Source organism: Bradyrhizobium rifense (assembly GCF_008123425.1).
GTDB lineage: Bacteria > Pseudomonadota > Alphaproteobacteria > Rhizobiales > Xanthobacteraceae > Bradyrhizobium > Bradyrhizobium rifense.
Genome location: NZ_VSSS01000042.1, coordinates 119,382 through 177,052 on the forward strand (window position 1 = coordinate 119,382; position 57,671 = coordinate 177,052).

The window sequence follows — 57,671 nt, forward strand, 5'->3', positions numbered from 1 at the left end:
CCGCAACGACAATCCAGCAATACGCGACAAGGCGGAGCCGTTCCGGATCGAGCAGCTTCGTGACAGGCGCCCGCAGCTGCGGAGCAGGAGGCTTTGCCGGCTGAGCTGCTGACGTCATGAGTTGGTATGCCGCATGTTCGGACCGAACATGCAACAAGCCTCATTATGGCCTGGTTAACAAGCCGCGACAATCACCCCCCGTACGCGCAACCATGACCGCCATGAAAAAGGCCCCAGATCGCTCCGGGGCCTTTTTTAACTCAGTAGCGGTAGTGATCGCTCTTGTACGGACCTTCCTGTTTCACGCCGATATAGTCGGCCTGGTCCTTGCGCAACTCGGTGAGCTTGACGCCGATCTTGGCGAGATGCAGGCGCGCGACCTTCTCGTCAAGCGTCTTCGGCAGCACGTAGACTTCCTTCTTGTACTTGCCGTCCTTGTTGTTGGCGAACAGCTCGATCTGCGCCAGCGTCTGGTTGGTGAAGGACGCCGACATCACAAAGGACGGATGGCCCATCGCGTTGCCGAGGTTCACGAGGCGGCCTTCCGACAGCATGATGATGCGGTGCTTGTCGGGGAATTCGATCTCGTCGACCTGCGGCTTGATGTTGGTCCACTTCAGATTGCGCAGTGACGCGATCTGGATCTCATTGTCGAAGTGACCGATGTTGCAGACGATGGCACGATCCTTCATCGCGCGCATGTGCTCGATGGTGATGATGTCCTTGTTGCCGGTCGCAGTGACGAAGATGTCGGCGCGGGGCGCGGCGTCTTCCATCGTGGTGACTTCGTAACCTTCCATCGACGCCTGCAGCGCGCAGATCGGATCGACTTCCGACACCATCACGCGGCAGCCGGCCTGACGCAGCGATGCCGCCGAACCCTTGCCGACGTCACCGAAGCCCGCGACCATCGCGACCTTGCCCGACATCATCACGTCGGTGCCGCGGCGGATGCCGTCGACCAGCGATTCACGGCAGCCATAGAGGTTGTCGAACTTCGACTTGGTGACGCTGTCGTTGACGTTGATGGCGGGCCACAGCAGCGTGCCGGCCTTCTGCATGTCATAGAGACGATGCACGCCCGTGGTGGTCTCCTCGGAGACGCCCTTGATGCTCTTGGCGATCTCGGCGAAGTAGCCCTTCGGCTTTTCCTTGAGCTGCTTCTTCAAGAGCGCGAAGAAGACTTCCTCTTCTTCCGAAGCCGGCTTGTCCAGGAACGCAGTGTCGCCGTTCTCGGCGCGCAGACCGAGATGGACGTACATGGTGGCGTCGCCGCCGTCGTCGAGGATCATGTTCGGGTGACCGCCACCGTGCCAGTCGAACAGTTTTGCGGTGTAGTCCCAGTATTCGGTCAGCGTCTCACCCTTGACTGCGAACACCGGAATGCCGGCGGCGGCGATCGCAGCCGCAGCGTGGTCCTGCGTCGAATAGATGTTGCAGGAGACCCAGCGAACGTCGGCACCGAGCGCTGCGAGCGTCTCGATCAGCACGCCGGTCTGGATCGTCATATGCAGGGAGCCGGCGATGCGCGCGCCCTTCAGCGGCTGCTTCGGGCCGTACTCTTCGCGGGTGGCCATCAGGCCGGGCATCTCGGTCTCGGCCAGCGAGAGTTCCTTGCGGCCGAAATCGGCGAGCGAGATGTCCTTGACGATGTAATCGGTGAAGCCGGGCTTCGCGTTCATTGCGAGTGTCCTATGGTTGAACGGGCATTCCGGGACGCCTCCAAGAGGTGCCCCGGAATCGCGACGTGAGGATTAAGGATTCCGGATTCGTGCGAACCCGGAATGACGCACAAAAATCAGACCGCGCGCTTGAGCGCCTCGACGAGATCGGTCTTCTCCCAGGAGAAGCCGCCCTCGTTGTCCGGCGTGCGGCCGAAATGGCCGTAGGCCGAGGTGCGCGCGTAGATCGGGCGGTTGAGATCGAGATGGCTGCGGATGCCGCGCGGGGTGAGGTCCATCGCCTTGGCGGCGGCCTTCTCGAGCTCATCCTCGGACACCTTACCAGTGCCGTGGGTGTCGATGTAGATCGACAGCGGACGCGCCACGCCGATGGCGTAGGCGAGCTGCAGCGTGCAGCGGTCGGCAAGACCGGCGGCGACGATGTTCTTGGCGACGTAGCGCGCAGCGTAAGCTGCGGAGCGGTCGACCTTGGTCGGATCCTTGCCGGAGAACGCGCCGCCGCCATGCGGGGCCGCACCGCCGTAGGTGTCGACGATGATCTTGCGGCCGGTCAGGCCGGAGTCACCATCGGGACCGCCGATGTAGAACTTGCCGGTGGGATTGATGTGCCAGATGGTCTTCGCCGTGATCCAGTCCTTCGGCAGCGCCTCGCGCACATAGGGCTCGACGATGTCGCGGATCTGCTTCGACGAGATGTCCTCGACCAGATGCTGGTGCGACACCACGATCTCGCGCACGCCGACCGGCTTGCCGTTCTCGTACTGCACGGTGACCTGGCTCTTGGAGTCCGGACCGAGCACCTTCTCCTTGCCGGAGTGACGGGCTTCGGAGATGAGGCGCAGGATCTTGTGGGCGTAGAAGATCGGCGCCGGCATCAGGTCGGGCGTCTCGTTGGTGGCGTAACCGAACATGATGCCCTGGTCGCCAGCGCCCTCTTCCTTGACTTCGCCCGGCTGCAGCGCGTCGACGCCCTGTGCGATGTCGGCCGACTGCGGATGCAGCAGGATCTCGATGTCGGCCTTCTGCCAGTGGAAGCCGTCCTGCTCGTAACCGATGTCCTTGATCGCGTCGCGCACGACGCTTTCGATCTGCTCGTTGGTGACGGACGCCGGACCGCGGGTCTCACCGGCGATCACCACCTTGTTGGTGGTGGCCAGCGTCTCGCAGGCCGCGCGGATCTGCCAGGGGTCGATGCCGGCCTTCGGCCCTTCCCGGTAGAACAGATCGACGATTTCGTCGGAAATCCGGTCACAGACCTTGTCCGGATGGCCTTCGGACACGGACTCGCTGGTGAAAAGATAGGACGCGCGCATCAGTAACCCCTTGTTCCGCCGCTTCAGGCGGAGTTTGCGATGTTTACCCTTGGATTATGTCAATCACGCCGGCGCGAGATGACGTAGGATTCGTCGAGAAACCAGAGCCCGTTGTACTTTCGCAGTACATCCCTGGCGGCATCCAGAGTGCGGCCGTTTTGAGTCATATCTGTCAACCGGTCGTCCTCAATCTGAGCGACATACACCGCCGCATTCCACGCTGCAAAGGCTGTCGAGGTTCCGATGGTACCCGTCACCTCGTTGGGCAGCGCTTCCATATCATACCTGAAGATCGAACGGTTATCCGCGTAAGCATTAAAATTTAAGTCGCGGCCCAACGAGCCAAGCTCGTACTTAACGGCGCGCAATAGCTCATGACGGCTCACCGAGAAAGGATTTTCTCCGGGCCAGATCGCCTGGATCATTTCCATGCCGGGATCGTGACCATGGGAGTGAATACCGATCAGGCGACCGCCCGGCCGCAAGGCCTTAGCCAGCGGTGCAATGATCCGCTTGGCCCGGAAATTGACCGAGGACAGCGCCCGGTATGGCTGGGATGCAATGACGAGGTCGAAATTGGCCTCGGTCTGGCCCGGCCGCGGAATGGTCGAATCCAGCAGGAACCGGTGGTCCTCGCGGTAGAGCACCAGCACGACCGGCCGCTCATACAACGGCATCGCCGTCCGCGGGCTGATCGCGGCACGCCAGTTCTGCTCCAGAAACGGCCGCAGTTCGGCGATCTGCTGCTCGAATTCGCCCGATGAGGCGCCTCGCAGCGGGACCTCGTGCCAGACGGTGGCAGCGGCAGCCGCAGGCGACGCCGGCGTCAGCCAGGGCGCCTCCGAGTAAAACATGTTGGTGAAGACGAAAACCGACGCCGGATGCTCGAAAATGCGGTCCGGAACCTTCTCAAGCGTCAGGCGCAGATCCTCGAGGCTGAGCTCCTTGCCGGCCACATAGAACGGCATGTGCGGGTAGCGCTGGTGCGTGGCACGCAGTACCCGCGCCAGCACTGTACCGTCGCCGACACCGGCGTCGAAGATGCGCAGGGCCGGCGGCCGTGGATGGATGCTGGCGAGTTCCAGCGCGACGCGCTCCGCAACCACCCGCTTCTCGCTGCAGGTGTGGACGAACAGCAGATACTTCTGCCGGTTCTCGAAGAACCGGAAATTGCCGCGCGGATCGCGCTTTTCCGGAGGCACCTGGAGCCCCCGCGGCGGCGGCAGGCCGCCTGTCGTGGACGCGGCGATATAGGCCTGGATCCGCTCCAGCGTGTCGATGGTGATGCGCTTGCCCTCGCGCAGCCGGTGCACGAGCTTCCCATCGTTCACAGCACGCCGGCCAAACGTCGATTCCGCCATGTCCGCCTTGCGGCAGAACTCGGTGATTTGGCTCAGGATTTCGTCGTTTTTCATGGAGTGGGACGGCGGTGGGCAGAAAAGTTGGGACCTGTGTCCTAGCAGCTTCTGCCCACTCAGGGAATAGCCTCTGGAATTGCTCCAGGTCCAGACTCCCCTCCGAATAAACCCCATCGTGCATTTGGCCGCACCTACACTTTTCGGTATAGGTGGCGAACGGGGAAGTTCGGGGCTGGATATGTTCAGGGCGATTTGGCTCGCCGCTTGTCTTCTGGCGGCAGTATCGGGCGGCGCGCGTGCAGGTTACTTGGACGAGAACCCCGACGAATTATTCGCATCGGTCTATGAAAAGATCGGCGCCCTGCCCGTGGTGGCGGCGCGCGACCCATTTGTCTGGCTGCGTCTGGAAGAGCTGAAGCGCGAGCCGTGCGACCAGAAAAGCATCGGCGATCTCGCGCTGATGCTGGACAAGCTCGGCTACCGGCGACAGGCCGCTGACGGGCTCTACAAATTCGTCATGAATTGCGGCGCGCCGATCACGGCACTGCATCGCTCGATCAACATCTATCTGAAGCTCACGGATTATCCCCGAGCGGTCGAGGTTGCCGACGAGTTCATCCGGCGCGCACCGACCAATCACGACGCGCACTACTTGCGGGGCGTCGCGCTTGAAGGCGTGCAAGACTACCGCCGCGCGCTGGCCGATTATTCCGATGCCATCGAGCTCTATGGCACGGACAAGAAATCGATCTCGAGCCGTGTCTTCCTGCGCATGGCAGGCGCCTATGCCGCTCTCAAACAGTTCTGCGAGGCAACAGCGCCAATCAGTTTATGGGTCGCGCTCGATCCGGCCGCCCGCGATACCAGCCAGACGCGGAAAATCATCGCGGACTACGAGAGCCAGGGCAACTGCGTCGCCTCGACCGGATCCCGCAAGGAAAGCTTCCCTCTGCGCGGGGGAAAGGACGTCGTCACGGTGAAGGCTGCGATCAACGGCGTCTCCGGACTGTTCGTCCTCGATACCGGCGCGAGCTACGTGTCCGTAAAGGCCGCGTTTGCCAGCCGCGCCAAAATCTCCGACGCAGGCGCCAGTGAGATTACGCTCGTAACGGCCAACGGCCAAAGCAAGGCAAAGCTCTCCAGGGCCGACAGGGTTGCGCTCGGCAAGCTGGAGGCAACCAACGTGCCCGTGGCAATTCAGACCACGGACGACAAGAGCTTCGGTGCCGGCGTCGACGGTCTCCTCGGCATGAGCTTCCTGTCACGATTCGAAGTCCAAATGGCTGGCGGCGTCATCGAGGTCCGCACCCGCCAATCGAAGAAGTAAGCCAGCATCCGCAAGCGCAGTATCTGAACCGAGGGTGCTTCAGGGGAGACAAAAGGGGCACGTCCCCTTTTCTGTCACGTCGCCGGCATCCGAGGCCCCATGCGCCGCCTGTTCGTTGCGCTCACCCTTCTCTTGGCAACCGTGTGGTTCGCACCGGCATCCGCCCAATCGCGCAGCCAGCTCGGGCCGCTCTGCACCACCGAGACCACGCCGGCGGACCAGATGGTCGACGCCTGCAGCAAGATCATCGCGCTCAAGGTGTTCAAGGGCGAGCAGCTCGCGACCGTTTATTTCTGGCGCGCGGTGGGCTGGAACAAAAAGGGCGACTACGCCCGGGTCATTGCCGATACCACCGAGGCGATCCGGCTCCAGCCGAGCCAGGCGGTCTACAACATGCGGGGCTCGGCCTATTACGACAAGGGCGACTACGACATCGCGATCGCGGATTTCGACGATGCGCTGAAGCTCGGGCCGCCGAGCGGCATCATCTTCCACAACCGCGGCAATGCCTGGCGTGGCAAGGGCGACTACGCCAAGGCGATCGCCGATTACGACATGTCGATCAGGGCCGATCCGAAATCGGCGTTCTCGTTCCAGAACCGCGGCATCGCAAAGGAAGCGCTCGGCGACCTCGACGGCGCGCTCTCCGACATCAACCAGGCGATCCGGCTCGATCCGACACTGCCGCAGCCGCTGATCAACCGCACCGCGATCTGGCGCGCGAAGAACGATCTCGACCGGGCCATTGCCGACGGCTCTGAGGCCATCCGGCTCGCGAAGGACAAGCCGCCGGTCAACATCATGACGCCGCCGAACAGTGTGCTGATCTCCGCCTACACCCACCGCGCGCTGGCCTATGAGGCCAAGGGCGACTACGCGCGTGCGAAAGACGACTACAACGCCACGCTCGCGATCGTGGCCTCGGACGCCGGCAGCAAGGCCAATCAGGCCACCGCAAAAGTGCGGCTATCGCTGGTGTCGGACGCCACCGCGCCGATCCCGCGCGATGCGCCCGCCCCGTCAGGACAACAGCAGACCACGCCCACACAGCAGCAGGCTAACGCCGCGCCTGCGCCCTCGCCTGCCCCCGCAACGCCCGGCAGCCGCATGGCGCTCGTGATCGGCAACGGCGCCTATGCCCATGTGAAGGCACTGCCCAATCCGCCCAACGACGCGCGCGCCGTCGCCAAGAGCTTGCGCGACATCGGCTTCATCGTGTCGGAGGGCGTCGACCTCGACCGCGCGGCGATGCAGAAGATGACGCGCGAGTTTTTGCGTGATGCGGCACGAGCGCAGGTCGCACTCGTCTACTATGCCGGTCACGGCGTGCAGGTGGACGGCCGCAACTACCTCATTCCCGTCGATGTCGAGCTCAAGCCGGGCACTGGCATGACCGAGGCGATGATCGACATGGACACGATCATGGCCGGCCTCGACGACCAGGTTCGTACCAACATCCTGATCTTCGATGCCTGCCGCAACAATCCGATGGCGCAGCAGGTCGCGAGCGTCGGCAGCAGTCGCGGCATCGAGGGCGCGCCGGGCCTCGCAGCTCCGTCGAGCCTCGGGGCCGGCGCGACGTTAGGGGCCGGCACGCTGATCGCATTCGCGACCGCACCGGGCCAGGTGGCGCTCGACGGCGAAGGCGCCAATTCGCCCTTCTCCGCGGCGCTGTCCCGCCATCTCGGCACGCCGGGGCTGGAGGTGCAGCAGATGCTGACGCGGGTGCGGGCCGAGGTGGTTTCGGGCACGAAGAACAAGCAGGTGCCGTGGTCGAATTCGTCGCTGCTGGGCGAGGTCTATCTGGCGGAGAAGTGAGGAAGCCGGCGCACCGCACGCCGACGCGCCAAAATTGCAACAGCTCACGAGATAGTCGAACGCAACCTGCGGCTGCTCTATTCTGTCGCATATCGTTATCTTACAGTGCAAACAACGCCGATTATCGGTAGGTTGGATGCTGGGGGATAGCGTGAGGAAATTCGTTGCCGCCGTCGGCGTGATCCTGCTTGTCATTTTGGGCACGCAGTCTTGCTTTTCCCAGGGGGCTCCTTCCAGCGAAGCGGCCCGCAAGGCGGAGCTGGCTGCCGCGTGGCAAGCTGCCGGAAATGCCGGCACCGCCGGTCCCGCAGACCTTCCGTTGATCGACCAGGCGACGCTGAAACTGCCGGCCGGAGACTTCTTCCTGCCGAAGGCAGAGGGCATGCGGGTGATGCGCGCGCTCGGCAATACGGTTCACGATCCGAATTTCGTCGGTCTCGTGCTTGGCACAAGGCAGAACGACCGCTGGCTGGTCGTGATCACCTATATCAAAGAAGGCTACATCAAGGATGACGCCGCCAAGGACTGGAACGCCGACGACCTCCTGAAGAATCTCAAGGAGGGTGTCGACGAATCCAACAAGGATCGCGCCGCCCGCGGATTCCCCGAGATGGAAGTGATCGGCTGGATCGAGTCGCCGAACTATGATGCCGCATCCCATCGTCTGGTATGGTCGGTGCTCGGCAAGGACAAGGGCGCGCCAGACGATGTCCGCAAGGACGTCAATTACAACACCTATGCTTTGGGGCGCGAAGGCTATTTCAGCCTGAACCTGCTGTCGGACTCGACCAGGATCGCAACCGACAAGTCCGCCGCCCATGAGTTGTTGGCCAACCTCACCTATCAATCCGACAAGCGCTACGAGGACTTCAACGCGTCGACCGATCGGATCGCCGAATACGGGCTGCTCGCGCTGGTCGGCGGTGTCGCGGCCAAAAAGCTCGGCCTGTTCGCCCTGGCGCTCGCCTTCGTGCTCAAATTCGCCAAAGTCATCTTCGTCGGTGCGGCCGTGTTCGGCACAGGCGTGGTGAAATTCTTCCGCCGCAAGCCGCGCGACGATTCCGCCGGCGGCGCCGCATGAAGACTCTTTTCCTGTTGCTGTTCTCCGGACTGAAATGGGGAAAGCTCGCCACCAGCGGCGGCAGCATGCTGCTATCGCTGGCGGTCTATGCGTCGATATGGGGCTGGCGTTATGCGGCGGGCTTCATTGCGCTGCTGTTCGCACACGAAATGGGCCACTACGTCGCGGCACGCCAGCGCGGCCTCGACGTAGGCGCGCCGGCCTTCATTCCGTTCGTCGGCGCATGGATTGCATTGAAGGACAAGCCGGTCGACGTGGAGACGGAAGCCTATATCGCAATTGCAGGCCCGGTTGTCGGGACGGTCGCGGCGCTCGCGGTGTACCTGTGGGCGAGATCGGAAGACAGCGGGCTCTTGCTCGCGATCTCCTACGCCGGGCTGTTCCTCAATCTGTTCAACCTGCTACCGATCTCGCCGCTCGACGGCGGCCGGGTGACGGCTGTCCTCAGCCCGCGGATCTGGTTCGCCGGCGTGCCGATCCTCGTCGCGCTGACGCTATACCGGCCAAGCCCGATGCTGCTCATCGTTGCGATCCTGGCGGCCCCGCAACTGATTAGCGCGTGGCGATACGATCCGAACGCGCCCGAGAACGTCGCCTATTACGGCGTGCCGCTCCAGACCAAGCTCGAATATGGCGGCGCGTATCTTGCGCTCGCAGCCCTGCTCGCGGTCATGACCTATGATGTCCACGAGATGATGGGGCCCATGATGCGAACGGGATAGCTGACGACACCGAGAATGTGGCGCCAGCTACTCGTCAATCCTACGGCAGACCGCGCTGGGCTACTACCCCCACACTTCCTTTGCGATCTCGACCGCAAGGCTGAGCTTGGCCCACTGCTCCTCCTCGGAGAGGATGTTGCCCTCCTCCGTCGAGGCAAAGCCGCACTGCGGCGAGAGCGCGAGCTGCTCCAGCGGGGCGAACTTGGAGGCTTCCTCGAGACGACGCTTGATGTCGTCCTTCTTCTCGAGCTCACCGAACTTCGAGGTGATGACGCCGACCACGACGACCTTGTTGCCCTTGGGCAGGAAGCGCAGCGGCTCGAACCCGCCGGCGCGGTCAGAGTCGTATTCCAGGAAGTAGCCGTCGTAATTGGTGCCGGCCAGCATGGTCTCGGCCACCGGCTCGTAGCCCCCCGAAGAAATCCAGGTCGAGCGGAAATTGCCGCGACAGACATGCGTGGTCACCACCATGTCGGCAGGTTTCCCGGCCAGTGCGTAGTTGATGATGCGCGCGTAGATCTGCTGGAGGCCTTCCGGATTGTCGCCGCGCTCGCGCGCCTTCTGCAATTCGTCCGGCGAGCAGAGATAGGCCCACACGGTATCGTCGAACTGGAGATAGCGGCAGCCGGCGTCGTAGAACGCCTTGACGGCCTTGCGGTAGGTCTTGCCGAGATCCTCGTAGAAGGCGTCGAGATCCGGATAGACGTCCTTGGAAATCGCTTTGCGGCCGCCACGGAAGTGCAGCACGGCGGGCGAGGGGATCGTCATCTTGGCGGTGACGTGGGCCTGGTCGGCGGACTTCTTCAGGAAGCGGAAGTGATCCAGCATCGGGTGGTTGTCGGGGAAGTCGAGCTTGTCGATCACCCGGACCGCGTCATGCCGCGTCTCGACGCCTGCGAACTGGATGCCCGTGTCGGGGTGAAACATTTCGCAGCCCGTGAGCTTGGCCAGGAAGTCGAAATGCCACCAGGAGCGGCGGAATTCGCCGTCGGTCGCGAGCTTCAGACCGACCGAGGCCTGCTTGTGCACGACCTTCTCGATCTCCATGTCCTCGATCTTGCGCAGATCGTCGGCCGAGATCTCGCCCTTCTCCAGTCGGCTGCGGGCTTCCTTGATCTTGGCGGGGCGCAGGAGGCTGCCGACCTCGTCGGCGCGGAAGGGGGCTTTGGTTCGCTGCATTCTTGAACTCCCGAGAATTTTCTATAGCGATTTCAAGCGAAGTGGGCACCGGTTCGCGTTAAGAAAACGCGTCAAACAACCTAGTGGGCCGCCGCCCCTGCGACGCCGAGGTGGCGCTCCAGGACCGACGGGTCGGCCTTCAGCGCGGCGCTCGGGGCGTCGTGGACGATCGTTCCGCGCTCCAATATCACAACGCGGTCGGCAAGCCCGAGAATCTTTTGGGCATTCTGCTCGACGATGATCGAGCAGATGCCGCCGGCCCGAGTGATGGTGCCGATCGCCTTCAGAAGCTCCTCGACGATGATGGGGGCCAGGCCCTCGGTCGGCTCGTCCAGCAGCAGGACCTTTGGGTTGAGGGTCAGCGCACGGCCGATCGCCAGCATCTGCTGCTCGCCGCCGGAGAGCTGGTTGCCGAAATTGCTCCGCCGCTCCTTCAGCCGCGGAAACATCTCGTAGACCTTCTCGACGGTCCAGGGACCGGGCTGCGCCACCGCGGTCATGTTCTCCTCCACCGTCAGCGAGCGGAAGATGTTGCGCTCCTGCGGCACCCAGCCAATGCCGGCGCGCGCCCGCTGGTCCGGCCGCATGGTCGTGACGTCGGTGCCGCCGAGGGTGACGTTGCCGGAGAAACGGCGGGTGACGCCGACGATGGAGTTGATCAGCGTGGTCTTGCCGGTGCCGTTACGCCCGAGCAGCGCCAGCACCTGCCCCTCGGCAAGGCGCAGCGACATGTTGGGCAGCACCACGGCTTCGCCATAGCCGGCGCGAAGTGAATCGATTGCGAGCAGGTCAGACATTGACCGCCTCCTCGCCGAGATAGACTGCCTTCACCTGCGGATCGCGCGCGACCTGGTCGGGCGGGCCTTCGGTCAGCAGCGCGCCGGAAACCAGCACCGAGATGCGGTCTGCGAAGGAGAACACGAGATCCATGTCGTGCTCGATCAGCAGCACGGTGACGTCGCGCGGCAGGCTACCTACGACCGCGAGAATGTCGTGGCGCTCGCTCTCCGGCACGCCGGCGGCGGGCTCGTCAAGCAGCAGCACGCGCGGCTTGGCGGCGATCGCGACCGCGATCTCAAGCAGGCGCTGCTTGCCGTAAGGCAGCGTCACCGTCTCTTCGTTCATGACGTCGAGCAAATGGAAGCGCGTCAGGAGATCGGCGATCTCGTCATTGACGTCGTTGCGCGTGCCCATCCGCCGCCACCAGTCGCCGCCATGGCCGAGGCGTTCGGACACGGCAAGGCCGATGGTCTCGAGCGGCGTGAGATCAGGATAGAGCTGATTGATCTGGAAGGTGCGCGACAGGCCGCGCAGCACGCGCTTGTGGACAGGCAGATCGGTGATGTCCTGGCCTTCGAGCAGGATACGGCCCGAGTTCGGCTTGAGCACGCCGGTGAGCTGGTTGATCACCGTGGTCTTTCCCGCGCCGTTCGGACCGATCAGCGCATGGCGGGCGCCCTGCTCGATCTTCAGCGACAGATCGCGGGTGACGCGCAGGCCGCCGAACTGCTTTTCAAGATTCTGGGTTTCGAGCGCGATGGTCATGCGTCGCTCTCCGGCGCGGCGACGACGGCCTTGCGTCCGGCGACCTGCTTGATGACCAGGTTCGGCACATACAGCACCCAACGAAGCAGGCGCTGACGGCCAACCAGCACGATCACGACCAGCACGAGGCCGATCCAGAACTGCCAATATTGCGGGGTGATGGTGGAGAACACTTCCTGGAGGATGCGGAAGATCACCGCGCCGATCAGCCCGCCATAGAGATAGCCGGTGCCGCCGATGACGAGCACCAGCATCAGATCGGCGGAGCGGTCGAAGGCGAACACATCGAGCGAGGCGATCGCGGTGGTCTGGGTGAACAGCGCGCCTGCGATGCCTGCATAGAACGCCGCGAGCGTATAGATCGCGATCAGGCGGCGGTTGACGGGGATACCAATGGCAGCAGCGCGGAGCGGATTGTTCTTGATCGCGCGCAGCGAGAGGCCAAACGGCGAATGCACGATGCGGCGGGCGAGAAGGAACAGCACGAACAGCACCGTCAGCGAATAGAAGAAGCCGGCCTTGCCGAACATGTCGAACGGGATTTCGCCGAGGATCGGCTGCATCTCGATACCCTGCAGGCCGTCGGTGCCACCAGTGATGTTGGAGAAGCGCTCGGCGAGCGCCTCCAGCAGCAGCGCGATGCCGAGCGTCACCATCAGCCGGGTCAGGTCGACGCCGCGGATTACCAGGAAGCTGGTGGCGAAGCCGAGCACCATCGCGGCCAAGCCCGCGGCAATCAGCGCCAGCACCGGCTCGTTGATGATGCCGTGCAGCGCCAAAAGCCCCGCGGCATAGGCGCCGACGCCGAAGAACGCGGCGTGGCCGAGCGAGACGATGCCGGCATAGCCGAGGATGAGATCGAGCGACATTGCAAACAGCGCCAGCCGCAGAATGTCGGTCATGATCAAATAGCGCGTGGGAAACAGAAAGCCGCAAGCCAGCACGACGAGCCAGAAGGCGGCCTCGCCATAGTGCCAGCGCGCCTGCCGCTGGGCATGATAACCGACGTCGGAAGAAGCGGTCATCGGCAAACTCAACGCGCGGCCGTGCGGCCGAACAGGCCGTTCGGGCGCCAGATCAGGATCACGATCATCATGGTGTAAATTACGAAGGGGCCCATCTTCGGCACGTAGTATTTGCCGGCGACATCGCCGATGCCGAGCAGGAGCGAGGCCAAAAACGGTCCGGTGATCGAGGACGAGCCACCGACGGTGACCACGATCAGGAAGTAGATCATGAATTTCAGCGGGAAATACGGATCGAGGCCGAGGATCTCGGCGCTCAGCGCACCACCGAGGCCTGCAAGTCCACATCCAAAAGCAAAGGTGAAGGCGAACACCTGCGGCACGTTGATGCCGAGGCCGCTCGCGGCACGGGGATCATCGACGGCGGCACGAAGGCGGCTGCCGAAGCGGGTCTTGGCCAGCACCATCTGGAGGCCGATGGTGAGCAGGCCGCAGATCACGATGATCATCAGCCGGTAGCGGCCGATGCCGACGCCGAACAGGTCGAACTGGCCCTGCAGCGCGGCCGGCAGATTGATGAAGACGCGCGACGAGCCCTGGATATAGTCGACAGCCGCGACCGACATGAACGTCAGTCCGATCGTGAACAGCACCTGGTCGAGATGACTGCGGGCGTAAAGATGGCGATAGAGCAGGCGCTCGAGCACGATGCCGATCGCTGCTGCGGAGACGAAGGCGAGCGGCAGCGCGGCGAAGAACGGCCACCCCATCCTGTTGACCAGCACCATGCAGACATAGCCGCCGGCCATGGCGAAGGCGCCATGGGCGAGGTTGACGAAGTTCATCAGGCCAAGCGTAACCGCGAGCCCGCAGGCCAGCACGAACAGCAGCATGCCGTAGGCGACGCCATCGAACAGGTTGGTGAGGATTGAGGTCATCGTCTCAGCTTGGAGTTAGTCGTCATGGCCGGAGCGCGCGAAAGCGCGCCCCGGGATGACGCGCTTTCGCGGATCACTTCTTGGTCTTGCCGAGATCCTTGACGGCCTCGAAGGTCGCGAATTCGACGTTGTAGAGCTCGCCGTCGACCTTCTCGACCTTGCGGATGTAGATGTTCTGCACGATGTCGCGGGTCTCCGGGTCGATCGAGATCGGGCCGCGCGGGCTCTCCCACTTCTGACCCTTCATGGCCTCGATCAACTTGGTGCCGTCGGTGTCGCCACCCGTCTTCTTCAGCGCTTCGTAGATCAGGTGGATGCCGTCATAGCCACTCACCGCCATGAAGCCCGGGCGAGTGCCGTAGGCCTTCTTGTAGGCTGCGACGAAATCCTTGTTCATCTGCGAGGGATGGGCCGCCGAATAGAGATGTGCGGTCACCGTGCCGAGCACGGCGTCGCCCATGTTGTTGAGCAGGTCGTCATCGGTGACGTCGCCCGGTCCGATCACCTTGATGCCGGCCTTGTCGAGGCCACGCTCGGCATATTGCTTCATGAAGTTGCCGCCCTGGCCCGCCGGCACGAACACGAAGATCGCGTCGGGTTTTGCGTCCTTCATGCGCTGGAGGAACGGCGCGAAGTCCGGATTGGCGAGCGGCGTCTTGACCTCTTCGACCACCTCGCCGCCGCCGGCGGTGAAATTCTGTTTGAAGAAGTTCAGCGCGTCATTGCCGGGCGCGTAGTCGGAGGTGAGCGTCGCCACCTTTTTGATGCCGTTCTTCACCGCCCAGTCGGCGATGATGGTGGAGGACTGCGCCAGCGTGAAGCTGGTACGCACGATATAGGGCGAGCGCTCGGTGATGATGGAGGTGCCGGCCGCCATCACGACTTCCGGAATTTTGGCTTGCGTGGCAAGCGGCGCGGCCGCAAGCGCCGCCGGCGTCACGCCGAAGCCGGCGATGAAATTGACCTTGTCGTTGACGATCAGCTCCTGCGCGGCGGTCTTGGTCTTGTCCGGAATCGCGGCGTCGTCCTTGAGGATGATCTCGATCTTCTTGCCGGCGACGGTGTCGCCCTTCTGCTGCATGTAGAGCTTGATCGCGTTCTCGATCTGCTTGCCGGTCGAGGCCTGGCCGCCTGTCATCGGCAGGATCAGGCCGACCTTGACGGTGTCTTCCGCCTTGGCGGGTGCGACGGCCGCAAGGCCCGCGATGGCAGCAACGGCAGCGATCGTTGAGAACTGTTTGCGTTCGAACATCAGATGTCCCTCCCCTTCATTCCTGACCTCTGTGTGGCGGACCGAGTGCCCGGTCCTTGCCTCACCTTAACTCACGCGCGAGTGATATCGCGCGCCACATGGCGTCTTTCGCGCCTCTATTGTCAATCGGACGTTTGGCGACCATTCGGCGCAAGCCGCGCGTCCCGATGACAAAGCGTGGAATGCGATGTCGCGGTTACGCCGGGGTAATCCAAGCACCTCGATCTTGGCCGCGTCCATTTGTACGATTGTACAAATAAAATGGACCTGTCAACGAAAAAGCCCTTTCGCCGGACAAGCCAGATTGTCGCGAGCCGATGGCCGCAGTCTAGAAATGCGACCGAGCGGGTGGATGGAGGATTTCGTCTTTCATTTGCAGAATTTGAACATTGGCAAACAAGGCGCGGATCCCATCCGGTATTTTTATACCCACCTCGAATAAGCCAATTTTACCTTGTTGAAGGCTATCGTTCCTGACCCGCTGGTTATCCGGCGTCCGACCACCCCGTACCGATCCCGGCGCCCGCACAATGCCCAAGCGTTCCCATTCCCTCCTGCTTCTCCTCGGGCTTGCCGCGGGCCTGTCCGGCTGCGGCACCGTCAACGAGAAGCTGTCGGCCGGCATGGGCGACTATGTCCCGCAATGGGCCGGCGGCCTGCCTGCGGACGCCCCGCCGCGACCGGGAACGCCGGAATACGAGGCATGGATCAAGGAGCGCCAACGCCTGCGCCAGATCCCGGCCGCCGAACGCGAGAAGGCGGGGCAGGCCGAGCAACCGACCGGAGCGACCAATCCCAAGGACGGTCCTCAGACGGTGTTCTGAACAAGCGTCAACACGCCCGGCTGAACGACGAAGTTTGGCCCTCTTGAACGCTGAAGACGTTCCCGAATTGCGAGGCGGCCAACCTTCGCGACCGTTCGCGCAATCCCTGGGCTTCTACACATTCATCGCGCGCTTTGAACCTCGGCATACTGAAAGATCGCGCAACATCCGGAGACGCCTGCGAAGGAAAAGCGATCGTCGTCAACTATCCGATCGAGTACAGCTTGGTAGACGCCATACACGTGTCGCCGATCCGCGTTTCCAGGATCAAGGAAATCATGAAACATCACGAATCCGCCGTCGACTAGGAGCTTCTTGGCAAGTTCCGCGGCATCAATCGTCGCCTGATATCCGTGCCAATGATCGATGAAGATGAAGCCGTATCTTTTCCCTTGCGAAGCAAGTTCGTTCATGCGCCGCGTCGCATCCGAGACAGTGAATGTCACGCTCTCGCTGCCCGGGCGTCCCGCTAGATTCCGCTTGGCTTCAACACTGTTTTCGCTATCCAGCTCGATTGTCTCGATGACGCCGTGGCCCCGATCGTGAACTGCTTGCGCCAGGATCGAGGTTGACAGTCCTTTGTTGGTGCCAGCCTCCAGAATATCTCCGGGAGCTCGGAACGCCAGCTCATAAAGCTTCAGCGCATCGCCGCGTCGCAAATAGCCAGTGATGCCAAGTTCGATCAGGAAGTCGACGCCCTGATGACCGAGCGGCGCAGCAGCAAGATGCCGGTGGGACGCGTTGATGATGTCGCCGCTGTAGTCGGCAAAACTGAGATCGTCCAACGGACGCCACTGGCCTGCATAGGTTGCCCCTGACGAAACGAGACGCTCCTTGTATCTGTGGCTCTTCGCGATCCACGCGTCATAGTTCGGAGGGAACAGCTTCATCCTGACGACATCCAGCATATTCGACAAAGCCACTGCCACACCCCTACCTAGCTTGTTGCGATCTCATCTCACTACGGTCGGATGATAGAGTAACGCCCTGAATTCTACAACGTTGCCGCACCCTTTACGAATTGAAGCTCGAGCAGTTGCACGGTGGAAAAGTGCGCGGCCGGCGTCAACGACGTCAAACGCGTCACTAGACTATGGTCCTTGGGCGTGCGAAATCTGGATCGTTCAACAAGTGCTTACGAAATGAGTTCGGCGAACGAAAAAAGATGCCTAGTCATTGGCGCCACGGGGCTGGTCGGCGGCCACATTCTCCGGCTGCTGTTGCAGAGCGGACAACGACCGCTCGCCCTCTCCAGATCACGAAAGAGCGCTACGAACGTCGACTGGTTTTGCGGTGACCTGGCAAAGCCTGAAGCCTTGAACTTCCCGGCATTCACGACCCTCTACTGTACCGCCGATGCGATTCTGTTGGCGGACGCGCTTCCCCATATCTTCAATCCTTCGCTGAAGCGGATCGTCGTATTCAGTTCCACCAGCGTCATGACCAAGCGAGACAGCGAGGTCGCTGAAGAGCGAGAGTTGTTGGGAAGGCTGGCCGAGGCTGAAGACAAGATCGTGCTGGCTTGCAAGCGCAACAATGTCGAATGGACGGTCCTGCGTCCGACATTGATCTACGACCCCGGTCGCGACACGAACATTACGCCGCTCTCGCGCCTCATCCGACGATTTGGCTTCATGCCGTTGGTCGGCGGCGGCTCGGGCCTCCGACAGCCGGTGCATGCCGAAGACCTGGCCAGCGGAGCCATTGCAGCGGCATCAACCGCTTCCGCTGCGAACAAGTTCTATTCTCTCCCCGGCGGCGAGACGCTGACCTATCGTGAAATGATCGGCCGGATTTTTGAAGGAATGGGAGTACCCCAACGGACGATTTCGATTCCCGCTTCGCTCTGGAAGGCCGCCTTCGTTTTCGCGAAACCACTCTTTCCAGGTGCGAACGTCGCGATGGGTACGCGCATGACGAAAGACATGATTTTCGATTCGAAACCTGCGTCACAGGACTTCGGTTGGACGCCCCGGACCTTTCACCCCCTGTTTGATCGATCGCCCGTCAAGAAACCGTCGTAATGGTCACTTGACCGCAGGGGCTGGCTGTCCGGTGTGGCTAGCCCGAGCGCTTGTCCCGAACGACCCGATCGACTCCCACGCCATGTCCTCGAAGGGTCGACCAGATCAGCTTCAGATCTCCGGCAAAGCTTTGGCTGCGGATATATTCGGCGTCGACTTCCGCCAGACGCTTGGGGTCCGTCATGTCGATATCCCGGCTTTGCGCAAGGCCCGTAATTCCGGGCAGGACCGTCAGGACTCCCAATCGCTTGCGGGATTCAACCAGTGCCGCCTGGGACGGCAAGCACGGCCGAGGTCCGACAAGGCTCATATCGCCAGCCAGCACGTTGTAGAGCTGCGGGATTTCGTCGACCTTGAAACGCCGAAGATACTCACCGAGCGCGGTAACCGACGACGCCTCAACCTGGTGGGTCGGAACATTGGCAGTTCCGGCACGCATCGTCCGGAACTTGTAACAGATAAATGGATGCCCGCCCTTTCCGACGCGAACCTGCGCGAAAATCGCTGGACCGGGGCTCTGAAGCCGAATAGCTATCGCGATGACGAGGAGGATCGGCCAGGCAACCAAAAGAAACAGCGCGCAGGCTGCGAAATCAAACGCCCGCTTCATCGATCAATCACTCCAACGATCCCGACGGCGGCTCGACTATGGCACGGAGGCCCGCCTTGGTCTCAACCCGAGGAGACCATCCAGCCTTCTGCAAGCAAGCCGAGCTTGCAACGAGCTCCCGCCCGATTCGATCCCAAAGCGACCGGCGCCCTGTCGCAATCACCATGGCTTTGAGCGCCTCAGGCGGTATCGAAATCAGTTGAGGCGAACGTCCCATTCCCTCTCTTAGCGTGGCAAAGATTTCGGCGATAGTGATCGGTTCCGGATCGGAAACGATGAAGGTCTGGTTTAGCGTGGTGGATCCACTGAGACAGAACAAGACTGCTTCTGACAGATTCCGGATTGATAGAAGAGACCGTCGATTACGGAAGGCCCCAAAGGGTAGCGGAATGGGGAACGCCGCAATGCGCACGATCAAGGCGATATTGGCCTTGGCTCCCGGGCCGTAGACGATCACGGGCCTGAGAATTGTATACGGCACGCCAGAGCGCTTAATTTCCTCTTCCGCCTCCAGCTTTGCTCGATCGTAGGCCGTGACCGGGCACGCCTTGTCATTTTCCGTAACGACGCTATCTGCCGCCGAGCCCGCCTGGGCACCAATGGACGACATGAAAATCAAGCGTTTCACTGAGTGATGCCGACAGGCCTCTGCCAAGCCCTTTGTCGCAACACGATTGGCTCGCGTATAGTTGCCGCTATCGACGCGGCTGCGGTGGGCGATGGCGGCCAAATGCACGACGATGTCGATACCCTCGAGCAGCGGGTGCCAGTCCACTTGGGTTTCGAGATCGGGCAATTTCACCCATTCCAAATTGTTCCCCGCTCTGCCCGGCTGGCGCGAAGCCGCCCTGACATGATGTCCGGCGGACGACAAGGCGGAACAAACCGCCCCACCAATGAAGCCCGAAGAGCCGGTGACCAGTATTCGAAATGGCATCCTATTGTTCCGCCCAGCTCACAACTTCCGTCGAATGTCTTAAAGCGGATACGCAACTCACGGTAAAGGTCCGATACAACCGCGCGTCCGAACCATTTTGACGAAGGAGGGCTGGATTGGTCACAGTCCACCGCCATTGGCCGGCCCGTCGGCAGTCCTGCCTCGAATCAGCAGAAGCATCATTGGGCGGCCGGGCGTTTCAAAGCCCGGAATCCCGGTTCGCGCCCAGAATTGGTGAAATATGTTCCATCGTCATGAACCTGACATCCAGTCCGGCCCTAGTCCCAAGATAGTTGCCCAATAACCGGGACGTGGGCCACCGGGAACAACGATCGCCCGACGAAAAGTTCCCGCCGCTTAGCCGGGCGATCATCCCGGGGCAACCTGTCATCCACCGGGCATGGAGATCGATTATCCTCCGCCAATCCTCGCGGCGGCAAACAGCAACTGACGGTTCTGCTCGATGCTTTGCGAATCCTTCAAGACACGTTCGGCATATCGTAGGCACGCGGCTCTCGCTGCGGACTGTTCGGCCAACGTCCAACGCGCCGCCTCATCGATGCAAGCCGCGATGGAGCTGAGGTCTGGCGCGATTGCCCATCCCGCCCCGGCTTCGCTCAGATCGTTCCACGGGGTCTGATCGCTGGTGAGCACAGGCAGCCCGACACTTAATGCCTCAAAAATGACGTGCCCGTAGTTCTCGCCTAGCGTCGGAAACAAAAACAGGTCATAGCCGGCAAAGACCGACGCGATGTCCCGGTGTGCGACTTCACCGCGATAGGCGACGCTGACATGCGGCGGCACCTCGTCGATTAGCCTCTGGCATTCCGCCCAATAGGACTCATCTTCCTTGGGTCCGTAGATATCGAAGACGACGCTTGCATTCACGAGACCAACCGCCCGCAGCGCACCGGTCAGATTCTTTTTAGGCGATAAGCGAGACAAGAAACAGAGGCGAAACGGACGACCACTCTCACGTGGACTCCATGCCGAAGCTGCATTCACAGGCGGCGCGGTCGCCAGATCAGAACCGACTGCTATCGAGGACGAGCCGATTGACATCGTTCGGGAAATATCGTCTGCCTCAATTTCCGTCGAAGCATGCCACATGACGTCCCGGGTCACTCCAAACATTGAAGCGCCCTTGATATACGCCGACTTCCTCAGGCTCTTGAGTGTCAGGGCTCCAGGCGAGAACTCTCCACGCGGCGCAAGGAGCAAGGGTATGCGCGGAATAAGACCGAACCGCCGAGCGAGCAGGACGCGCAAGCTAAAAATCGGATCGAAAAAACTGTTGAGATAAATACAGTCGGGGCGAACCTCGTCGATCAGGGCGCGGATGGCTCGGATGGAAATGGCTCCGGGTGCAAAATATCGAACCTCGGCCTTGCCGATCTTGATCCAGGCATTTCTATCAGCCTGCGGATACGGTTTGGCGTCCCCCAAGTCGCGATCGGTCGTGCCGATGAAAAATCTGATCTCGTCGCCGAGCGCTTCCGCCATGTTCGCGAGCGACCTGATCGGACCGCCTGCCTTGAAGCCCGGCAGATAGTGCCTGTTAAATGCCAACACTTTCATGATGATCTGATACCGTCGCGGCAATATCGACATCTGGCAACGCCAGGTTCGGAATATCCCTTCCAAGGGAACGCAATCGCGAATCCGGCCGAATGTGTCAATCGCACAACGTAGATCATCACCGGCCAATGACCGCAACCACGACGGCAGCGCCGGCCAAACGGCTCACCCGAGGCTGAAAGTCAGACGGCAGAATTCGATGATTTACTGGGAATTGCGCCAGATGGCCAGCCTGTAGTAATCACGGCACCGGCAACTCTCGGGTGTGGCAGGGATAACTTGGAGACCTATGTTGACGGAACTGCCACTGATAAGCTTGGTGACGCCCACCTACAACCGCTCCAAATATCTGCCGGAGACGGTGAACTCGGTACTCAATCAAAGCTATCCCAATATAGAATTCATCATCGTCGACGATGGCTCAACCGACGCGACCGGTGAGTATCTCGACACGCTTCCTCCGACGGTCAAAGTCTTGCGGCAATTGAACGCCGGACAAGTCGCAGCCTTGACGGCAGGCTGGGGCGCAGCAACCGGTACTTATCTCGGTTACCTGAGCGACGACGACATCCTGCTGCCGGACGCGGTCGCAACCCTGGTCAAGCATCTCGAAGCAGAACCTGAGGCGGTCGCAACCTTCCCAAACACCAATCTGATCGATCAGAACGGCAGGGTCGTCAGGGAGCGCGGAGGCCGGCCGTTTTCCCTGGCGGAGCTCGTGATCGAACAAGAATGCTACATTGGCCCCGGCGCCGTCTTTCGTCGGAGCGTCTATGAGGCGGTCGGCGGTTGGGACCCTCACTGCAAGCTCGGACCAGATCGCGAATTCTGGATGCGGGTGGGATGTCTCGGCCGCATCGATTTCAATCCGGAAGTGCTGGCGCTCTACAGGGTCCATTCCGGATCTCTTTCAATCAGCGGAATCGTGTCGGACAAGCTGGTCGACGAGTTCATCTATGTTGCGGACAAGTTCTTCGATGGCCCGTTCTGTCCCAGCTCGCTGCGGGCCAGCAAGAACCTCGCGGTCGCCAACGCCAACCTCGTTGCCGCTCGCGGACATCTGCGCAATGGTCATCTGATCCGGTTTGCCCGGTCAATCATGACCGCCCACAGATACGACCCTGCAAGCCTCAATCTGAAAGCGATGTCGAGACTGGTCCGAGCGGTGATCCCCCCCGAGCTGAAGCAACCGATCGCGCGCCTGGTTGGACGCTTTCGACGCGGCACTTAATCCCGTCATGATCCTCATCGTCACAGGGCTCTGCGCACATGGCTTTTAAGACTCCCGAGCGTCTCAGCGCCCTTCGGCTGACCGGAGCGCCAGCGGCCATGACGATCTATCTTGCCTTGACCGTGCTGGCCTTTCGTTTCGGCCCGTGGCCCTGGCCAGTGCAACAGCCGGGATACCTTTACCTCTATCTCACAGCGGCCATCGCCCTGTTCTTCACCGGGGCAATCGGCGGCGCCTTCGCATCCATCCCGTGGCGGTCGCCCATCGCAAGTCATCGAGAAGCTGCAACGATCAAGGTTGCGATTCTGCTCATGGTTCTCAGTGTGCTGATGTTGTCGGAGGCGCGAACCGACTCGCTCCTACCACCGGTCTCGCTTCAACTGTCGCTCGCGAACTACAACTACGATATCTTCGTTGCGAGGAATTTCACACGAGGATGGTGGACCTACTTCGAATACGCGTTCGCCCTGCTCAGCCCGTTCTTCTTTCTGGCGCTGACCGGAGCAATTCAGCATTGTCGTCAGCTGGGGTGGCCCTACCGGATTGCGTATATCTTCGCCTGTGTCACTTATCTCCTGATCTACACGCACATCGGCGTTAATCGCGGTCTCTTCCAATTGTCGGTGCTGCTGCCACTGACCTTTGGGCTATGTTACGCCTTTTCGGGACTGACCTCGCGCCGCACGATCTGGATCTTGATCTCCTCCGCGGTCGTTGGCATCGCATTGTTCCTGTGGATCTTCGTTTTCTTCATTTCATTCCGCGATCCAGCATCCAACGTAGGCCACTTCACGCCATTGAATCTTGACGCGCAGAGATCCGGAGCGATCTATGCAATGCTGCCGCCGGCGCTGTACCCGGGCTACGAGACGGTCACGCGATATCTCGGCGTCGGCTACTATGGACTTTCTCTCGCGCTGGCAGAAACCGACTATGGACTCGGGTGGGGACTCACCAATTCCCTGCTCGTCTTGAGGAAGGCCAAGGTTCTCCTCGGCGACAGCTGGTACTTCCATACGCTTCTTCCGGTCATCGAAAAGAAGTACGATTGGAGCCTCTGGTCAACTTGGCACTCCGCGTTCGCGTGGTTCATCTCGGATTTCGGCGTGTCCGGTTCGTTGATCGTCGTTCTGATGATTGGTGTCCTTTATGGCCTGGTGTGGCGCAATCTTTTGATGACGGGATCCGTCGTTGCCCTGGCCTTGTTCTATCTGCTGAACACGATGGTGTTTTATTTTCCGGCCAACAATCAACTGCTGCAGTCGGCCGACACGTTTTTCGGCTTCCTGGTTCTGTTCCTGATTTTCGTTGCCGGTTTTTTCCAACTGAATCTCATCAGAACGTCACCCTCAGCGACCACCGTTTTCGATCAGCCTTCCAAGGATCGGTTTTAGCCAGCCTCCGTGCGACGTCAGGGCAAGATGTCGACAGCATGGACAACGGATCATAGAGATGCAGCCGTGACCTTCTTACGCACACGCCCGACGGACGGACCTTCGGGTGGCGGAAATGCGGGCCGATCCGGCGGCATGGCCATGGCAGGCAAAGTCTTCCAACTCGCGACCGGCGTCGGAATTGGCCTGCTGCTTCCGCTCAGCCTGAGTTTGCACGACGTCGGCCTGTTCTTTTTCGTCCAGGCCATTGTCAACGTCAGCGTTGTCCTCGCTCAATTGGGACTGCCCGTGACGATCCCCGGAATCGTCTCACACGCGATGGCGGTTGGAGACACGGGACGAGCCCGGATTGTCGCCATCGAAACGATCAAGATGTCCGTTATCTCCGGCCTGGCTGTCGGATGCCTGGTCGGAATTTGTGCGTTCGCTTTCGGCCCGGCTGCCAACGCATTGAGCCCACAGATCTGGAGTCTCGTTCCGCTCATCATTCCCATGATTGCGGCCGGCGCTCTGCTTGGCGTGCTGGCAGAACTCCATCGCGCACTCTACGGCATGGTGGCCGCTTCGTTCCTGCCCGCCTTTCAGGGGCTGATCGTCAGCGCCTATCTCGTGTTTGCGCTCACTTTCAGAATCCCCATGTCCATCTCGCACCTTCTGACCGCCAGCGTGCTCGCGGCTATAGCCGGGATCGCGCTCGGACTGGTGCAATTGGGGCGAATGATGCGTCCGTGGCAACGGGTACCGCCGGCGCCCCGGTCAGACATCCTCGCAGAAAGCTGGCCAAATCTCGTAACGACCATAAGTTTCGTTGCTGCGTCCCAGCTCGACATTTGGGTCGTGGGACTAGGCGGCCACCCTGCAGACGTCGCCTGCTACGGATTGGCTCTGAGAATAGGGGGCCTGTTCGCGGTCCCGCTCACGATCGTATCGCTCACGATCCTGCCCCATATCGTCACCAACTGGGCACAGCATCGTCGCTTGTACTTGCAGTGGCTGCTAACCCTCTCGGCGACTGGAGCGACCTTTGCAGCACTCGTTGGATTTGTCCTGTTCGCTGGCGTCGGGCGAAGTCTGATATTGGCGATCTGGGGAGAGGCGTATGCGCCGGCCTTCGGTGCCGCGCTCATCCTGGGTCTCGGCCAAGTCATGTTTTCGGCGGGCGGCGTTGCCGGTTACGCGCTTATTCTCCTGGGCAGGCAGAAAGCCGCAATGGTCATCACGTTGATCATCGCGAGCGTCACGGTGCCCCTGGCCGCCTGGGCCATGTTCACTTTCGGGATTTTGGGCGTTGCGACCGTATATGCCGCAAGTTCGACCGTGCAAGCGCTGGCCAATGTCCTTCTCGTCCGCAACTTTTTCGGACTCGCCGCGAATGCAAGGTTGATAAATCCCTTGCGCGTCGGTCGGCTGTTGTCTCACACGCCGAAAAGCTTGCGAAAGTCGTTGCCGGAATGACGACGGGATTCAGAGTGTCAACGAAGGCGGCGGCAATCCTGTCGTCCGCCTTGAGGCTCGCACCGCAAGCGACCGGCCAATTGCCCGGCCGAACTGTTTCTGGTAGTCGTGCGCCCATGCAATCGTGGACGCTCTCGAGGACGATAGTGCTAGGGCTGGGGCTGCTGGCACTGTATTTTCCGGTCGCCATCTACCTGAAATATTCGTACTCGCCGCCGCCGGAACAGCTGTTTATTCGGACCTTCATGCTCCCGCCATTCACAAAGGTTGACGGCGATGGGCATGCGTATAGGCATCAACGGCATACATCGCGTCGCTTGACGCGCTCGCTGACTCCGCCGACATCAAGGCCAGGTCTCCGATCTTGATCTACGAAAACGATAAGCCGATCGGGCCTGCGCACAGCTCGCACGAGGACATCGAAAAGATCCGCAAGGGACGATTTTCGCATTGGCGAGGAATGGGAATCATTTTCTCTGCAAGCGATATCACCGACCCGAACACAAACGGCAGGCGGTATACCATCGTTGTGCCGAAGTGAGATCGCAAGGGCCGCAGTGCCGGTAAGTATCGCTGGTCCGGCCCGCGACGTCCTCATCGAAGATGAGCTCCGACGGCCGCAGCCGCTCACGTCAACGCGCCTCCCGCTTCCCGCCACCCGAATTGCGCAATTCGGACAACCAGCTGACGAGCTTGTCGATCTGATTCTTGCGATCGAATTCGGCGGTTGCAAGATCGCGTCCGCGCTCGCCCATCGCGCGCCTCTCATCCGGCGTCAATCCCGCAAGCTGCACGACCGCATCGGCGAGTCCTTTCGCATCACTGGCAGCGCAGACGAGACCGGCTCCCGCCTGCTGGACCAGTGCCGCTCCCTCGCCGTTCATCATGGCGAGAACTGGAACACCTGCGGCGAGGTAAGTCTGCAGCTTGGCGGGGATCGTCGAGGACAACACGGAGTCCGGCTTCAACGAGACGAGCAATGCATCAGCGTGGCTGAAAAATGACGGCATTCGCTCGACTGCAAACCGTCCAAGCATCAAAACCGCATCACCAAGACCGCGACGACCGATCTCGGAAGCGACCCAATCCGACATGCGGCCGTCGCCAACGAGGACCCAGCGGAATTCCGGGCGGCCGCCCAAATGCTCGGCGGCGTCGAGAATTGCGGGAAAGTCTTGCGCGTCGCCGATGTTGCCGGCGAACATCACCGTGAATTTGCCATGCGCAGGCGGAACCTCGGGCGCCGCAGCCTGATCGCGCGCCCCATAGATCAGTTCAGCCCAGTTGGGAAAGTAGACGATGCGCTCCGGATGATCGCAATTGCCGGCGATCCGCGGAACAAAGCTGCGCGACTGCGCCAGGATCAGATCGCAACGATTGTATATGAACCGGACCAAACGACCAATCAGCGCCAGCAACCGGGGCGATGTCACTGCGCCGACGGCAGAGAGCGTTTCAGGCCACAGGTCCTGCACCCAGAAAGCCATCGGCACCCGGCGCAGCCGACGTAACAGGATCGCCGGAATGCCGACCGTGACCGGAGACGGCTCGAACACAAAGATGCAATCGAATGGCGTCGATCGGAGCTTGATCGGGCCGAGAACGGTCGCGGTCACGACGAAGCTTAGATAGTTCAGCAATAGCCCGGGTCCGGCGGATCGTGCCAGCAGAGGGACGCGCAAGATCCGCGCACCCTTGTGCCGCTCGTACCGCTCGGGCGCAGCGTAGAAATCGGCAAATCCGCTGCGATTGGGGTAGCTCGGCGTCCCGGTCAGGATCGTGACCTCGTGACCTCGCGCCACGAGATCTTCCACGAGATCGTTGATCTTGAAATTTTCCGGCCAAAAGTACTGGCTGACGACAAGCAACTTCAAGGAGCACCAATCCAGGCTATCTTACGGTGCGGACGACGGGCGGCGTCCGGCGCGATGTCTTCTAACGATTCGTTCTCCAGACAACCCTGTGGACGTAGTCGGTGTAGCTGTGAATGATGCGAACGACCTTGTCGGACACGTTCGGCGTCGCATAGTCGGATACGATCTGCAGGGCGCGATCGGCGCCGCGCTCCCGCGCATCGAGGATCGCAATTCCTTGCATGACACGATCCACGTCGAGGCCGACCATCATCGCGGTCCCCTCCTCCATGCCTTCGGGACGCTCGTGTGCCTCTCGAATGTTCAGCGCCGGGAGATCGAGAATCGACGCTTCCTCGGTGATGGTGCCGCTGTCTGAAAGTACGGCGCGGGCTCCGATCTGCAGATTGACGTAGTCGCTGAATCCAAGCGGCTTCAGCAGCTGGACTTCCGGCCGGAACGACATGCCCCTCGCGTCGATCCGCTTCTGGGTGCGCGGATGGGTTGAGACGATGACCGGCAGGTTGAACTGCGCGGCAACCGCATTGAGCATCTCCCGGAGCTTTGCGAAGTTCGTCTCGGAATCGACGTTCTCTTCCCGGTGCGCGCTAACCACGAAATACCGGCCGGTCTCCAGCCCGAGCCGCGCCTGTACACCGGAAGCATCGATCTGTGGACGGTAGTGCTCCAGCACCTCGAACATCGGGCTGCCGGTCTTGATGACGCGGTCGGGCGCCAATCCCTCGCGGAGCAGATAGTCGCGGGCGATGGTCGAATAAGTGAGGTTGATATCCGCGGTGTGATCGACGATCCGTCGATTGATCTCCTCCGGCACGCGGTCGTCGAAGCTGCGGTTGCCCGCTTCCATGTGAAAGATCGGAATCCTGCGACGCTTGGCGGCGATCACCGCAAGGCTGCTGTTCGTGTCGCCGAGGATAAGTAGCGCTTCGGGGCCCCGCTCCGCCAGGACCCGGTCCGTTGCGATGATGACGTTGCCGATCGTCTCGGCCGCCGTCGCACCTGCGGCTCCGAGAAAAACGTCCGGCTTGCGGATGCCGAGATCATCGAAGAAGATCTGATTCAGCTCGTAGTCGTAGTTCTGTCCAGTATGGACCAGCGTGTGATCGCAAAATTGATCGAGCTTGGCGATGACGCGCGACAGCCGAATGATTTCCGGTCTGGTGCCGATTACAGTAAGTACTTTCAGCTTGCCGGCAGTCATGAACCCGACATCCTACATCTCATCCGTCTCAACCCGGTGACCATCCGCCGGTTACGAGCAGCAAAGGCGCGCGTGCCCAGCCGCGTCGGATTTGCGCCGCTTCGTCATCCTTCGTTGACGGGTGTGCGGCCTGCAACGACCGTGCGGATGTAATCAAGGCTGTTGAGCAACTTGATCATGCCGGCGACATCAAGGCGCTCGGTATTGTGCGAATTGTAATCCTCGCTGCGCGAGATCTGCGTTTCGCCCTCTTCGAAAAACTTGGTGTAGTTCAGATCGCGCAAATCAGGCGGAACACGGTAGTAGAGATCGAGATCCTGCGCACTGGCGCGCTCCTCCCGGCTGAGCAGCGTTTCGTACAGCTTCTCCCCGTGACGGGTCCCGATGATCTGGATTGGGTGATTGGGCCGATCGAGAACCTTCACCATCGCCTTGGCAAGCACTTCGATCGTCGCGGCCGGAGCCTTCTGGACAAAGATGTCGCCGTTGTCGCCGTGTTCGAACGCATAGAGCACGAGATCCACTGCGTCGCCGAGCGACATCATGAAGCGCGTCATGTTCGGATCGGTGATGGTGATGGGCTTGCCGGCGAGGATCTGATCAACGAACAACGGAATGACCGAGCCGCGCGAGGCCATCACGTTGCCGTAGCGCGTGCCGCAAATCACCGTCGATCGCGCATCGAGGTTGCGCGACTTGGCGACCATGACCTTTTCCATCAGCGCCTTGGATATTCCCATCGCGTTGATCGGGTACACGGCCTTGTCGGTCGAGAGGCAGACGATACGCCTGACATTGGACGCAATCGCCGCTTCGAGCACATTCTCCGTTCCCACGACGTTGGTCTTGACTGCCTCCATGGGATGGAACTCGCAGGACGGAACCTGCTTCAGCGCGGCGGCATGGAACACGAAATCAGCGCCGCGCATCGGGCCAAGAAGACTCGAATAGTCACGGACATCGCCAAGATAGAACTTGAGCTTGTCGGAATTGTAGAATTTGCGCTGATCGTCCTGTTTCTTCTCATCACGGCTGAAAATGCGAATTTCGCGAATTGCCGACGAGAGAAAGCGACGCAACACTGCGTTACCAAAAGACCCGGTGCCACCCGTGATGAGCAAGCATTTGTCTTCGAACATCGACGTCCCTAAGCGATCTATCAAAGTTGGCGGTGCTGCGAGCAGCTCGCAGTCCGACGCACCCCGGCCTTCCGGAAACTGCTACAGAACCCCCCGCTCTTCCGCAACCGCCGATTGCCTTCATATCAGGCAGATACGGGGATTAAACACAAATTAGGGCCGTGAAACGCCTGGTTTGAGCGAATCCGAGCCGAATTTGGCCAAATCGGCACATGAGCCTTCGGCATCACTGTCGCCCGTCGACCTCTCAATTGGTCTCCAATGTAGAGAATCCCCCAAAGGCACGATGCAAGGGTCGGTTCTGCCATCCCGGGGCAAGTGCAGCCTCGAGCATCATCGGAAGCTTCATTGGCCCGATCACTCTCTCAGCCTTGACAAGACACGCCGAATATTCGGCGGGAAGTTGGATCTCGGACAGATATTGGGTCGGCCGATAGAACGCCGGCAACAGTACCGTGCTGAACGAGACCCGGTCCTGCGGAAGGTCCACCGGGATGTTCTGATCGAGAGGTTGCCATATGCCCTCGCGCCTCGCGTATTGAAGTGAAACCGTCACCCTGCCCGGCCGGCAGTTCCCTCCGCCGAAGGTCAGAAGGATACGGTCTCCGGCAGCCCGCACATCCCATTGCAGGCCTTGTTCGGCAAGTTTGGGGGTCATGCTGTCCGGGGCACTCTCGACAAGCGCGCGATGTCTGTCGGGCAACGGCAGGCCGAAGACCGCCGTTTCGCTCGTGGACGATTTTGAGACGAGGGCTATCGGCTCTCTCGGCTTCGCCAGCAAGGCTTCGAATTGATGCTGCAGGACCCGATCTTGATACATCGCCATACCAGCGTAGACCAAGATCAGTCCGACGAACGCGATCGCGGCAACGGTCAAGAAGCAAGGCAAAACACCGCGAAGCCGCGACCATTCAAAGGGAACGCTGAAAAAAGAGAGAACCGCCAGGACCCAGACGAACTCGAGCTGAAAGACATGCCGAACCGAAAACTGCACCACCGGATATGTCAAAAGCGCGCCGAACATCAGGAACAGAGCGAATGCCTCGCGCGGCCTCACGGCCGCCTCTCGCCAGAAGAACGCGACAAATCCTGTCACACATATGATCGCAACCAATGGGTTCGCGAGTCGATCGTAGAGCCGGTTCAGCAAGCGCGCGATCCGCGGGGCCGCACGCACCGGAACACCTGGATCCAGATTGATACGCCCGGGCGCGACGAGGCGCGGAAACAGAACCACCCAGGCGGCGGATTTCAGCGCTTGCGTTGTCACATCGCCGGCAAAGTATGGAAGCCAACCGAGCACGTAAGAACCGGATCGTGTCGCAGCCTGGGAAACCGTGTGGCCAAGCTTGCCCTCTCCCGCATCCCAGTTCGGATCAGCGGGACGCAAGTCCGCAGCGACGGACGACAGCACGATCTCGTCCGAATAACGCGCTCCGAGCGAATATGGCACAGGCCCCAAATCCAGATAACTCTGGAATGGATCGGACAGGCCTTGCATCAGCAACGTGCCGGATGCGCCGGCCGTTCCGACCCCCAACAGCGGCGCGGCAGAAAACAAGGCCGTCGCGACGAAAACGGCGATTGTTGCGACGCCGACTTTCCATCGCTTCGGTCCCCAACCGACCACCAACGAGATGATTCCGATGGGCAACAGGATGAAAATATCGGAGCGAAAGCCGACTCCCAGGCCGATCGTCACGCCGGAAAGAGCCGCCCACAACAAAGCCATGCGCGGCAACTCGGCGCGCATGGTTAGGATCAGAAACGCGATGGCCCAGATGAAGAATGGCGCCTTGGAGAAGTCCCGAAAGTACGGAACCATCGACAGCATGACCGGCGACAGAGCCAGAAGACCTGCCCCCGCCACAGCGGGCCATCTCGCGAAGAAAAGACGAACCAAGACGAAGCAACCGCACGCATAGGCACCGACCAGCGCCGAAACCAGCGGCCAAAGGTTCGCGTAGCGAATTGAAGTCATGCGCCACAAGGCGGAGACCGCCCAACCCAGATAAAGTTGCGCACGAAAGAACATGCCGGCCGGCTCTTCCGGCGCGATCCCGATCGTCGCGCAGTCGAACACAGAGCTGCGTCCGAACAGGAAATCGACCATCGGCGGGGGAGTGACCGGGGAGCGCACGAAGCCGTGACCGCAAGCCGAATAGACCATCTCCGGCATGAACGCCTGATAGAAGTACAGCATACTCGATTGGTGAAGCACGGTGGCGCCCAGCACCGCACCCAACAGGGCGAATCCCACCCCAAGAAACCAGTCGGGGCGGCCAGGCATCGTCACGTCTTCTCTCGACATTGTAGGGAGTCTCACAATCGGGTCGATCCGGTCCGACCTCCGGAACGGTCCGGCGGCAGCACGAGCGAAAATTCGTGACTCGAGGTCGTTTATACGTCCATTGGGGCACCGACAAGTGAGCGAGGCCAGGTCTCCGCCGCAGACCCGACGGCCCGTTCCGGCAGCATCCGCACGGACATTGGCGAATTCCCCGCCGCGCGGTCCCCGGAAACCAGCATTGCCTCCCCTTCTACAGCGACTGGCTTTCAAGTACTGTCGGCACTTCTATTCCCGACATCCCGGCTGGAGTTGTAAATGACGCTTAGGGTCACGGCGCGCGAGTTCTTGCGAGGCACACTTCATCGCCTTGGCCTGACGAAAGTCATCGACTGGCTGCGCCAGTCGAGGGGAAACAGATTCACCATCGACAAGCGCGCCTCCGTGCGGGATCGCTTCGCTTCAATCTATCAGAACGATCTTTGGAAGATGAATGAGGGCCACCCCTCTTCGGGAGAAGGGTCAAGCGAGCACTCGGCGCAGAACGTGATCGAGAGCCTCCCGAAAGTCGTATCCGAGCTCGGCATATCCTCGCTCCTGGACATCGGCTGCGGTGACTTTACCTGGATGCAGAAGATCGAGCTGTCTTGCTCATACACCGGGGCCGACATCGTTCCATCCGTGATTGCGCACAATCAGAAGGAGTTTTCCACGGCGCAGCGGAGTTTCATTTGCCTGGATGCCATTACCGAAGATATCCCGGCTGCGGATGCGGTGTTTTGCAGGGAGGTGCTTTTCCACCTGAGTTTTGCTGATAGCATGAGCCTGATCAGAAACGTCTACAAATCAGGGAGCAGATTCTTCCTTGCGACGACAGAACGAGCAACCGGGTACAACTCCGACATCGATAGCGGAGACTGGCGCATTCTGAATCTGCAGATTTCTCCGTACAACTTCGGACCTCCGATCATGGAGATCGCGGATGATTCCGTCAGCGTCGGCAGGATTATCGGGGTCTGGCGGCGGGAAGATTTTCCTATTTGGGCGAAAACCCGTCCGGAACGAGCTGCGTCCTGACCCGCGCAATGCGAGCGACAGCATGCCCGGCGCGATGGTGTCCCCGACGATACAGGGCATGGCGGCCTGCAGGCGATGCCTGTTCCGCCGGTTGCCAGACGCTCTCCTCGCCCCTGTTGAGGTCGCTCTCCCCTCAAGGATCCGGTGAATGACTTTAAAGGATAGATGGCGAGCCATTGCCGGTCTCGTCGAAACTCCGGGCGGAATCGGCCTCCTGATTTGCCTCCACATCGTTACCATCAGCTTATCCTTGAGAGCCATCACGACTTTCAGCCCTCATTATTTCAGCGCCGCCTCGTTCCATATTTTCTACGACCCGGCTCGATTGCCGGTGGCCGCGGCAGTGGTCGCGGCCTTCGCCCTTGTCGGCACGATCTTTTTGGTAGCCCGCTTTAGTTTCGGATATCTGGCCGGATTCTATCTCTATTCGATGATCGTGGGCTATCTCTGGCTCAACTGCTTCAGCGATTTCAACTACGATCACAAATTGGCTGCATGGTCTGCAGCATTTTCGGCTGCCGCGTTTCTGGTGCCTGCAACGCTGATCGTCTCACCCGTTGGCAGAGCATACGAACTTCCCGCGAGAATGTTCGAGCACTTGCTGACGCTCATTCTGTTATTGTCCCTGGCGACGATCATAATTGGCGCAATCTACAATTTCAGAATCGTAACCATAGAAAATATCTACAGCTACCGCGAGGAGCTCGCTTTTCCCGCCGGACTTAGGTACGCGATCGGGATCACCACCACCACCCTGCTGCCCTTCGCTTTTGCCTGTTTCGTTGCGCGAGGAAACATTTGGCGCGCGGCTGCGGTGCTGGTTCTGTCCGTGCTGTTTTATCCGGTCACGCTGACCAAATTCGCTATTTTTACACCGGTTTGGCTGGTCTTCGTTGCTTTCCTCGCCCGATATTTCGGATCCAGAACGGCAGTCATTTTCTCCCTGTTGCTGCCATTGCTTGCAGGACTGCTGACCTCCATTTTTGCGGTGTTGCCGACCCTCTTCTACACAATCAATTTTCGGATGATGATCATCCCGTCGAACGCTTTCGATATCTACAACGATTATTTCTCCAGGCACGAGCTGACTCATTTCTGTCAGATCGGACTCCTGAAGCCGTTGCTGTCATGCCCGTACAGCGAACCGCTGACGAACGTGATGAAGCAAGCCTATGAACTCGGATATTTGAATGCGTCGCTGTTTGCGACCGAAGGCATCGCCTCCGTCGGCCCCCTGCTCGCACCGATCGCGGCGTTCGCATGCGGGCTGGTCATCGCTTTCGGTAATCGTCTGTCAGCGGATCTGCCGCCCGAATTTGTCCTGATCTCCGGTGCGATCCTGCCGCAGGTCCTGCTCAACGTTCCCCTGTCGACCACGCTTCTGACGCATGGGGCCGCGGTGCTGTTTCTACTCTGGTACGTCACGCCGCGCGCGATATTCGTACGCGCCTAGTCCACGAACACCACCGTCTTGCGGCCGTTGAGGATGACGCGGTCGTCGAGGTGATAGCGGATCGCACGCGCCAGCACGCGGCGCTCAATGTCGCGGCCCTTGCGGACGAGATCGTCCGGCGTGTCGCGGTGGCTGATGCGCTCGACGTCCTGGTCGATGATCGGGCCTTCGTCCAGATCGCGCGTGACGTAATGGGCGGTCGCGCCGATCAGCTTCACACCGCGCTCATGAGCCTGGTGATAGGGCTTTGCGCCCTTGAAGCCCGGCAGGAACGAATGATGGATGTTGATGCAGCGGCCGGAGAGCTTGGCCGACAGGTCATCCGACAGGATTTGCATGTAGCGGGCGAGCACCACGAGATCGGTCCTGGTCCTGGCGACGAGATCGAGGATCTGCGCCTCCTGCTCGCTCCTGGTCTCCTTGGTGACCGGCAAATAGTGAAACGGGATGCTGCCGAAATCGAGCCCGGCATAGACCTCGCGCGGATGGTTGGAGACGATCGCGGCCAGGGTCATCGGCAACTCGCCGGTGCGCCAGCGATAGAGGATGTCGACCAGGCAGTGGTCGGACTTCGACACCAGCAGCATCACCTTGCGATGCGCGGCGCGGTCGCGCATCTGCCACTCCATGCCGAAACGCTCGGCGATCGCGGCAAAGCCGGTCTGGAGCGCAGGCAGCTCCACGGCAAGATCGGCCGCGGTGAAGACGACACGCATGAAGAATTTCTTGGTCTCGACGTCGTCGAACTGCTGGGCGTCGAGAATGTTCTGTCCGGAATTCGCCAGGAAGGTCGACACCGCCGAGACGATGCCGGGTCGATCCGGACAGGACAGGGTCAGAACATATTGATGATCGGGCATGACTTTGAAGAACTGGCTCTTGATGACGGTTTGTGCGAAGGCGGCGGAACGACCCGCGATTTGCATCCTGCTCTAGCACCGAGGCGACCCTTGCGCCAATCCCGGCGACGGTGTCAAAGTGAACGGACGATTGCGATTTTTGCGCACCGGAGCACGCCCATGGCCGACCGCTTGACCGGCACCCGCATCCTGATCCTGGAAACCCGCGAGGAGGCGCAGTTTTCGAAACTCCTGGTCGAGCAAGGCGCCGAGGTCGTGCAGTGCCCTATGTTCACCATCCAGGACGCCCCGGACCCTACTCCGGTCGAGGCCTGGATCCGCCGCGCCATCGACAGGCCGTTCGACGACCTCGTGCTGATGACCGGTGAAGGCCTGCGGCGGATCATGAAGCTCGCGCGCGCACGCAGCCTCGACCAGGCATTTGTCGCGGCGCTGGCCAAGTCGCGAAAATTCACGCGCGGGCCGAAACCCGGCAAGGCGCTGCGCGAGATCTCGCTCGAGGCGCAGCAGACCACGGAGAGGCCGACCACCGAGGGCGTGATCGAGATGCTGGGCAAGCTCGACCTCAGGGGACGCCGCCTCGGGCTTCAGCTTTATCCGGACAAGGATCACAGCGCACTGACCGGGGCGCTGGCCGCGCAAGGCGCCGATGTCGATACCGTGCTGCCTTATGCCTATGACTCGAAGGCTGCGGACGCCAACATCGTCGCCGCCATCGACGACATGGCGGACGGACGGATCGATTCCATCGCGCTCACCAATCTCGGTCAGGTCCGCCGCCTGATCGAGGCCGCCAAGGCCCATGGCAGCGAGGCGAAGTTGCGCGCGGGATTCGAGCGGACACTGATCGCCTCAGTCGGACCGGCCGTCTCGGGTGAGCTCGCCGCGCACGGTCTGCGCACCGACATCTCGCCTGCGGAAGACGCCTATTTCATGCGTCCGCTGATCTCGGCGATGGCTGCGGCGCTGGCGGAGAAGCTGCCGCCAAAAGAGCACAACGACCCTAACCGCGCATGACACGATACACGCTGGCGTTTCCTTCGACGCCGCGAAGCGGCGCATCAAATACTGCGATTGTATGCCCGGAAAGAAGATCGCTTACTCCCGGCGCCGAATACAGTGCCTCCGAGATACAAATCTCGCCCGCGTCCGCCAGCGACTGCACGCGCGCGGCAACATTCACGGTCTGACCGAAATAATCCAGATTGTCGTTCAGGGTTACGGCGATCGACGGGCCGCAATGGGCTCCGATCTTCAGGATGATGCTCGGCCCGCCGTGCTCGGAGTTGTGGCGTTCGATGTCCCCCAGCATGTGAAGCGCCGCCGAAACCGCATCCGCCGGACGAGAGAAGACGGCCATGACCGCGTCCCCGATCGTCTTGACGATGGCCCCGGAATGTTCCTGGACGGTCACACCGAGCAGGGCAAAATGTTCGCGGACCAGCGCATAGGCATTGAGATCGCCGAGCCGTTCGTACATCGCGGTCGAACCTTTGAGGTCCGTGAACAGCAAGGTCACCTGCCGGATACCGAGGCCTTCCCTTTCGTCCACGCGTTCTGACCGGAACAGGCGGCGAAACGTCTGTCTTGCAAGCAACATCCCACCGGACATGTAGGGCTCGAAATCAAGCGGCGGCTTGGTCGACTGAGCCAGAACTTCAGGCGGCCAATTGATCAGGAGCAAGGAGCCTCGCGTCACTCCGGAGTTCATCACCTCGACAATGACGGGACCGGGCGGTACGGCGGCCAGCGAAGACGAAAAACGCTGCCCATCGTATGCAATTCGCAAGATTGTCGGTCTGGTCGTCGGCTCGCCGGCCACCGAAGCTTCCAATGGAAGTCCTCGACCGAAAGGGAGGCGGGATCATGAAACGGAAGCCGCCGGAGTTGCGGCGACACCGTAAACGTGACCTCTATGAAATTGTCGAGATCGGTCTCGCCGGTAACGTCGCACAAGCCGTAAACATAGTGGGTCTTGAGCGTGCGCAGGGCGCCGAAGCTATCGAGCGCCATGCAGGATTGGGGACAAACAACGTCCCAGCTCATCTCGAACAGCCCGCTTCTGGTCGCGTGGAGAAACAGGTCTATGCTTTCCGGCTCGGCTATGGCGCGGTCGCGCGCGAATGCCAGAGGATTGACGCGGAAGAGCGATAAATCGTCACCGCTCGTGATGAGCGTTTCGAATTTGGAGATCACGCGGGGGCTCCAGGATCGGGCCCGCTCGATCTCGGTCATCTTGCTTTCGGGACTGAAGTGGTGTCCGAGCAGCGCGAGATCTTCGAGCCGCTCCGGCTCGTTGCCATAGAGCCGCTCCAGCGCGGCTCCGATCCGTCCATGAAGCTCGATCCGACGCTGCAGGAGCAGGTTTTGATAGATGACGTCCTGAAGCATGGTTTGCGTGAAGCGGTAGGTCCGCAGCGAAATCGAGTTCGAGCCCGCGACCTCCTCGATGATCTCGGCGTCGCACAGGAGTTCGAGCCCCGCTTCGACACTCGCCCGCTCGGTCGCCGCAGCACCGAGCACAGCCGCATCAAAGCGCGGGCCAATCACTGCGGCCTCCTGGGCCAGGTGGCGCACCCGATGCGGCAAGCGGTCGAGACGCGCCAGCAACAGAGCCTGAATGCTCGCCGGAATCTCCGCGGCGGCTTCCTCCGACTTCATTCGCCACAGCGCGCCATCGCGTTGCAGGGCGCCGGCTTCGATGAGGCCGCGGATGATCTCCTCGAGGAAAAGCGGATTCCGCCCTCGCGTTCGAGGATTCGATTGAATAGCCGTCCCGGTGGCTCGCACCAGCCATGACTGAAATAGGCCGCCAGCAGCCTTTGTCCGTCGGTGTCGCTAAGTGGAGGCAGTCGAAGGGTCGTATGACTGATCCGGCCGGAGCCGAACTGGTCCAGCTCCAGCATTGGCCGATGTGTAAACAGCAGCATCAGCCGCGTCCGCTCCAGACGATCCATCAGGAACCGCAGCGCTTCCAGCGACACCGCATCGGCCCAATGCAGGTCCTCGACGATGATCAGAAGCGGCGACAAGGCCAGGCGCCGTTCGAAGACGGTGCGGATCGCGAAAAAGATCTGCCGGCGGAGCTGTTCCGGCTCGACATGCTTGAGCACGGCGTTGGGGTCGCCAAGGCCGAGGACGTGCAAATAGAGAGGCATCAGCCGGTCGGCCTCCTCGGCCGGGAGGCCAAGCTCTGCCAGCGCTTCGGCAACCTTTGCCTCCGCCTCTGCAGCGTCGGCCTTCTGCGCGATGCCGTAGGCACTGCGCAGCACGGCGGCGAGTGTGCCGTAGGATTGTTCGCCCAGCGGTGAACAGACTGCATGCCGGATCGCCACGCCTGCGAAGGGATCCTCATCGCGAATGCGCGCGACGAATTCGTTGACCAGGCGCGTTTTCCCGATACCCGCTTCGCCGACCAGCCGCGCCAGTTGAGCCGCGCCGCCGCACGCGCGATCAAGGCTGCCGATCACGCGCGCAAGCTCGGCGTCCCGCCCGATCAGCGGCGCATCGAGGCCCAGCGCGTCGAGACCTCGTGCCGCACGGGGCGTCTCGAGCGGTCCCCTCAAGCGATGGACCAGAACGCTGCCCATCTTGCCCTTGAGCGAGACCTCGCCAAGCGAGTCATAGGAGAGCGTGCCGTGTCAGACGATGGGTCAAGGGCCCGACCAGCACCTCGCCCGGAGCTGCCATGGACTGCAGTCGCTGGGCGGTATTCACGGTATCGCCGGTCACCGAGTAGGATTTGGCAACGCCCACACCCAGCCCACCCGCAACGACGTGCCCGGTGTTGATTCCGACATGGAGCAGGAGTGGTGAACCGGCATACGCCTTCGCGCGTTCGCTGAGCCGCGCCGTCCAGCTGATCATGTCGAGGGCTGCGCAGACCGCCCGCTCCGGGTCGTCCCCGTGCGCGGTCGGTGCGCCAAACAGGGCAAGCAGCGCATCGCCGATGAATTTGTCCACGAAACCGCCAAAGCTTTGCACCGCGGTGGTCAGCTCCTCGAACAATTCATTCTGCAGCGTCTGCATAACCTCGGGATCGAGCCGCTCGTTCATCGCGGTGAAGCCGCTGAGATCGGCAAACAGCACGGTGACGGTGCGGCGGTTTGCTTCGTTGTCGATTTTATCCGCCTGCGGTCGAAATGCGTGTTGGGTCTCGGACGCCGGCACGAGCGGTGGAGAGGACGACCTGACCGGAATGGTCATCGAGCTCGTTCGCTGCAATGCCCGCTCGCCGCTCTGGGTGGCCTCACCGACAAGCGTGCCGCATTTCGGGCAGTAGACGAAATCAGGAGCGCATGGAAAACCGCAGCCAGCGCAGGGGCTCGGCTGCTTCGTGCCGCACTTCTGGCAGAAGGCAAAACCGCTCTGAACCTCAGAACCGCAACCCGAGCACGTCATGGCTCAAGACCTGGCGGAATCCGCGATCTGCTGGACCGATCCAATGGCCCCAGGATATGGCCCACAATGGGCTCGGCGCGCAGGAAGTGCAAGCGGCGGCCGGGTTACCCCTCTCGTAGGGGACCCGCAGCGGTGGCCACATGCTGGCATGCGATAGCGTCAATTGACACAACCACCACCACCGCTACCCTGCCGAACAGAAGAACAAATAATTAAGGGCCGGGAATCGCCGTGAAACCCGTCAACGCATCTTGAGCACACCCGCAAGACCATCCGCGCTCGCGCCATTCCGCATCCGCAACTATCGCTTCCAGTGGCCGTCCGACCTGCTCACCTCCTGGGCGTTCGAGATCGAGACGCTGGTGCTCGGCTGGTACATCCTGGTCGAGACGGGCTCGGTGCTGCTGCTCACCATTCTCGCATCGCTGCAATATGTCGGAACGCTGGTTGCGCCCGTGCTCGGGATGGTCGGTGATCGCATGGGTCACCGCGATCTTCTTGTCGTGCTGCGTCTCACCTATACGGTACTCGCCTCGACCATCATGGTGCTGGCGTTGACCGGTCATCTGGCGCCGCTCAAGGTGATGATCATTGTGACGATCATGGGCCTGATCCGCTCCTCGGATCTCGGCCTTCGCAGCGCGCTTCTCGCCGACATCATGCCGGCCGAGCTGCTGGTGGGGGCGATCAGCCTGTCACGCACGACCCAGGACAGCGCGCGCATCGCCGGGGCACTGACGGGAGCCGGACTATTCGCGACCTTCGGCATCGGTAAGGTCTATGCAGTAATCGCCTGCCTCTATTTTGTGGCCGCTATCCTGATGCTGTGCCTGACCCGACCGGCGAAGTCGGCCCAGCATCGCGCGGTCGAGAGCCACTCGGGCTCGCGGCTGCTGCGGGATCTCAAGGAAGGCATCGTGTATTCCTGGAACGGGCCGGCCATGCTGGCAGCGCTTTGCGTTGCGTTCCTGGCCAATCTCACCGCATTTCCCCTGACGAATGGATTGTTGCCCTACATCGCGCGCGACATCTTTCATACCGACCAGACCGGCCTCGGTTATCTCTCGGCAAGCTTCGCCCTGGGCTCGCTGATCGGCTCCGTCACGCTCAGTCTGGTCAGCGGCCTGCGCATTGCCCGGCTCCTGATCGGCGCGACGCTGGCGTGGTACGCAATGTTGCTGGTGTTCGTCGAAATCAGGACCATGCCGGTGGCCATGGCCTGCCTCCTGCTCACCGGCATCGCCCAGAGCATGTCGATGATTTCTGCTGCCGTGATCCTGATGCGGACAGCCAGCGCACACCTGCGCGGTCGCGTGATGGGCGTGCGCATGATGGTCATCTACGGCCTGCCGATCGGACTGCTCGCGGCCGGCAGCCTGATCGATGTCATCGGCTTTTCCGCGACGGGTTCGCTCTATGCCGCCGCCGGCTTCATCGCGATGCTGGCCATCGCCATCCGCTGGCGCGCCGACCTCTGGCCGGTGCACGCGCCCGCCAATGCGCGCTAATCTCCATATCCGCGCAGCCGCTCAACATTGAGAATCGTGACGCCGCCGTATTCCAGCCGCAGCAACCCCTCCTTCTCCAGCCGGTTCAGCGCGCGGTTGGCGTTCTGGCGCGACATGCCGGAGAGCGCACCGATCTCCTCCTGGGTGATCTCCAGATGCGCGGTCGATTCCGGATAGAGGATCGGATTGAACAGCGAGGCGATGCTGCGGGCGAGGCGCGACGTCGCATCGAGCGTGCGGTTGACCTCGAGCATGCCGATGAACTGGCCGAGCCGCTCATTGAGCTGACGCACCAGGAAGCGGTTGAAGCCGACGCTGTTCTCGAACAGCCACATGAAGGCGGCGCGCTCCATCAAGGCGACGCGGCTGTCGCGCAGCGCGACCACATCGTAGCGGCGCGGCTCGTTCTTGAGCACGCTGCCTTCGCCGAACCATGCGCCCGCCGTGAGCCCCGCAAGGCTGGTCTCCTTGCCGTCGCGCGAAACCCCGCCCATGCGGGCAAGGCCGCTCACCATGCCGGCCCAATAGTCGAATTTGTCGCCGCGCATGAACACGGTCTCACCGGTGCCGTAGGATCGCTCCGTGATCCCGGCGCGGGCCACCTCGATCTCCGCTGGCGTGAGCTCGCGCGACCAGGCGGCCACACGCTTCAGTTGCTCCTCTGAAATCATGATCGAGAGGCCAGCCGCACCGTTTCGTCACTCCATCCTTCTGCTGCACTGCAGCACGATCATTCCGGCCACCATGCGACGAAAGACGTACGCCGCTGCCGTCCCAAAACTTTGTCGCAGAATTGTCAGGCCGGAGACATTTCAAAATAGCGCTTTCCCCTATTGAGAGCCACCTCGGGTGATGCGGCTTTTGATCCCAAACGGGTACGAAAGTGGCGCGGCTCCGGTCGGGACCATGTGCTGCATGGCCTCACCGGCACGACCGTACTAGGATTGCCCGGGAGGAACGGACGAAGAGCGCCGCTGAACGCGCCATCACCGGGAGGGATTTGTTTGGTGGCTACCAGTCTCGAAGTGCGCGGCGTGTCCTTGCGGTTCGGCGGCGTTCGCGCGCTGACCGATGTCAGCTTCGCCATCAACGAGGGCGAGCTGTTCTCGATCATCGGCCCCAACGGGGCCGGCAAGACCTCGATCGTGAATTGTATTTCCGGGCGCTACAAGCCGACGGAAGGCCAGCTGTTCTACCAGGGTCGCGACATCACCGGCCTGACGCCGAACGCGCGTCCCACGCTCGGCATCGGCCGCACCTTCCAGAATCTGGCGCTGTTCCACCACATGAGCGTGCTCGACAACATCATGGTCGGCCGCCACCACCTGTTGAAGAATAATTTCCTCATGGGTTCGCTCTACTGGCTCACCGGCGCGCGCAAGGAAGAGCTAGAGCACCGCCGCAGGGTGGAAGAGATCATCGACTTTCTCGACCTCCAATCGGTGCGCAAGGCCACCGCCGGCACCCTCTCCTACGGCCTGCGCAAGCGCGTCGAGCTTGCACGTGCCATGGCGCTGGAGCCGCGCCTCATCCTCCTCGACGAGCCGATGGCCGGCATGAATTTCGAGGAGAAGGAGGACATGGCCCGCTACATCGTCGACCTCAACGAGGAATTCGGGATGACGGTGGTGATGATCGAGCACGACATGGGCGTGGTAATGGACATCTCCCACCGCGTCATGGTGCTGGATTTCGGCCGCAAGATCGCCGAGGGCGACCCCGCCGCCGTGCTCGCGGACCCCCACGTCAGGCGCGCCTATCTCGGCGAGGAAGACGAGACGCTGGTCGATCCGGACGATGCCCCTCCGGCGCAGGAGAGCGCGGCATGATGGACTACGCAGCCCGCGTCGCCCAGGCCGACACCTATCCGAAGATGCTCCGGCTCAATGCCAAGGAGCACGGCAACGAGATCGCCCTGCGCGAGAAGGATCTCGGCCTCTGGCGTCCGTTCACCTGGACCGATTACCAGACGCGCGTGCGCGACTTCGCGCTAGGCCTGGTCGAACTGGGCCTTGGCCGCGGCGATGTCATCGGCATTATCGGCGATAACCGTCCAGACTGGGTTGCGGCGGAAGTGGCGGCGCATGCGATCGGCGGATTGAGCCTCGGGCTCTATCGCGATGTGCTCGATGAAGAGGCCTTGTATCTCCTCAACTATGGCGAAGCGCAGCTCGTCTTCGCCGAGGACGAGGAGCAGGTCGACAAGCTGCTGGCGCTGGCCGAGCGCGTGCCGCGGCTCAAGCACATCATCTATTCCGACCCGCGCGGGATGCGGAAATATGACGACCCCCGCCTGATGTCGGCAGAAAAATTCGCCGAGCTCGGCCGTGTCCGGGCCACGCGCGAGCCGGAGCTTTACGATAGGCTGGTCGACGCCACCAAGGGCGAGGATGTTGCGATCCTCTGCACCACGTCGGGCACGACGTCGCATCCGAAGCTCGCGATGCTCGCCGCCGGCCGCGTGCTCGGCCATTGCGCGACCTATCTCGCCTTCGACCCGAAAGGCCCCGACGACGAATATGTCTCGGTGCTGCCGCTGCCCTGGATCATGGAACAGGTCTATGTGCTCGGCAAAGGCCTGCTCTGCCGGATGAAGATCAACTTCGTCGAAGAGCCGGATACGATGATGAACGATCTGCGCGAGATCGCGCCGACGTTCGTGCTGTTTGCGCCGCGGGTCTGGGAATCCATCGCGGCGGACGTCCGCGCCAAGGTGATGGATGCGACGCCGTTCAAGCAACGGCTGTTCGACGTCGGCATGAAGTCGGGTCTGGCCGCGCTCGAACAGGGCAAGCGCTCGGGCTTTGCCGACGCGATCCTGTTCCGTGCGCTGCGCGACCGGCTCGGTTTCACGCGGCTGCGCTCGGCCGCGACCGGCGGCGCGGCGCTTGGGCCCGACACCTTCAAGTTCTTCCAGGCCATGGGCGTGCCGCTGCGCACGCTCTACGGTCAGACCGAACTGCTGGGGGCTTACACGCTGCATCCCGCGGGCAAGGTCGACCCTGACACGACGGGCGTGCCGATGGCGGACAGCGTCGAGATCCGCATCGACAATGCCGACGTCCATGGCGTCGGCGAGATCGTGGTGCGACATCCCAACATGTTCCTCGGCTATTACAAGAATCCCGAGGCCAGCGTCGCCGACATCCGCGATGGCTGGATGCTCTCGGGCGATGCCGGCTATTTCAACGCGAACCGCCAGCTTGTCGTCATCGACCGCATCAAGGATCTCGCCGAGACCTCGCGCGGCGAGCGCTTCTCGCCGCAGTTCATCGAGAACAAGCTGAAGTTCTCGCCCTACATCGCCGAGGCGGTGGTGTTAGGCACCGGCCGCGACACGCTCGCGGCGATGATCTGCATCCGCTACTCCATCATCTCGAAATGGGCAGAGAAGAACCGCCTCTCCTTCACCACCTACAGCGACCTCGCCTCGCGGCCTGAGGTCTATGCGCTGCTCCGCAAGGAAGTTGAGACCGTCAATGCCACGCTGCCGCCGGCGCAGCGCATCTCGCGCTTCCTGCTGCTCTATAAGGAGCTCGATGCCGACGACGGCGAGCTCACCCGCACCCGAAAGGTGCGCCGCAGCGTCATCAACGAGAAATACGAAGGCATCATCGATGCCGTCTACCGCGGCACCGCCGACATCCCGGTCGACACCGTGATCCGCTTCCAGGACGGCACCACGCAGCGGGTGCGAACCACGCTGCGCGTGGTGGATCTCGGCGGACATGGCCCCATGGCGGAGGCTGCGGAGTGAAATCGCTTCCGATACAGAGCCGGCAATCGATCCACCCCTCCCTGCGCAGGCGGGGAGAGGCGAAGGATAGCATCACATGAACACCGCCTTCCTCATCCAGCTCCTGGTCAACGGCCTCGTGGTCGGCACGCTCTATGGCGTGGTGGCGATGTCGTTCGTGCTGATCTACAAGGCAACGCAGGTCGTCAATTTTGCGCAAGGTGAATTGCTGCTGGTCGGCGCGTGGGTGTGCTGGACCCTGCTCGCAAAGTACCAGGTGCCGTTCTGGATCGGCATGCCGATGACGCTGGTGTTCATGTTCGTGTTCGGCATCGCGATCCAGGTCCTGATCCTGCGACCGATGATCGGCGAACCCATTATATCAGTGATCATGGTGACGATCGGCCTCTCCACCGTGCTGCAGGCAACGCTGAAATGGATGTTCGGCGTCAACCCGCAGCCGTTCCCGCGCGTGTTCGAGAGCCAGTCGGTCGGCCTGTTCGGCCTCCAGATCCAGACCGTCTATGTCATGAGCCTCGTCGTCTCGGTCGCGATGATGATCGGCATGGCCTGGTTCTTCCGCGCCTCGAAGTACGGCCTCGCGATGCGCGCCACTGCGTTCAACCAGCAGGTGGCGCAGTCGCTCGGCATTTCCGTGAAAAGCGTGTTTGCGATGGCGTGGGCGATCTCGGCCACCGTCTCCGCGGTCGCGGGCGTCGTCGTCGCCGTTGTCAATGGCGTGTCCTCGGGCCTTGCCGCCTACGGCATCAAGGTGTTTCCGGCGGCGATCCTCGGCGGGCTCGATTCCGTCGGCGGCGCCGTGCTCGGCGGCATCATCATCGGCCTGCTCGAGAACATCGCGCAATATGTCGACAGCCAGTACCTGCACTGGGGCAATCTCTACGAGATCGCGCCGTTCTACGTCCTCATCATCGTGCTGATGATAAAGCCCTATGGCCTGTTCGGCACCCACGACATCGAGCGGATCTGATCCATGGCCGGCCCTGCCCTCATCCCTGCTGGTGATTTCCGCACCTCTTACGCGGCCGACACCACGATCTTCCCGACCACGACCAGCCGCAACTTTGCGATTGTCGGCGTGCTGCTGCTCTGCCTCGTACCGCAGGTCCTCGGCGGCTACTGGCTCAGTATTCTCATCCAGACCGGCATCTTCTCGATCGCGGCACTGGGGCTGAACATCCTGGTCGGCTTCACCGGCCAGATCTCGATCGGACACGCCGCCTTCTTCCTGCTCGGCGCCTTCACCTCGGCCTACATCTCCAACAACGCGCCGATCCCGGTGTTCTTCGCGATCCCCATCGCGGGTGTCGTCACCGCGCTGGTCGGGCTGATCTTCGGCATTCCCGCGGCGCGACTGAAGGGCCTCTACCTTGTCATCGCGACGTTGGCCGCGCAATATATCCTGCTCGACTTCTTCTCCCGCGCGGAGTGGTTCACCGGCGGCTCGGTGCCGGCCAGCGCCGAACCGTTTTCCATCTTCGGCTACAGCTTGCGCGGCGACCGGCAATATTTCTACGTCGTTCTGGCCTATGTGGTCGCGAGCTACGTCCTCGTCACCAACCTGATGCGCACGCGCGACGGCCGCGCGCTGGTGGCGATCCGCGACCATTATCTCTCCGCGGAGATCATGGGCATCAACCTCACCAAATATCGCACGCTATCGTTCGGGCTCGCCGCCTTCTTCGCCGGCATCGCCGGCGCACTCTATGCGCATTACCAGCTCGTGGTCTCGCAGGAAGGGTTCGGGATCGAGCGCTCGATCCTGTTCCTCGCCATGATCATCATCGGCGGCACCGGCTCGATCATGGGCACGCTGATGGGCACCGCCTTCGTGGTGCTGCTGCCGGAGACGATGGAGTTCATCAGCCTCTCCTTGAAGGGCGGCGCGATCGACAAGGCGCTCTCGCTCAACAACAACATCACCTTCCTGCGCGAGATCGCGATCGGGGTGATCATCATCGCATTCCTGATGTTCGAGCCGGACGGGCTCGCGCATCGCTGGCGGCAGATCAAGGCGTACTGGAAACTCTACCCGTTCTCGCACTGAGCGCGGCAAAGTCACTTAAACAATAACAGGAGGAAGCAACCAATGAAGACGAAATCCCTTTTGAGCACCGCATCGCTCGTGCTTGTGATCGCGGCATTCTCCGCGAGCGCGCAGGCGCAGATCGCGATCGGGCATCTCGCCGATTATTCCGGCGGCACCTCCGACGTCGGCACGCCCTACGGCCAGGCCGTCGCCGACACCTTCGCCTGGGTCAACAAGAATGGCGGCATCGGCGGCAAGCAGGTCAGCGTCGACACCAACGACTATAGCTACCAGGTGCCCAAGGCGATCGCGCTGTACAAGAAGTGGTCGGCACCGGACAGCAAGGTCGCGGCAATCATGGGCTGGGGTACGGCGGATACCGAAGCACTCACCGGCTTCCTCGCCCAGGACAAGATCCCCGACCTCTCCGGCTCCTATGCCGCGGCCCTGACCGATCCCGAAGGCACCAGCGGCAAGGCCAAGCCCGCGCCCTATAATTTCTTCTACGGCCCGAGCTATTCGGACTCGCTGCGAGCGATGCTGATCTGGGCGGCCGAGGACTGGAAGGCCAAGGGCAAGCCCGGCAAGCCGAAATTCGTGCATATGGGCGCCAATCATCCCTACCCGAACGCGCCGAAGGCCGCCGGCGAAGCCATGGCGCAGGAGCTTGGCTTCGAGGTGTTGCCGCCGCTGGTGTTCGCGCTTGCGCCGGGTGACTACAGCGCGCAGTGCCTGAGCCTGAAATCTTCGGGCGCCAACTACGCCTATCTCGGCAACACCGCCGCCTCCAACATCTCGGTGATGAAGGCCTGCAAGACCGCCGGCGCCGAGGTGCAGTTCCTCGGCAATGTCTGGGGCATGGACGAGAATGCCGCCAAGACCGCGGGCGACGCCGCCGACGGGGTCATCTTCCCGCTGCGCACCTCGGTGAGCTGGGGTGGCGATGCGCCCGGCATGAAGACGGTGATGGAGATCTCCAAGATCTCCGACCCCACCGGAAAGGTCTATCGCCCCGTGCACTACGTCGCGGGCGTCTGCTCGGCGCTGTACATGAGGGAAGCGCTCGACTGGGCCGCCAAGAACGGCGGCGCCACCGGCGACAACGTCGTGAAGGGTTTTTACCAGAAGAAGGACTGGGTGCCGGCCGGCATGGAAGGCGTCTGCGCACCCTCGACCTGGACCGACAAGGACCACCGCGGCACGCTGAAGGTCGAGCTCTATCGCACCAAGATCACAGGGGCGACCGATGGCGATCTCAATGACCTCATGGCCAAGGGCACGATCAAGCTCGAGAAGGTCAAGACCGTCGAGCTGCCGCGCAAGCCCGAACTGCTGGGCTGGTGAGCCTCGCCGTTTCCCGCCACACAACTGTCATTCCCCCGCCTTGTGCGCAACGCGCACCGGAGGGGGGGGATCCAGTACGCCGCGGCTTCTCAAGGAACGTCCGGCGTCTCTGGAATACTGGGGCGCCCGGTCCCGATGCGCAATCGCTCATAAGGCCGGGCGACGACAGCGGAGTTATAAAGAATGACCGAAATCGCCGAAGCCCCTCGTCCCTCGCCCAGCATCGTGCCCGCGCCGCCCCTCCTCGCCGTGCGCAACATCGAGGTCGTCTATGACGACGTCATCCTGGTGCTGCGCGGCCTCAGCCTCGACGTGCTCAAGGGCGCGATCGTGGCGCTGCTGGGAGCAAATGGTGCCGGCAAGTCGACGACGCTGAAGGCGATCTCGGGGTTGCTCAAGACCGAGGACGGCGAGGTCACGCGCGGCGAGATCCTGTTCGAGGGCGAGCGGATCAACGGCATCGATCCCGACAAGATCGTCCGTCGCGGCATTTTTCAGGTGATGGAGGGTCGCCGCATCGTCTCCGACATGACGTCGCTGGAAAACCTCAAGCTTGGTGCGTTCACCCGCCGGGATCGCGAGGTCGATGCCGATCTCGACATAGTCTTCAATTATTTCCCGCGCCTGAAGGAGCGCAGGGGACTGGCCGGCTATCTCTCCGGCGGCGAGCAGCAGATGCTTGCGATCGGCCGCGCGCTGATGGCACGCCCGAAGATGATTTTGATGGACGAGCCCTCGATGGGCCTGTCGCCGCTGCTGGTGAAAGAGGTGTTCTCGATCATCCAGAAGATCAACCGCGACCTCGGCGTCACCATCCTGCTGGTGGAGCAGAACGCGCGCGCCGCGCTGTCGGTGGCAAGCCACGGCTACATCATGGAACAGGGCAAGGTCGTGCTCGACGGCACCGCCGACGAACTGCGCGACAACGAGGACGTCAAGGAGTTCTACCTCGGCGGCGCCGGTGACCAGCGCAAGAGCTTCAAGAACCTTAAGAGTTTCAAGCGCCGCAAGCGCTGGCTTTAATTCTCAGCCGAGGACCTGCTCCGCTTCCGTGACTGCGCAGAGAACATGATAGAACGACGACGCAGGAATAGTGTCGATCAGCGATTTGCCGTCGCGATCGAACTGGTCGTACCAGCCGCCCCGCACGGGATGGCTGAGATAATGCCGTTCGAGCCGCACCAGCGCCGCGCGCGCCTCATCCGCCGCCCCCGCCTCGCCGGACTCGGCCTGCGCAATCCACGCCTTCGCGATCTCGGTCTGCGGCCACAGCCGGCGCGTCGCGCGGCGGATGTTGCCGATATCATCGCCCTCATCGACGAGGCAGCCGGTAGCCTCGTCGCGGTAGCGCAGCGCCGTCGCCAGCAGCTCTGCACGCCGCTGTCCGGTCGGGCAGCCCGTGATGCGTTCAAACCCCTTCAGCAGCCAGACCCATTCCGCCTGGTGGCCGGGCTCGACGCTGACCGGCTCGATCTTCGACCAGTCCTCCTCGAAATATTCGCCGAGCGCACACTTCCGCTTGTCGTAGAGATTGGCGAGGAACAGCGCGAAGAATTCACCGGCGCGATTCTGGAACGACAGATCGTGGGTCGCGTCGAAGCACGCGATCATCGCCTCGAACAGATGCATATGCGGGTTCTGCCGGCGCGGCAGCGACACCGGCAGGCTCTCGTGCACACCGCCATGCGGCGAGCGCAGATGGCCGTCGAGGAAGGCGAGCAGCGCGTCGATCTCGGCACGGACCTGCGCGTCCTTGTCGAGCGCATAGACGGTTGCCAATGCAAACAGGATGAAGGCGTGGTCGTAGGCATCCCGCCGCGCATCCAGCACCGTTCCGTCCGGCGCCAGCCGGTGCACGTAGCCGGGCCGGCCATCCGGCGCCTTTGCGTGTCCCAGCAGGTGCTCCAGCCCCTTCAGCGCGATGGCGCACCCCTCGGGATACCAGCCCATCTGCGCCGCCTTGGCGTAGCAATAGATCTGGCGGGCCTGCACCATCACCCGCCGCGGCGCGGCCGTATCCGCCGTGCCGTCGCGATGCAGCCGATCGATGAAGCCGCCCGCTTCATGGTCCCAGCCGACGGTCGACCACAGCGGGATCGCGTCCTCGATCATCCGGCGCTTCAGGCGCGCGACGACGTCGGTCGCCTCTTCCGCCGGAATGATGCTCTCGTCCACCATTGCGTTCTCTCCACGCCCCGCCAATGGCCGTCTGTTACCCAGGAGAGCGGCGGCGTGCAATGGATGCCAACCCGGAAAGACCTGCCATGACCGCCCATTACGACGCCCTCGATACGCGCGAGCCAGCGGCGCGCGAGGCCGAGCTGTTCGCCCGCCTGCCCGGCGTCCTGCGCAGCGCGATGAGCGCGCCCGCCTATGCGGAGCGGCTGAAAGGCATCGATCCCGCCTCGGTGACCTCCAGGACGGCGCTGGCGGGCCTTCCTGTGCTGCGCAAATCGGAACTGCCCGCCCTGCACAAGGCCTCCCAGCCCTTCGGTGGCTTCGTGGCGGCGGCCCCGGGGTCGTTTGCTCGCCTCTTTACCTCCCCCGGCCCCATCTTCGAGCCGGAGGGGCGGCAGGCCGATCCCTGGCGCGGCGCGCGTGCGCTGTTCGCGGCCGGGTTCCGCCCCGAAGACATCGTGCTCAACACCTTCAGCTACCACCTCACCCCCGGCGGCTTCATCTTCGACGCCTCGGCGCGCGCACTGGGCTGCGCGGTGATCCCCGCCGGCCCCGGCAACACCGAGCAGCAGTTCGAGCTGATCGAGGCCTTCCGTCCCGTCGGCTACAGTGGCACACCTGATTTCCTGAAGATCCTACTCGATGCTGCAGCAACCGCGGGCCGCGATGTCTCCTCGATCAAGCGCGCGCTGGTTTCGGGCGCGGCGTTTCCACCCTCGCTTCAGGCCGAGATCAGGGCGCGCGGCATCGACGCCTACCAGGCCTTCGGCACCGCCGATCTCGGCCTCATCGCGTTTGAGACCGAGGCGCGCGACGGCATGGTCGTGAACGAGGATCTGATCATGGAGATCGTCAGACCCGGCACCGGCGATCCCGTCTCCCCCGGCGATGTCGGCGAGATCGTGGTGACCTCGCTCGATCCGCACCATCCCTGGATCCGGCTTGCGCTCGGCGACCTCACCGCGGCGCTGCCGGGCTCGAGCAAATGCGGCCGCACCAACATGCGCATCAAGGGCTGGATGGGCCGCGCCGACCAGACCACCAAGGTCAAGGGCATGTTCGTCCGCCCCGAACAGGTCGCCGAGATTGGCAAGCGCCATCCGGCGCTCGGACGGCTGCGCCTCGTCGTCACCCGCCAGGGCGAGGCCGATGCAATGACGCTGAAGGCCGAGGCGAACACATCAGGCGATGCGTTGCGTGAGGAGATCGCGGCCAGCCTGCGGGCCGTAACCAAGCTCGGCGGCGCCGTCGAGCTGGTCAGCCCCGGCGCGCTACCGAACGACGGCAAAGTGATCGCGGACGAGCGGTAGATTCGTAGGTCGCTGAGGTTCGTTCCTCTTTCGGGATCGTTCCCGGACGACCATCAGACATTGTGTGCGCCTCGCGAATGGGCTATGCGACCCGCAAATGAGGTTCCGTCGAGACATCAAGCGTCGCAGCACTGCGAGCGGGAAGCGCTAGGCCCGTGCGCGTTCTCATACTCAACGCAGATTATCAGCGCTTTCTCGCCTGGCTGTACCGGCGCCATCCGGGCCTCGAGAATTCGAACTACGACGCGCAGATGGCCGCGCGCAGCGCCAGCCTGTTCGGCGTGGCCGACTTCTACTCGCGCAATTTCGAAGCCCTCGGGCACACGGCCGCCAACATCCACGTCAACAACGGCTGGATGCAGACGGCATGGGCGCGCGAACATGGCATCATCGTGACGCCATCGCCGCCGCCGGGCGCCGCCGTGAGCGATGCCATCCCGGGATGGCTGCAACGCGCCGTCGCGCCATTCAAGCCGGTGTTGAGGCCGCTCGCCCGCAGGATCGGCCTGAGCCCGCGCCTCGACACGCGGTCCGAACAGATCCTGCTGGCGCAGATCGAGGATTTCAAGCCGGACCTGATCCTCAACCAGGATCTGTTCCACGTCGACACGCGCCTGGTGCGCCGGATCAAGCAGATCTGCCGCCCCATGATGGTCGGCCAGGTTGGAATCGTGCCCTCGCGCGGCGAAGACTGGTCGGTCTACGACCTCCTGATCTCGCAAATCGCTGCGGTGGTGGATTTCTTTCGTCAACAAGGCGCCCGCTCGGAGGTCATCCATCTGGGATTTGAGCCCGCGATCCTCGATGTTCTTCCGCCTGCACCGGAGCGCAGCATCGACGTCTCTTTCGTGGGCGCCGTATCGGCCGATCACCAGCAGCGCGTGGCGCAGCTGGAAGCCGTCGCGCGCCGCTACGATCTGAAATTGTTCGGCAGCGGCCTGCATACGCTGCCCGCCTCGTCACCTCTTCATCGCTGTTACCAGGGCGAGGTGTGGGGCGTGGACATGTATCAGGCGCTGCGAGCCTCGCGCGTGACGCTCAACTCGCATATCGACATGGCCGGACCCGAAGCCGGCAATGCGCGCCTGTTCGAAGCAACCGGTATCGGCGCCTTCCTGCTCACGGACTTCAAGGACAATCTGCACACGCTGTTCGAGCCCGGCCGCGAGGTCGCTGTCTGGCGTTCCGCCGACGACTGTATCGCGCTGATCGATCGCTATCTCAACGATGAGCCCGCGCGCCAGGCGATCGCTGCGGCCGGACAGGCCCGCACGCTTTCGAGCCACACGTTCCGCCAACGCGTGGAGACCATCCTGCGGCTCGCCGAGCGGACCTAGCGGCGCTCCCGCAATCCTCGATCGCCTGATCTTGACGGTCCCGGCCAAAATGGCCAAAGTGCACCCGCGTGACGCTATGTCACTACAATTACAGCGTTTTTTGTCGAGGCTCAGATGGAACACGTCGAACATGTTCGATTCGGCGACCAGCTCTATGCGATCATCGTGCGCGCCTCGTTCCGCGAGCCGGGTATCCACTTCTTTTCGTCGCCCGAGCTGTCGCAGCAGCTCGCCTATATGAGCCATCCGAAGGGCAAGAGCATCGAGCCGCATCGCCACAACAAGGTGACGCGGGAGGTGCACTACACCCAGGAAGTGCTCCTGATCCAGAAGGGCAAGCTCCAGGTCGATTTCTACACGGTCGAAGAGAACTATCTGGAAAGCCGCGTGCTCGGCGCCGGCGACATCATCCTGTTGTGCAGCGGCGCGCACGGCTTCCACGTGCTCGAGCCGGTCGAGATGTTCGAGATCAAGCAGGGCCCCTACTCCGGCGAGAACGACAAGACCCGCTTTGCCGAAGTCGCGCAGTCGGAAATCCGGATCAAGGGTCCCAATCCGTGACGACGCCCGTGACCTCGCCGTTCATTCCCGTCAACACGCCGCTGCTCGACGGCAACGAGGCCGAGTATCTTGCCGAATGCATCCGCACCGGCTGGATCTCCTCGGAAGGACCGTTCATCAAGCGCTTCGAGCAGGCGATGGCGGAAGCCGCCGGGCGGCGCCACGGCATCGCCGTGACCAACGGCTCGGTCGCGCTCGACATCGCGGTCCACGCGCTCGGCCTCGAGGAAGGCTCCGAAGTCATCATCCCGACCTTCACGATCATCAGCTGCGCCGCGGCCGTCGTGCGCGCCGGCCTCGTCCCGGTCGGGGTCGACTGCGATGCCGCGACCTGGAACATGACGGTCGAGGGCGTGGAGGCCGCGATCACGCCACGCACGCGCGCGATCATGCTGGTGCACATCTACGGCCTGCCGGTCGATCTCGAACCGATCATGGCGCTTGCGCGCAAGCATGATCTGAGGGTGATCGAGGACGCCGCCGAGATGCACGGGCAGACCTATCGTGGCGCGCCCTGCGGCAGCTTCGGCGACGTCTCGACCTTCAGCTTCTATCCCAACAAGCATGTCACCACCGGCGAAGGCGGCATGATCCTCACCGACGACGACACGCTCGCCGACCGCCTGCAGGGCTATCGCAATCTCTGCTTCCAGCCGCAGCAGCGTTTCGTCCACGAGGACCTCGGCTGGAATGCGCGCTTGACCAACCTCCAGGCCGCGCTCGGCGTCGCCCAGGTCGAGCGCCTGCCGCGCACGGTCGAGCTCAAGCGCCGGATCGGCCGGCTCTATGACGACCATCTCGGCAACGTCGCTCACCTCCGCCGCCCGGTCGCCCGCACCAACTATGCCGACAACATCTACTGGGTCTACGGCGTCGTGCTGGACGACAGCGTGCCCTTCGACGCCAAGGAGGCGATGCGCCGCCTCGGCGAGAAGGGCATCGGCACGCGGCCGTTCTTCTGGTGCATGCACGAGCAGCCGGTGCTTCGCCGGATGGGCCTGATGCTCGATGAATCCCATCCGAACGCGGAATACATCGCCCGTCGCGGTTTTTACCTGCCGAGCGGGCTTGCCTTGACCGACGACGAGATCGCGCGCTCCGCACAGGCGCTCAAGGAGATTCTGGCGTGACGGTGTTCACCGACTACGCGCCCTGGTATGACCTGCTTTATCAGGACAAGGATTACGCGGCCGAGACATCGTTCGTCGAAGCACGCTTGCGCGACCACGGCGTTTCCTCGGGAAAGCTGCTCGATCTCGGTTGCGGCACCGGCCAGCATGTACTGGCCTTTGCGCGCCAGGGCTGGAACGTTGCCGGCATCGATCTCAGCCATGAGATGATCGCGAGCGCCAAGGCGCGCGCCACGCAGGCCGGGCTCTCGATTCCGTTCCGTCAAGGCGATGTCTGCGAGACCGGCCCGGAACGCGACTACGATGCGGTGGTGTCGCTGTTCCACGTCGCCAGCTATCAGACCAGCCGCGATGCACTGGCGGCAATGTTCCGCACGGCGCATGCCGCGCTGAAGCCAGGCGGCGTATTCTTCTTCGACTATTGGTATGGCGGCGCCGTGCTTGCACAAGGCGTCGAGACGCGCGTCAAGGTGATCGAGCAGAAGCCGCTGCGCCTGACCCGGATCGCGCAATCCGACCACGACGAACAGGCGGCGACCGTCACGGTGAACTACACGCTGTTCTGCGAGGATACGGACCGCGCCACGATCCGGCGCGTCGATGAAGCGCACCACATGCGTTACTGGTTTCCATTCGAGATCGACGCGGCGCTCGCGGCTGGCGGCTTTCAGCCGGCCGACCACGCCGCATGGCTGACCCAGGACGCCCCGCACTCGAAGATCTGGGCCGCCTACGCCGTCGCCAGAAAGGCCGGCAAGCCGTGAGACCACTGCGCGTCGCCGTGATGCTGGAGCAGGCCCTCGAACTCGGCGGCGGCTTTCAGCAACCGCTCAACGATTTGCTCTGGCTGCGCGAATGGGCGGCACAGTCCGGCAATGAGATCGTGGTGTACTCGCCCTATCCGAAGACGATCGAGATCCTTAAGGAGTTCGGTGTCGAGGGGCGCTTGCGCACATTCGGCGTGTCCGATTACCTCTTCCTGTTTCTCAAATATTGCGGCCCGTTCGATCTCGTCCAGATCGCGCTGGAGCTCAAATCGCCGTTCGAGCGCGCCCTGATCCGCGACGATATCGACGTCGTGCATTTCACCTCGACCTCGAAGCGGCACCTGCTGCTCCACCAGCTGCCGTTCATCATCACGATCTTCGACGGCTGCCATCGCGATGCACCGGAGTTTCCGGAAGTGCGCACCTTCGGTGAATTCGAGCGCCGCGAGATCCTGTTCCGCCTGGCCAGCACCAAGGCGGTCGCGGTGATCGTCAATGCGTCCGAGCTGATCGACGATCTTTGCCGCCGCTACGCCATGGAGCGGGACCGCGCGATCTGCATCCCGTTCTCGCCCTCGACCTATGTCAGCAGCTCCGCGCCCGATGCCGCCGCCGATGCCGCCGTGCTGGCGAAATACCGGCTCGAGCCGGGCTATCTGTTCTATCCGGCGCAGTTCTGGCCGCACAAGAACCACATCACGCTGCTCGCCGCGCTCGCATTGTTGCGCGAACGCGGTATCACCGAGCGGCTGGTGCTGTGCGGCTCCAACCGCAGCGGTCGCGACAGGATCGACCTGGCGATCCCTAACCTGGGATTATCCGACCAGATCTCCATCATCGGCTTCGTCGAATCCGCCGAGCTCGGCGCGCTCTACCGGGGCGCATCGGCGCTGGTGATGCCGACCTATTTCGGCCCGACCAATCTGCCGCCGCTCGAAGCCTGGACCGTGGGCACGCCCGTGATCTATCCCGAAGCCTTCAAGGCGCAAGCCGGCGACGCTGCGATCCTGTTCGACTACGACGACCCGCGTTCACTCGCCGACGCCATCGTCAGTCTCCGCGCCGAGGGCGCGCGCGAACGCCTGAGCGCGGCCGGGCATCTTCGGCTCGCGCAGTTCGCCGAGGAGACCAAGGCCGGCCACCGGGAATTCGCCCGTCATTTGGAGCGGCTGAAGCACCGGCTGGCGCTGACCGAGCGTTGAGATCATCGGCTAAGCCGGAACCAGCGCCCGCAGCCGCTCGCGCAGTGCCGTGTTCAAGAGCGGGCTTGCGAGCCCGCCGACCACCGCGATCCAGATCGCGCATTCCAGCACGAAATGCACGAGCCCGCTTCCCGACAGGAGCGCGGTGATTGCAAGCCCGATCAGCCAGCCCGGCGCGACGATCCCCGCCGCCGTGAGCAGCAGAAACGCGACATGCCTGAACGGGTGGCGCAAGGTCTGCCATATGATCACTAGCGTGAGCAGCCCGAACTGGACAACAATGTCGCTCGCGACCATCGCAAGGGCCGCACCGAGCGGTCCGAGCCGCGGAATCAGGACGAGGGATAGCACCAGGAATACGACGAACTGCAGTCCCTTGGTCCGGATCAGAAGCGCGCCACGATTGCTGTGATTGGCAAAGACCAGCGCCATCAGCGAGGGCGCGCCTGCGGCGGAGCCGAGCAGCAGCGTTACGGCAAGCAACCCGTCATAGGGTATGCCGCCATGAGTCCACAGTGCGAAGAAATCGGGCCAGAACGGCAGAAAGCCCGCGACCGCCAGGCAAGCGAGCCCGGTGACGAACACCGATCCATGAGCATAGAGACGGCGGAGCCGCTCTGTGTCGCCGATTGCATGATCGTGCCCGAGCTCGGCACCGAGCGGCAACGCGGTTTGGAGACATAGCCCGCGCACCAGGCTCGCGATCACTCGCGTCAGCCCCCATTGCACCACCGCGACGCGATCGGTGACGAGCGCGGAGACGAGCAGGACCGGAATGTTGACGAGCGCAAGCTCGGTGATGTTGGCGATCGCGAAGGGCAGCGCGCGGCCGAACTGGCCGATGCTCCAGCGCCAGGACGGCGCGATGAATGGCGGCCTTGCGGCACGGCGCAGGAACGGGAAACGGCGCGGCGTATCGAAGCCGACGATGAAGATCATGAACAGCAGTTGCGTCGACACGAAGGCGATCGCCACCGCGAGCAGGCTGCCGAACATGGCGAGCGCGACAAGCTGCGCGATCTG

Annotated in this window: 48 protein-coding genes and 2 pseudogenes (1 of these 50 only partly in view); 25 read left to right on the forward strand and 25 right to left on the reverse strand. The window is 62.2% G+C overall.

Annotated elements, in window-relative coordinates:
- Positions 1 to 260 precede the first annotated feature (260 nt).
- The 3 genes from ahcY to FXB40_RS27580 form a co-directional block, all read right to left on the reverse strand.
- Complete coding sequence (ahcY, locus tag FXB40_RS27570; RefSeq protein ID WP_148775277.1) at positions 261 to 1,682, reverse strand: adenosylhomocysteinase; 1,422 nt, start codon at positions 1,680 to 1,682, stop codon at positions 261 to 263.
- Positions 1,683 to 1,798: 116 nt separating this feature from the next.
- Positions 1,799 to 2,995, reverse strand: coding sequence for a methionine adenosyltransferase (gene metK / locus FXB40_RS27575; RefSeq protein WP_148775278.1), 1,197 nt, complete (start codon positions 2,993 to 2,995; stop codon positions 1,799 to 1,801).
- A 59-nt stretch (positions 2,996 to 3,054) separates the two neighbouring features.
- Positions 3,055 to 4,410 (reverse strand): hypothetical protein, encoded by a 1,356-nt coding sequence (locus FXB40_RS27580; protein WP_148775399.1) that lies wholly within the window; start codon positions 4,408 to 4,410, stop codon positions 3,055 to 3,057.
- 181 nt (positions 4,411 to 4,591) lie between these two features.
- On the opposite strand from FXB40_RS27580, the gene FXB40_RS27585 reads away from it, so the two are divergent.
- The 4 genes from FXB40_RS27585 (at position 4,592) to FXB40_RS27600 (ending at position 9,301) form a co-directional block, all read left to right on the forward strand.
- Complete coding sequence (locus FXB40_RS27585) at positions 4,592 to 5,680, forward strand: retroviral-like aspartic protease family protein (protein ID WP_148775279.1); 1,089 nt, start codon at positions 4,592 to 4,594, stop codon at positions 5,678 to 5,680.
- Positions 5,681 to 5,779: 99 nt separating this feature from the next.
- Positions 5,780 to 7,498, forward strand: coding sequence for a caspase family protein (locus FXB40_RS27590; protein WP_148775280.1), 1,719 nt, complete (start codon positions 5,780 to 5,782; stop codon positions 7,496 to 7,498).
- Between the two features lie 151 nt (positions 7,499 to 7,649).
- Positions 7,650 to 8,579, forward strand: a complete 930-nt coding sequence (locus FXB40_RS27595; RefSeq protein WP_148775281.1) for a DUF2167 domain-containing protein — start codon at positions 7,650 to 7,652, stop codon at positions 8,577 to 8,579.
- Positions 8,576 to 9,301, forward strand: a complete 726-nt coding sequence (locus tag FXB40_RS27600; RefSeq protein WP_148775282.1) for a site-2 protease family protein — start codon at positions 8,576 to 8,578, stop codon at positions 9,299 to 9,301. The genes FXB40_RS27595 and FXB40_RS27600 overlap by 4 nt, the downstream gene beginning before the upstream one ends.
- 63 nt (positions 9,302 to 9,364) lie before the next feature.
- Here FXB40_RS27600 and FXB40_RS27605 read toward each other — a convergent pair whose 3' ends face one another.
- The 6 genes from FXB40_RS27605 to FXB40_RS27630 all read right to left on the reverse strand — a co-directional run bounded on the left by FXB40_RS27605 (position 9,365) and on the right by FXB40_RS27630 (position 15,180).
- Complete coding sequence (locus tag FXB40_RS27605; RefSeq protein WP_148775283.1) at positions 9,365 to 10,480, reverse strand: cobalamin-independent methionine synthase II family protein; 1,116 nt, start codon at positions 10,478 to 10,480, stop codon at positions 9,365 to 9,367.
- Positions 10,481 to 10,560: 80 nt separating this feature from the next.
- A complete protein-coding gene (locus FXB40_RS27610; protein WP_148775284.1) occupies positions 10,561 to 11,277 on the reverse strand; it encodes an ABC transporter ATP-binding protein in 717 nt (238 codons plus the stop codon).
- Positions 11,270 to 12,025 (reverse strand): ABC transporter ATP-binding protein, encoded by a 756-nt coding sequence (locus FXB40_RS27615; protein ID WP_148775285.1) that lies wholly within the window; start codon positions 12,023 to 12,025, stop codon positions 11,270 to 11,272. The genes FXB40_RS27610 and FXB40_RS27615 overlap by 8 nt, the downstream gene beginning before the upstream one ends.
- Positions 12,022 to 13,050 carry a branched-chain amino acid ABC transporter permease gene (locus FXB40_RS27620; protein ID WP_148775286.1) on the reverse strand — a complete coding sequence of 343 codons (1,029 nt, stop codon included), beginning with the start codon at positions 13,048 to 13,050 and terminating at the stop codon, positions 12,022 to 12,024. Before FXB40_RS27620 ends, FXB40_RS27615 begins: the two co-directional genes overlap by 4 nt.
- Positions 13,051 to 13,058: 8 nt before the next feature.
- On the reverse strand, positions 13,059 to 13,928 hold the full coding sequence (locus tag FXB40_RS27625; protein ID WP_148775287.1) for a branched-chain amino acid ABC transporter permease: 870 nt from the start codon (positions 13,926 to 13,928) through the stop codon (positions 13,059 to 13,061).
- Between the two features lie 73 nt (positions 13,929 to 14,001).
- Positions 14,002 to 15,180, reverse strand: a complete 1,179-nt coding sequence (locus FXB40_RS27630) for an ABC transporter substrate-binding protein (protein ID WP_148775288.1) — start codon at positions 15,178 to 15,180, stop codon at positions 14,002 to 14,004.
- Positions 15,181 to 15,710: 530 nt separating this feature from the next.
- Between FXB40_RS27630 and FXB40_RS27635 the strand changes: the two genes are divergently transcribed.
- Positions 15,711 to 16,004 carry a hypothetical protein gene (locus FXB40_RS27635; protein WP_148775289.1) on the forward strand — a complete coding sequence of 98 codons (294 nt, stop codon included), beginning with the start codon at positions 15,711 to 15,713 and terminating at the stop codon, positions 16,002 to 16,004.
- Between the two features lie 122 nt (positions 16,005 to 16,126).
- Here FXB40_RS27635 and FXB40_RS27640 read toward each other — a convergent pair whose 3' ends face one another.
- Complete coding sequence (locus FXB40_RS27640) at positions 16,127 to 16,912, reverse strand: O-methyltransferase (protein ID WP_148775290.1); 786 nt, start codon at positions 16,910 to 16,912, stop codon at positions 16,127 to 16,129.
- 234 nt (positions 16,913 to 17,146) lie between these two features.
- Here FXB40_RS27640 and FXB40_RS27645 point away from each other — a divergent pair, with 234 nt between their 5' ends.
- Positions 17,147 to 18,028 carry an NAD-dependent epimerase/dehydratase family protein gene (locus tag FXB40_RS27645; RefSeq protein WP_148775291.1) on the forward strand — a complete coding sequence of 294 codons (882 nt, stop codon included), beginning with the start codon at positions 17,147 to 17,149 and terminating at the stop codon, positions 18,026 to 18,028.
- Between the two features lie 37 nt (positions 18,029 to 18,065).
- Here the strand turns inward: FXB40_RS27645 and FXB40_RS27650 are convergent, their stop codons facing one another.
- The 3 genes from FXB40_RS27650 to FXB40_RS27660 form a co-directional block, all read right to left on the reverse strand.
- Positions 18,066 to 18,638, reverse strand: a complete 573-nt coding sequence (locus FXB40_RS27650) for a sugar transferase (RefSeq protein ID WP_148775292.1) — start codon at positions 18,636 to 18,638, stop codon at positions 18,066 to 18,068.
- Positions 18,639 to 18,645: 7 nt separating this feature from the next.
- Positions 18,646 to 19,575 (reverse strand): NAD-dependent epimerase/dehydratase family protein, encoded by a 930-nt coding sequence (locus tag FXB40_RS27655; RefSeq protein ID WP_148775293.1) that lies wholly within the window; start codon positions 19,573 to 19,575, stop codon positions 18,646 to 18,648.
- Between the two features lie 411 nt (positions 19,576 to 19,986).
- Positions 19,987 to 21,186, reverse strand: coding sequence for a glycosyltransferase (locus tag FXB40_RS27660; protein WP_148775294.1), 1,200 nt, complete (start codon positions 21,184 to 21,186; stop codon positions 19,987 to 19,989).
- A 286-nt stretch (positions 21,187 to 21,472) separates the two neighbouring features.
- On the opposite strand from FXB40_RS27660, the gene FXB40_RS27665 reads away from it, so the two are divergent.
- From FXB40_RS27665 to FXB40_RS27675, 3 genes are all read left to right on the forward strand, one after another.
- Positions 21,473 to 22,384, forward strand: a complete 912-nt coding sequence (locus FXB40_RS27665; RefSeq protein WP_187437183.1) for a glycosyltransferase — start codon at positions 21,473 to 21,475, stop codon at positions 22,382 to 22,384.
- A gap of 98 nt (positions 22,385 to 22,482) precedes the next feature.
- Positions 22,483 to 23,778: a hypothetical protein gene (locus FXB40_RS27670; RefSeq protein WP_148775296.1), complete on the forward strand. Its 1,296-nt coding sequence runs from the start codon at positions 22,483 to 22,485 to the stop codon at positions 23,776 to 23,778.
- A gap of 141 nt (positions 23,779 to 23,919) precedes the next feature.
- Positions 23,920 to 25,233 (forward strand): lipopolysaccharide biosynthesis protein, encoded by a 1,314-nt coding sequence (locus FXB40_RS27675; protein ID WP_148775297.1) that lies wholly within the window; start codon positions 23,920 to 23,922, stop codon positions 25,231 to 25,233.
- Between the two features lie 632 nt (positions 25,234 to 25,865).
- Here the strand turns inward: FXB40_RS27675 and FXB40_RS27680 are convergent.
- The 4 genes from FXB40_RS27680 to FXB40_RS27695 all read right to left on the reverse strand — a co-directional run bounded on the left by FXB40_RS27680 (position 25,866) and on the right by FXB40_RS27695 (position 31,758).
- Positions 25,866 to 27,107, reverse strand: a complete 1,242-nt coding sequence (locus FXB40_RS27680; RefSeq protein WP_148775298.1) for a glycosyltransferase family 4 protein — start codon at positions 27,105 to 27,107, stop codon at positions 25,866 to 25,868.
- Positions 27,108 to 27,168: 61 nt separating this feature from the next.
- On the reverse strand, positions 27,169 to 28,308 hold the full coding sequence (gene wecB, locus FXB40_RS27685; protein WP_148775299.1) for a non-hydrolyzing UDP-N-acetylglucosamine 2-epimerase: 1,140 nt from the start codon (positions 28,306 to 28,308) through the stop codon (positions 27,169 to 27,171).
- A gap of 104 nt (positions 28,309 to 28,412) precedes the next feature.
- A complete protein-coding gene (locus FXB40_RS27690; protein ID WP_148775300.1) occupies positions 28,413 to 29,447 on the reverse strand; it encodes a polysaccharide biosynthesis protein in 1,035 nt (344 codons plus the stop codon).
- A gap of 247 nt (positions 29,448 to 29,694) precedes the next feature.
- Positions 29,695 to 31,758 (reverse strand): hypothetical protein, encoded by a 2,064-nt coding sequence (locus FXB40_RS27695; protein WP_148775301.1) that lies wholly within the window; start codon positions 31,756 to 31,758, stop codon positions 29,695 to 29,697.
- 294 nt (positions 31,759 to 32,052) lie between these two features.
- Between FXB40_RS27695 and FXB40_RS27700 the strand changes: the two genes are divergently transcribed.
- The gene (locus tag FXB40_RS27700) at positions 32,053 to 32,811 is read left to right on the forward strand and encodes a class I SAM-dependent methyltransferase (RefSeq protein WP_148775302.1); all 759 of its coding nucleotides are present in this window, start codon (positions 32,053 to 32,055) and stop codon (positions 32,809 to 32,811) included.
- A 148-nt stretch (positions 32,812 to 32,959) separates the two neighbouring features.
- Positions 32,960 to 34,264 carry a hypothetical protein gene (locus FXB40_RS27705; protein ID WP_148775303.1) on the forward strand — a complete coding sequence of 435 codons (1,305 nt, stop codon included), beginning with the start codon at positions 32,960 to 32,962 and terminating at the stop codon, positions 34,262 to 34,264.
- On the opposite strand, the gene purU is transcribed toward FXB40_RS27705, so the two are convergent.
- Complete coding sequence (purU, locus tag FXB40_RS27710) at positions 34,261 to 35,124, reverse strand: formyltetrahydrofolate deformylase (protein WP_148775400.1); 864 nt, start codon at positions 35,122 to 35,124, stop codon at positions 34,261 to 34,263. The genes FXB40_RS27705 and purU overlap by 4 nt on opposite strands.
- A gap of 159 nt (positions 35,125 to 35,283) precedes the next feature.
- Here purU and FXB40_RS27715 point away from each other — a divergent pair, with 159 nt between their 5' ends.
- On the forward strand, positions 35,284 to 36,141 hold the full coding sequence (locus FXB40_RS27715) for a uroporphyrinogen-III synthase (RefSeq protein WP_148775304.1): 858 nt from the start codon (positions 35,284 to 35,286) through the stop codon (positions 36,139 to 36,141).
- Here FXB40_RS27715 and FXB40_RS27720 read toward each other — a convergent pair.
- From FXB40_RS27720 to FXB40_RS50510, 4 genes and pseudogenes are all read right to left on the reverse strand, one after another.
- Positions 36,128 to 37,359, reverse strand: a pseudogene (locus FXB40_RS27720) (DUF5939 domain-containing protein). The gene FXB40_RS27715 and the pseudogene FXB40_RS27720 sit on opposite strands and share 14 nt — an antisense overlap.
- Before the next feature lie 422 nt (positions 37,360 to 37,781).
- Positions 37,782 to 38,594, reverse strand: coding sequence for an AAA family ATPase (locus FXB40_RS50500; RefSeq protein ID WP_430648161.1), 813 nt, complete (start codon positions 38,592 to 38,594; stop codon positions 37,782 to 37,784).
- Between the two features lie 151 nt (positions 38,595 to 38,745).
- Complete coding sequence (locus FXB40_RS50505) at positions 38,746 to 39,330, reverse strand: adenylate/guanylate cyclase domain-containing protein (protein ID WP_430648164.1); 585 nt, start codon at positions 39,328 to 39,330, stop codon at positions 38,746 to 38,748.
- 117 nt (positions 39,331 to 39,447) lie between these two features.
- Positions 39,448 to 39,525: pseudogene (locus tag FXB40_RS50510) on the reverse strand (zinc-ribbon domain-containing protein); the annotation flags it as partial.
- A gap of 251 nt (positions 39,526 to 39,776) precedes the next feature.
- Between FXB40_RS50510 and FXB40_RS27735 the strand changes: the two are divergent.
- Positions 39,777 to 41,033 (forward strand): MFS transporter, encoded by a 1,257-nt coding sequence (locus FXB40_RS27735; RefSeq protein ID WP_148775305.1) that lies wholly within the window; start codon positions 39,777 to 39,779, stop codon positions 41,031 to 41,033.
- Here FXB40_RS27735 and FXB40_RS27740 read toward each other — a convergent pair.
- The gene (locus tag FXB40_RS27740) at positions 41,030 to 41,704 is read right to left on the reverse strand and encodes a Crp/Fnr family transcriptional regulator (RefSeq protein WP_148775306.1); all 675 of its coding nucleotides are present in this window, start codon (positions 41,702 to 41,704) and stop codon (positions 41,030 to 41,032) included. The two genes, FXB40_RS27735 and FXB40_RS27740, sit on opposite strands and share 4 nt — an antisense overlap.
- A gap of 336 nt (positions 41,705 to 42,040) precedes the next feature.
- Here FXB40_RS27740 and FXB40_RS27745 point away from each other — a divergent pair, with 336 nt between their 5' ends.
- The 6 genes from FXB40_RS27745 (at position 42,041) to FXB40_RS27770 (ending at position 49,186) form a co-directional block, all read left to right on the forward strand.
- Positions 42,041 to 42,862 (forward strand): ABC transporter ATP-binding protein, encoded by an 822-nt coding sequence (locus FXB40_RS27745; RefSeq protein ID WP_148775307.1) that lies wholly within the window; start codon positions 42,041 to 42,043, stop codon positions 42,860 to 42,862.
- Positions 42,859 to 44,790 carry a long-chain fatty acid--CoA ligase gene (locus tag FXB40_RS27750; protein WP_148775308.1) on the forward strand — a complete coding sequence of 644 codons (1,932 nt, stop codon included), beginning with the start codon at positions 42,859 to 42,861 and terminating at the stop codon, positions 44,788 to 44,790. Before FXB40_RS27745 ends, FXB40_RS27750 begins: the two co-directional genes overlap by 4 nt.
- A gap of 76 nt (positions 44,791 to 44,866) precedes the next feature.
- The gene (locus FXB40_RS27755) at positions 44,867 to 45,760 is read left to right on the forward strand and encodes a branched-chain amino acid ABC transporter permease (RefSeq protein WP_148775309.1); all 894 of its coding nucleotides are present in this window, start codon (positions 44,867 to 44,869) and stop codon (positions 45,758 to 45,760) included.
- Positions 45,761 to 45,763: 3 nt separating this feature from the next.
- Entirely contained in the window at positions 45,764 to 46,837 is a 1,074-nt protein-coding gene (locus FXB40_RS27760; RefSeq protein WP_148775310.1) for a branched-chain amino acid ABC transporter permease, read from the forward strand.
- A gap of 42 nt (positions 46,838 to 46,879) precedes the next feature.
- Positions 46,880 to 48,163 (forward strand): ABC transporter substrate-binding protein, encoded by a 1,284-nt coding sequence (locus tag FXB40_RS27765; protein WP_148775311.1) that lies wholly within the window; start codon positions 46,880 to 46,882, stop codon positions 48,161 to 48,163.
- Positions 48,164 to 48,346: 183 nt separating this feature from the next.
- Positions 48,347 to 49,186 (forward strand): ABC transporter ATP-binding protein, encoded by an 840-nt coding sequence (locus tag FXB40_RS27770; protein WP_148775312.1) that lies wholly within the window; start codon positions 48,347 to 48,349, stop codon positions 49,184 to 49,186.
- Positions 49,187 to 49,189: 3 nt separating this feature from the next.
- Here the strand turns inward: FXB40_RS27770 and FXB40_RS27775 are convergent, their stop codons facing one another.
- Positions 49,190 to 50,341: an AGE family epimerase/isomerase gene (locus tag FXB40_RS27775; RefSeq protein ID WP_187437184.1), complete on the reverse strand. Its 1,152-nt coding sequence runs from the start codon at positions 50,339 to 50,341 to the stop codon at positions 49,190 to 49,192.
- Between the two features lie 86 nt (positions 50,342 to 50,427).
- Here FXB40_RS27775 and FXB40_RS27780 point away from each other — a divergent pair, with 86 nt between their 5' ends.
- The 6 genes from FXB40_RS27780 (at position 50,428) to FXB40_RS27805 (ending at position 56,648) form a co-directional block, all read left to right on the forward strand.
- A complete protein-coding gene (locus tag FXB40_RS27780; RefSeq protein ID WP_148775313.1) occupies positions 50,428 to 51,651 on the forward strand; it encodes a phenylacetate--CoA ligase family protein in 1,224 nt (407 codons plus the stop codon).
- A 155-nt stretch (positions 51,652 to 51,806) separates the two neighbouring features.
- Entirely contained in the window at positions 51,807 to 52,988 is a 1,182-nt protein-coding gene (locus FXB40_RS27785; protein WP_148775314.1) for a CgeB family protein, read from the forward strand.
- A 114-nt stretch (positions 52,989 to 53,102) separates the two neighbouring features.
- Entirely contained in the window at positions 53,103 to 53,549 is a 447-nt protein-coding gene (locus tag FXB40_RS27790; RefSeq protein ID WP_148775315.1) for a cupin domain-containing protein, read from the forward strand.
- Positions 53,546 to 54,679: a DegT/DnrJ/EryC1/StrS family aminotransferase gene (locus FXB40_RS27795; protein WP_246207994.1), complete on the forward strand. Its 1,134-nt coding sequence runs from the start codon at positions 53,546 to 53,548 to the stop codon at positions 54,677 to 54,679. The genes FXB40_RS27790 and FXB40_RS27795 overlap by 4 nt, the downstream gene beginning before the upstream one ends.
- Complete coding sequence (locus FXB40_RS27800) at positions 54,676 to 55,443, forward strand: class I SAM-dependent DNA methyltransferase (RefSeq protein ID WP_148775316.1); 768 nt, start codon at positions 54,676 to 54,678, stop codon at positions 55,441 to 55,443. The genes FXB40_RS27795 and FXB40_RS27800 overlap by 4 nt, the downstream gene beginning before the upstream one ends.
- Positions 55,440 to 56,648, forward strand: a complete 1,209-nt coding sequence (locus FXB40_RS27805) for a glycosyltransferase (protein ID WP_148775317.1) — start codon at positions 55,440 to 55,442, stop codon at positions 56,646 to 56,648. The genes FXB40_RS27800 and FXB40_RS27805 overlap by 4 nt, the downstream gene beginning before the upstream one ends.
- 9 nt (positions 56,649 to 56,657) lie before the next feature.
- Here FXB40_RS27805 and FXB40_RS27810 read toward each other — a convergent pair whose 3' ends face one another.
- Positions 56,658 to 57,671, reverse strand: partial view of an MATE family efflux transporter gene (locus tag FXB40_RS27810; RefSeq protein ID WP_148775318.1) — the 3' portion only. 567 nt of this gene lie beyond the right edge of the window; only the last 1,014 of its 1,581 coding nucleotides appear in the window; its start codon lies beyond the right edge, outside the window; its stop codon occupies positions 56,658 to 56,660.

Bases quoted from the DNA above. Each gene is read 5' to 3' on its own strand.
- ahcY (WP_148775277.1), bottom strand. From the start codon at position 1,682: ATGAACGCGAAGCCCGGCTTCACCGATTACATCGTCAAGGACATCTCG.
- metK (WP_148775278.1), bottom strand. From the start codon at position 2,995: ATGCGCGCGTCCTATCTTTTCACCAGCGAGTCCGTGTCCGAAGGCCAT.
- FXB40_RS27580 (WP_148775399.1), bottom strand. From the start codon at position 4,410: ATGAAAAACGACGAAATCCTGAGCCAAATCACCGAGTTCTGCCGCAAG.
- FXB40_RS27585 (WP_148775279.1), top strand. From the start codon at position 4,592: ATGTTCAGGGCGATTTGGCTCGCCGCTTGTCTTCTGGCGGCAGTATCG.
- FXB40_RS27590 (WP_148775280.1), top strand. From the start codon at position 5,780: ATGCGCCGCCTGTTCGTTGCGCTCACCCTTCTCTTGGCAACCGTGTGG.
- FXB40_RS27600 (WP_148775282.1), top strand. From the start codon at position 8,576: ATGAAGACTCTTTTCCTGTTGCTGTTCTCCGGACTGAAATGGGGAAAG.
- FXB40_RS27605 (WP_148775283.1), bottom strand. From the start codon at position 10,480: ATGCAGCGAACCAAAGCCCCCTTCCGCGCCGACGAGGTCGGCAGCCTC.
- FXB40_RS27610 (WP_148775284.1), bottom strand. From the start codon at position 11,277: ATGTCTGACCTGCTCGCAATCGATTCACTTCGCGCCGGCTATGGCGAA.
- FXB40_RS27615 (WP_148775285.1), bottom strand. From the start codon at position 12,025: ATGACCATCGCGCTCGAAACCCAGAATCTTGAAAAGCAGTTCGGCGGC.
- FXB40_RS27620 (WP_148775286.1), bottom strand. From the start codon at position 13,050: ATGACCGCTTCTTCCGACGTCGGTTATCATGCCCAGCGGCAGGCGCGC.
- FXB40_RS27625 (WP_148775287.1), bottom strand. From the start codon at position 13,928: ATGACCTCAATCCTCACCAACCTGTTCGATGGCGTCGCCTACGGCATG.
- FXB40_RS27630 (WP_148775288.1), bottom strand. From the start codon at position 15,180: ATGTTCGAACGCAAACAGTTCTCAACGATCGCTGCCGTTGCTGCCATC.
- FXB40_RS27635 (WP_148775289.1), top strand. From the start codon at position 15,711: ATGCCCAAGCGTTCCCATTCCCTCCTGCTTCTCCTCGGGCTTGCCGCG.
- FXB40_RS27640 (WP_148775290.1), bottom strand. From the start codon at position 16,912: ATGCTGGATGTCGTCAGGATGAAGCTGTTCCCTCCGAACTATGACGCG.
- FXB40_RS27645 (WP_148775291.1), top strand. From the start codon at position 17,147: ATGAGTTCGGCGAACGAAAAAAGATGCCTAGTCATTGGCGCCACGGGG.
- FXB40_RS27650 (WP_148775292.1), bottom strand. From the start codon at position 18,638: ATGAAGCGGGCGTTTGATTTCGCAGCCTGCGCGCTGTTTCTTTTGGTT.
- FXB40_RS27655 (WP_148775293.1), bottom strand. From the start codon at position 19,575: ATGCCATTTCGAATACTGGTCACCGGCTCTTCGGGCTTCATTGGTGGG.
- FXB40_RS27660 (WP_148775294.1), bottom strand. From the start codon at position 21,186: ATGTCGATATTGCCGCGACGGTATCAGATCATCATGAAAGTGTTGGCA.
- FXB40_RS27670 (WP_148775296.1), top strand. From the start codon at position 22,483: ATGACGATCTATCTTGCCTTGACCGTGCTGGCCTTTCGTTTCGGCCCG.
- FXB40_RS27675 (WP_148775297.1), top strand. From the start codon at position 23,920: ATGGCAGGCAAAGTCTTCCAACTCGCGACCGGCGTCGGAATTGGCCTG.
- wecB (WP_148775299.1), bottom strand. From the start codon at position 28,308: ATGACTGCCGGCAAGCTGAAAGTACTTACTGTAATCGGCACCAGACCG.
- FXB40_RS27690 (WP_148775300.1), bottom strand. From the start codon at position 29,447: ATGTTCGAAGACAAATGCTTGCTCATCACGGGTGGCACCGGGTCTTTT.
- FXB40_RS27695 (WP_148775301.1), bottom strand. From the start codon at position 31,758: ATGTCGAGAGAAGACGTGACGATGCCTGGCCGCCCCGACTGGTTTCTT.
- FXB40_RS27700 (WP_148775302.1), top strand. From the start codon at position 32,053: ATGACGCTTAGGGTCACGGCGCGCGAGTTCTTGCGAGGCACACTTCAT.
- FXB40_RS27705 (WP_148775303.1), top strand. From the start codon at position 32,960: ATGACTTTAAAGGATAGATGGCGAGCCATTGCCGGTCTCGTCGAAACT.
- purU (WP_148775400.1), bottom strand. From the start codon at position 35,124: ATGCCCGATCATCAATATGTTCTGACCCTGTCCTGTCCGGATCGACCC.
- FXB40_RS27715 (WP_148775304.1), top strand. From the start codon at position 35,284: ATGGCCGACCGCTTGACCGGCACCCGCATCCTGATCCTGGAAACCCGC.
- FXB40_RS50505 (WP_430648164.1), bottom strand. From the start codon at position 39,330: ATGACCATTCCGGTCAGGTCGTCCTCTCCACCGCTCGTGCCGGCGTCC.
- FXB40_RS27740 (WP_148775306.1), bottom strand. From the start codon at position 41,704: ATGATTTCAGAGGAGCAACTGAAGCGTGTGGCCGCCTGGTCGCGCGAG.
- FXB40_RS27750 (WP_148775308.1), top strand. From the start codon at position 42,859: ATGATGGACTACGCAGCCCGCGTCGCCCAGGCCGACACCTATCCGAAG.
- FXB40_RS27755 (WP_148775309.1), top strand. From the start codon at position 44,867: ATGAACACCGCCTTCCTCATCCAGCTCCTGGTCAACGGCCTCGTGGTC.
- FXB40_RS27760 (WP_148775310.1), top strand. From the start codon at position 45,764: ATGGCCGGCCCTGCCCTCATCCCTGCTGGTGATTTCCGCACCTCTTAC.
- FXB40_RS27765 (WP_148775311.1), top strand. From the start codon at position 46,880: ATGAAGACGAAATCCCTTTTGAGCACCGCATCGCTCGTGCTTGTGATC.
- FXB40_RS27770 (WP_148775312.1), top strand. From the start codon at position 48,347: ATGACCGAAATCGCCGAAGCCCCTCGTCCCTCGCCCAGCATCGTGCCC.
- FXB40_RS27775 (WP_187437184.1), bottom strand. From the start codon at position 50,341: ATGGTGGACGAGAGCATCATTCCGGCGGAAGAGGCGACCGACGTCGTC.
- FXB40_RS27780 (WP_148775313.1), top strand. From the start codon at position 50,428: ATGACCGCCCATTACGACGCCCTCGATACGCGCGAGCCAGCGGCGCGC.
- FXB40_RS27790 (WP_148775315.1), top strand. From the start codon at position 53,103: ATGGAACACGTCGAACATGTTCGATTCGGCGACCAGCTCTATGCGATC.